The organism is Leptothoe kymatousa TAU-MAC 1615, assembly GCF_018739865.1.
In the GTDB taxonomy this organism is placed as follows: Bacteria; Cyanobacteriota; Cyanobacteriia; order Phormidesmidales; family Phormidesmidaceae; genus Leptothoe; species Leptothoe kymatousa.
Genome location: NZ_JADOER010000003.1, coordinates 115,343 through 173,013 on the forward strand (window position 1 = coordinate 115,343; position 57,671 = coordinate 173,013).

47 protein-coding genes (1 of these 47 cut by a window edge) are annotated in these 57,671 nt (G+C 51.2%); 18 read left to right on the plus strand and 29 right to left on the minus strand.

What is annotated here, in order from left to right; translation table 11 throughout:
* Positions 1-226 precede the first annotated feature (226 nt).
* The gene (locus IXB28_RS02110; protein WP_215616899.1) at positions 227-1,843 is read left to right on the plus strand and encodes a hypothetical protein; all 1,617 of its coding nucleotides are present in this window, start codon (positions 227-229) and stop codon (positions 1,841-1,843) included.
* Between the two features lie 327 nt (positions 1,844-2,170).
* Complete coding sequence (locus IXB28_RS02115) at positions 2,171-2,461, plus strand: hypothetical protein (protein WP_215616900.1); 291 nt, start codon at positions 2,171-2,173, stop codon at positions 2,459-2,461.
* A 162-nt stretch (positions 2,462-2,623) separates the two neighbouring features.
* Here the strand turns inward: IXB28_RS02115 and IXB28_RS02120 are convergent, their stop codons facing one another.
* The gene (locus IXB28_RS02120; RefSeq protein ID WP_215616901.1) at positions 2,624-3,532 is read right to left on the minus strand and encodes an SDR family oxidoreductase; all 909 of its coding nucleotides are present in this window, start codon (positions 3,530-3,532) and stop codon (positions 2,624-2,626) included.
* Positions 3,533-3,583: 51 nt separating this feature from the next.
* Between IXB28_RS02120 and IXB28_RS02125 the strand changes: the two genes are divergently transcribed.
* From IXB28_RS02125 to IXB28_RS02135, 3 genes are all read left to right on the plus strand, one after another.
* Positions 3,584-5,404 (plus strand): M3 family oligoendopeptidase, encoded by a 1,821-nt coding sequence (locus tag IXB28_RS02125; RefSeq protein ID WP_215616902.1) that lies wholly within the window; start codon positions 3,584-3,586, stop codon positions 5,402-5,404.
* Between the two features lie 75 nt (positions 5,405-5,479).
* On the plus strand, positions 5,480-6,199 hold the full coding sequence (locus IXB28_RS02130) for an HAD family hydrolase (RefSeq protein WP_215616903.1): 720 nt from the start codon (positions 5,480-5,482) through the stop codon (positions 6,197-6,199).
* 297 nt (positions 6,200-6,496) lie between these two features.
* Complete coding sequence (locus IXB28_RS02135) at positions 6,497-7,738, plus strand: SpoIID/LytB domain-containing protein (RefSeq protein WP_215616904.1); 1,242 nt, start codon at positions 6,497-6,499, stop codon at positions 7,736-7,738.
* An 87-nt stretch (positions 7,739-7,825) separates the two neighbouring features.
* Here IXB28_RS02135 and IXB28_RS02140 read toward each other — a convergent pair whose 3' ends face one another.
* Positions 7,826-8,626, minus strand: a complete 801-nt coding sequence (locus tag IXB28_RS02140; RefSeq protein ID WP_215616905.1) for a hypothetical protein — start codon at positions 8,624-8,626, stop codon at positions 7,826-7,828.
* 414 nt (positions 8,627-9,040) lie between these two features.
* On the opposite strand from IXB28_RS02140, the gene hisC reads away from it, so the two are divergent.
* Complete coding sequence (gene hisC, locus IXB28_RS02145; protein WP_215616906.1) at positions 9,041-10,093, plus strand: histidinol-phosphate transaminase; 1,053 nt, start codon at positions 9,041-9,043, stop codon at positions 10,091-10,093.
* A gap of 813 nt (positions 10,094-10,906) precedes the next feature.
* Here the strand turns inward: hisC and IXB28_RS02150 are convergent.
* Together IXB28_RS02150 and IXB28_RS02155 are read right to left on the minus strand one after the other, a co-directional pair.
* The gene (locus IXB28_RS02150) at positions 10,907-11,806 is read right to left on the minus strand and encodes a LysR family transcriptional regulator (RefSeq protein ID WP_215616907.1); all 900 of its coding nucleotides are present in this window, start codon (positions 11,804-11,806) and stop codon (positions 10,907-10,909) included.
* Between the two features lie 144 nt (positions 11,807-11,950).
* Complete coding sequence (locus IXB28_RS02155) at positions 11,951-12,637, minus strand: glutathione S-transferase N-terminal domain-containing protein (protein WP_215616908.1); 687 nt, start codon at positions 12,635-12,637, stop codon at positions 11,951-11,953.
* Between the two features lie 163 nt (positions 12,638-12,800).
* Between IXB28_RS02155 and IXB28_RS02160 the strand changes: the two genes are divergently transcribed.
* From IXB28_RS02160 to IXB28_RS02170, 3 genes are all read left to right on the plus strand, one after another.
* Positions 12,801-13,022, plus strand: coding sequence for a hypothetical protein (locus tag IXB28_RS02160; RefSeq protein WP_215616909.1), 222 nt, complete (start codon positions 12,801-12,803; stop codon positions 13,020-13,022).
* Positions 13,023-13,026: 4 nt separating this feature from the next.
* On the plus strand, positions 13,027-14,082 hold the full coding sequence (locus IXB28_RS02165) for a M42 family metallopeptidase (RefSeq protein ID WP_215616910.1): 1,056 nt from the start codon (positions 13,027-13,029) through the stop codon (positions 14,080-14,082).
* A gap of 75 nt (positions 14,083-14,157) precedes the next feature.
* On the plus strand, positions 14,158-14,769 hold the full coding sequence (locus IXB28_RS02170; RefSeq protein ID WP_215616911.1) for an HAD family hydrolase: 612 nt from the start codon (positions 14,158-14,160) through the stop codon (positions 14,767-14,769).
* 81 nt (positions 14,770-14,850) lie between these two features.
* Here IXB28_RS02170 and IXB28_RS02175 read toward each other — a convergent pair whose 3' ends face one another.
* From IXB28_RS02175 to IXB28_RS02185, 3 genes are all read right to left on the minus strand, one after another.
* Positions 14,851-15,066, minus strand: coding sequence for a hypothetical protein (locus tag IXB28_RS02175; protein WP_215616912.1), 216 nt, complete (start codon positions 15,064-15,066; stop codon positions 14,851-14,853).
* Positions 15,067-15,231: 165 nt separating this feature from the next.
* Positions 15,232-16,839: a hypothetical protein gene (locus tag IXB28_RS02180; RefSeq protein WP_215616913.1), complete on the minus strand. Its 1,608-nt coding sequence runs from the start codon at positions 16,837-16,839 to the stop codon at positions 15,232-15,234.
* Between the two features lie 375 nt (positions 16,840-17,214).
* Positions 17,215-17,964 (minus strand): SGNH/GDSL hydrolase family protein, encoded by a 750-nt coding sequence (locus tag IXB28_RS02185; protein WP_215616914.1) that lies wholly within the window; start codon positions 17,962-17,964, stop codon positions 17,215-17,217.
* Between the two features lie 667 nt (positions 17,965-18,631).
* On the opposite strand from IXB28_RS02185, the gene IXB28_RS02190 reads away from it, so the two are divergent.
* Positions 18,632-19,819: an acyltransferase family protein gene (locus tag IXB28_RS02190; RefSeq protein WP_215616915.1), complete on the plus strand. Its 1,188-nt coding sequence runs from the start codon at positions 18,632-18,634 to the stop codon at positions 19,817-19,819.
* A 232-nt stretch (positions 19,820-20,051) separates the two neighbouring features.
* Here the strand turns inward: IXB28_RS02190 and IXB28_RS02195 are convergent, their stop codons facing one another.
* Together IXB28_RS02195 and IXB28_RS02200 are read right to left on the minus strand one after the other, a co-directional pair.
* Complete coding sequence (locus IXB28_RS02195; RefSeq protein WP_215616916.1) at positions 20,052-21,020, minus strand: pyridoxamine 5'-phosphate oxidase family protein; 969 nt, start codon at positions 21,018-21,020, stop codon at positions 20,052-20,054.
* Between the two features lie 75 nt (positions 21,021-21,095).
* The gene (locus IXB28_RS02200) at positions 21,096-21,497 is read right to left on the minus strand and encodes a VOC family protein (protein ID WP_215616917.1); all 402 of its coding nucleotides are present in this window, start codon (positions 21,495-21,497) and stop codon (positions 21,096-21,098) included.
* Positions 21,498-21,795: 298 nt separating this feature from the next.
* On the opposite strand from IXB28_RS02200, the gene IXB28_RS02205 reads away from it, so the two are divergent.
* Positions 21,796-22,344: a TetR/AcrR family transcriptional regulator gene (locus tag IXB28_RS02205; RefSeq protein WP_215616918.1), complete on the plus strand. Its 549-nt coding sequence runs from the start codon at positions 21,796-21,798 to the stop codon at positions 22,342-22,344.
* Between the two features lie 177 nt (positions 22,345-22,521).
* Here IXB28_RS02205 and IXB28_RS02210 read toward each other — a convergent pair whose 3' ends face one another.
* The 9 genes from IXB28_RS02210 to IXB28_RS02250 form a co-directional block, all read right to left on the minus strand.
* The gene (locus tag IXB28_RS02210) at positions 22,522-23,634 is read right to left on the minus strand and encodes an SGNH/GDSL hydrolase family protein (RefSeq protein ID WP_215616919.1); all 1,113 of its coding nucleotides are present in this window, start codon (positions 23,632-23,634) and stop codon (positions 22,522-22,524) included.
* 315 nt (positions 23,635-23,949) lie between these two features.
* Positions 23,950-24,405 (minus strand): RDD family protein, encoded by a 456-nt coding sequence (locus IXB28_RS02215; RefSeq protein WP_215616920.1) that lies wholly within the window; start codon positions 24,403-24,405, stop codon positions 23,950-23,952.
* Between the two features lie 419 nt (positions 24,406-24,824).
* The gene (locus IXB28_RS02220; protein WP_246559579.1) at positions 24,825-25,142 is read right to left on the minus strand and encodes a GIY-YIG nuclease family protein; all 318 of its coding nucleotides are present in this window, start codon (positions 25,140-25,142) and stop codon (positions 24,825-24,827) included.
* Positions 25,143-25,882: 740 nt separating this feature from the next.
* Entirely contained in the window at positions 25,883-26,365 is a 483-nt protein-coding gene (locus IXB28_RS02225) for a GNAT family N-acetyltransferase (RefSeq protein WP_215616922.1), read from the minus strand.
* A 125-nt stretch (positions 26,366-26,490) separates the two neighbouring features.
* The gene (locus IXB28_RS02230; RefSeq protein ID WP_215616923.1) at positions 26,491-28,929 is read right to left on the minus strand and encodes an acyl-CoA dehydrogenase; all 2,439 of its coding nucleotides are present in this window, start codon (positions 28,927-28,929) and stop codon (positions 26,491-26,493) included.
* Positions 28,930-29,139: 210 nt separating this feature from the next.
* Positions 29,140-30,321, minus strand: coding sequence for a thiolase family protein (locus IXB28_RS02235; RefSeq protein WP_215616924.1), 1,182 nt, complete (start codon positions 30,319-30,321; stop codon positions 29,140-29,142).
* A 160-nt stretch (positions 30,322-30,481) separates the two neighbouring features.
* The gene (locus IXB28_RS02240) at positions 30,482-32,854 is read right to left on the minus strand and encodes a 3-hydroxyacyl-CoA dehydrogenase/enoyl-CoA hydratase family protein (RefSeq protein WP_215616925.1); all 2,373 of its coding nucleotides are present in this window, start codon (positions 32,852-32,854) and stop codon (positions 30,482-30,484) included.
* A gap of 76 nt (positions 32,855-32,930) precedes the next feature.
* The gene (locus IXB28_RS02245) at positions 32,931-34,856 is read right to left on the minus strand and encodes an AMP-dependent synthetase/ligase (protein ID WP_215616926.1); all 1,926 of its coding nucleotides are present in this window, start codon (positions 34,854-34,856) and stop codon (positions 32,931-32,933) included.
* 624 nt (positions 34,857-35,480) lie between these two features.
* A complete protein-coding gene (locus IXB28_RS02250) occupies positions 35,481-37,892 on the minus strand; it encodes an alpha/beta fold hydrolase (protein ID WP_215616927.1) in 2,412 nt (803 codons plus the stop codon).
* Positions 37,893-38,278: 386 nt separating this feature from the next.
* Here IXB28_RS02250 and IXB28_RS02255 point away from each other — a divergent pair, with 386 nt between their 5' ends.
* A complete protein-coding gene (locus IXB28_RS02255; RefSeq protein ID WP_215616928.1) occupies positions 38,279-38,668 on the plus strand; it encodes a helix-turn-helix domain-containing protein in 390 nt (129 codons plus the stop codon).
* Here the strand turns inward: IXB28_RS02255 and nblS are convergent.
* The 3 genes from nblS to IXB28_RS02270 form a co-directional block, all read right to left on the minus strand.
* Complete coding sequence (gene nblS / locus IXB28_RS02260) at positions 38,646-40,652, minus strand: two-component system sensor histidine kinase NblS (RefSeq protein ID WP_246559580.1); 2,007 nt, start codon at positions 40,650-40,652, stop codon at positions 38,646-38,648. The genes IXB28_RS02255 and nblS overlap by 23 nt on opposite strands.
* 90 nt (positions 40,653-40,742) lie before the next feature.
* The gene (gene purD / locus IXB28_RS02265; RefSeq protein ID WP_215616929.1) at positions 40,743-42,017 is read right to left on the minus strand and encodes a phosphoribosylamine--glycine ligase; all 1,275 of its coding nucleotides are present in this window, start codon (positions 42,015-42,017) and stop codon (positions 40,743-40,745) included.
* A 127-nt stretch (positions 42,018-42,144) separates the two neighbouring features.
* On the minus strand, positions 42,145-43,227 hold the full coding sequence (locus IXB28_RS02270) for an S-layer homology domain-containing protein (protein WP_215616930.1): 1,083 nt from the start codon (positions 43,225-43,227) through the stop codon (positions 42,145-42,147).
* Between the two features lie 108 nt (positions 43,228-43,335).
* Here IXB28_RS02270 and IXB28_RS02275 point away from each other — a divergent pair, with 108 nt between their 5' ends.
* Both IXB28_RS02275 and IXB28_RS02280 read left to right on the plus strand, forming a co-directional pair.
* Positions 43,336-44,265: a nucleoside hydrolase gene (locus tag IXB28_RS02275; RefSeq protein ID WP_215616931.1), complete on the plus strand. Its 930-nt coding sequence runs from the start codon at positions 43,336-43,338 to the stop codon at positions 44,263-44,265.
* A 150-nt stretch (positions 44,266-44,415) separates the two neighbouring features.
* Positions 44,416-45,003, plus strand: coding sequence for a hypothetical protein (locus tag IXB28_RS02280; protein ID WP_215616932.1), 588 nt, complete (start codon positions 44,416-44,418; stop codon positions 45,001-45,003).
* Between the two features lie 135 nt (positions 45,004-45,138).
* On the opposite strand, the gene IXB28_RS02285 is transcribed toward IXB28_RS02280, so the two are convergent.
* The 4 genes from IXB28_RS02285 to IXB28_RS02300 all read right to left on the minus strand — a co-directional run bounded on the left by IXB28_RS02285 (position 45,139) and on the right by IXB28_RS02300 (position 48,667).
* Positions 45,139-45,786, minus strand: coding sequence for a PEP-CTERM sorting domain-containing protein (locus IXB28_RS02285; RefSeq protein WP_215616933.1), 648 nt, complete (start codon positions 45,784-45,786; stop codon positions 45,139-45,141).
* Positions 45,787-46,276: 490 nt separating this feature from the next.
* Complete coding sequence (locus IXB28_RS02290; RefSeq protein ID WP_215616934.1) at positions 46,277-46,621, minus strand: ribulose bisphosphate carboxylase small subunit; 345 nt, start codon at positions 46,619-46,621, stop codon at positions 46,277-46,279.
* A gap of 44 nt (positions 46,622-46,665) precedes the next feature.
* Complete coding sequence (rcbX, locus tag IXB28_RS02295) at positions 46,666-47,061, minus strand: RuBisCO chaperone RbcX (RefSeq protein ID WP_215616935.1); 396 nt, start codon at positions 47,059-47,061, stop codon at positions 46,666-46,668.
* A gap of 175 nt (positions 47,062-47,236) precedes the next feature.
* Entirely contained in the window at positions 47,237-48,667 is a 1,431-nt protein-coding gene (locus IXB28_RS02300) for a form I ribulose bisphosphate carboxylase large subunit (RefSeq protein ID WP_215616936.1), read from the minus strand.
* Between the two features lie 542 nt (positions 48,668-49,209).
* Between IXB28_RS02300 and IXB28_RS02305 the strand changes: the two genes are divergently transcribed.
* From IXB28_RS02305 to IXB28_RS02315, 3 genes are all read left to right on the plus strand, one after another.
* Positions 49,210-50,262 carry a ligand-binding sensor domain-containing protein gene (locus IXB28_RS02305; RefSeq protein ID WP_215616937.1) on the plus strand — a complete coding sequence of 351 codons (1,053 nt, stop codon included), beginning with the start codon at positions 49,210-49,212 and terminating at the stop codon, positions 50,260-50,262.
* 13 nt (positions 50,263-50,275) lie between these two features.
* The gene (panB, locus tag IXB28_RS02310) at positions 50,276-51,055 is read left to right on the plus strand and encodes a 3-methyl-2-oxobutanoate hydroxymethyltransferase (protein WP_215616938.1); all 780 of its coding nucleotides are present in this window, start codon (positions 50,276-50,278) and stop codon (positions 51,053-51,055) included.
* 159 nt (positions 51,056-51,214) lie between these two features.
* Positions 51,215-51,877, plus strand: coding sequence for an exopolysaccharide biosynthesis protein (locus IXB28_RS02315; RefSeq protein ID WP_215616939.1), 663 nt, complete (start codon positions 51,215-51,217; stop codon positions 51,875-51,877).
* A 68-nt stretch (positions 51,878-51,945) separates the two neighbouring features.
* Here the strand turns inward: IXB28_RS02315 and IXB28_RS02320 are convergent, their stop codons facing one another.
* The 3 genes from IXB28_RS02320 to IXB28_RS02330 form a co-directional block, all read right to left on the minus strand.
* Positions 51,946-52,428, minus strand: coding sequence for a TM2 domain-containing protein (locus IXB28_RS02320; RefSeq protein WP_215616940.1), 483 nt, complete (start codon positions 52,426-52,428; stop codon positions 51,946-51,948).
* Positions 52,429-52,531: 103 nt separating this feature from the next.
* Complete coding sequence (locus tag IXB28_RS02325; protein ID WP_246559582.1) at positions 52,532-53,902, minus strand: hypothetical protein; 1,371 nt, start codon at positions 53,900-53,902, stop codon at positions 52,532-52,534.
* Positions 53,903-54,257: 355 nt separating this feature from the next.
* Positions 54,258-55,688 (minus strand): ion transporter, encoded by a 1,431-nt coding sequence (locus IXB28_RS02330; RefSeq protein ID WP_215616942.1) that lies wholly within the window; start codon positions 55,686-55,688, stop codon positions 54,258-54,260.
* A 268-nt stretch (positions 55,689-55,956) separates the two neighbouring features.
* Between IXB28_RS02330 and IXB28_RS02335 the strand changes: the two genes are divergently transcribed.
* Entirely contained in the window at positions 55,957-57,267 is a 1,311-nt protein-coding gene (locus IXB28_RS02335; RefSeq protein WP_215616943.1) for an ATP-dependent DNA helicase, read from the plus strand.
* Positions 57,268-57,281: 14 nt separating this feature from the next.
* Here the strand turns inward: IXB28_RS02335 and IXB28_RS02340 are convergent, their stop codons facing one another.
* Positions 57,282-57,671, minus strand: partial view of an SRPBCC family protein gene (locus tag IXB28_RS02340; protein WP_215616944.1) — the 3' portion only. 189 nt of this gene lie beyond the right edge of the window; 390 of the gene's 579 nt are visible here — the last part of the coding sequence; its start codon lies off the right edge, out of view — the gene reads right to left on this strand; it ends in the stop codon at positions 57,282-57,284.

The window sequence follows — 57,671 nt, forward strand, 5'->3', positions numbered from 1 at the left end:
GTGATGGCTAGGGTCCCTATGATCTTAAAAGTAATGTTCAAAATCTGCACAGGATTGTCGTGACCCGGCATACTTTGAGGGGTGAAAGAGGGACCAAAGCGCCGACGTCACCATGCCAGTTGCATAGGTGGGCCCCAGGCCCTTTGCTCTGGCTAGAACTCGCTACCCTAGGAATTAAAGGTGATGTTCTCGCTGACTAAAATATTGGGTAACGGAGGTGCTAGGGATGAAAATTCGGCGTTGGGGATGGATCGGGTGTGCGATCGCACTAAGTGCCTGTGGGCTCAACCAAACGGCCCAGGACACAGCCGCTAGGCCGGATACATCATCGACAGCAACCCCAGTCGCCGTCGAAAGTGAGCCCAGCCGTTGTGCCCCCATGGCCCAGCAGGTGCCGCTACGGCCCGCCACGGAGAATGAACTGCCCTTCGAACAATTTGACTTTCGGCCCACAACGGTCACCGAAACCGAAGACACCCTCACATTTGCCGGCAATCGCTACAGTTTTACCTTCTGCAAACGCGATCGCACCTGGGGCATAGACACGGTTGCCCCCCGGCGCCAGACCGAAGAAGATTACGACGCCTATTACGAAAACCTCAGCAATCCAGAGTATGCCCCCATCAACCAACCTGGAGGAGACACCTACGAAGCCCGTGTGCGCCTCGATGCGGCTTGGTTAGACAACCCCAACAACGCTGAAAACAATCTAGAGCAAGTCGTCTTTGAACTGATCAAACCTGGCACAACCCAGCCCAGCAGCACCGTACTCTACACCAATGGCGATATCATCGAGCGCGAGTTAGGCGCCTCCGCCGGAGTGCCCCATGTTAGCCGTGCCCTCGCCACCGCAGACTCCCTATGGTGGGCAATTGGCTTTGAACAGGGGGAAGGGGCCAGTGGCATTACGACCCTCGTCCAATATCAACCTGCAACCGATGAAATTAAGGTGTGGCAACCGACGGCCTTAAACAGCACTCAAATTAATGATTTAGCCATTACGGGCAATGGGCACAATGCCACCCTCTGGCTAGGCACCCAATATTCCGGCGAGGGCAATCCATACCTCCCCGCCCAGGGCTTAGTCGCCTACCAACCAGCCCAAAATGCCACCGCAACCCACACCGTTGAAAATAGCCCCTTGGTGGGGGCGATTCCCACTCGCCTATGGACGGTGGACCAACAGCTCTGGGTGGCCTCCGGCAGCGGCATTTGTGAAATCGACGGGGCCGCAGCCAACAACAATGAAGCCTGGACCTGCTGGCAATTTACCACCATGGCTGATACGCCCGCCGGGCAGGCACTGTATCCCAGCCTACTGGCGGATACCCCCACAGAACAGACCGACCAAGCGGCCCCAGCAGAAATATTATGGGTGGCGGATCAAGAGGTTACTACAATAGACAATATCCTACGGTATGAAGTGAAGTATGCCCCCGGCATTACCACCACCGTCGACCAGGGGGCCGACTATTATGCGGGGCCAGACGACAACCCTGAGGATGGCTATTTTTGGTGGCCCGGACGAGACTGGAGCTGGAATGGTCACCGGTTTACCCGCCATTGGGACCAGGTAGCCCTTAACTATGTCGGTGGCGGGCCAAACGGCATTAGTGCCGGTGATGACGCCAACTATGTGGCCGACTGGCTCACCATGCGAGGAGACTTTGAGCTCGTGAGCATCACCGAAGACAGCACTGAACTCACCTACTATTCTGCCTGGGTTGATGCCGAGGATCTTGCCCCCTGGGTCACCGTCACCCCCGTGGAGCCCCCCCAGCCCTCAGATGATCCTAACCCCACCGATGATATTCTGGCGGAGCTAAAACAAGCCACAAAATAGCGGCCCCGCGAGAGTTTCACCCGGCGCTAAAGCAGGGGCGAATATAGGCCATAATGCTTAATTATCATCTAAGAGATGCTGTATTTGCATAGGACGGGATCTGACAACCCATTCATATTTTATGATTGGTGACAACATCTCAACAGATGCAGTTTGCCATGTCGGAGCGCTCGTTCCGACATGGCCTAATTAACTCACCCACTTCACCCCAGCGGTTACCTGATCAGAGGCGTTAACCTCTGGTGATGGGCATAGCCCACGCACTTACCCTGGGAAGATTTTACTTTCAGCACTGCAAAACTGTTTCCCTACAGATTAATAGGAAGTATGTCGTCTCAGCCATCAGACGTCCCCTCTTCAGACTCTAATCCGTCCCCGACTCCCCATCGTCTCCTATCTAAACAGCTATCGTTATTGCTGTTTACCCACATGCTGTTACTGAGTCTGGCCCAGGCGGTCACTCAAATTATGGCTCCGGCGGCTAAACCACCGATGATGCCCACGACACGAAAAATCCATCGCAAAGACAGCGGTAAGCGAAAAAACCAGACCTTAGAAGATGAGGATATGTCGCAACAGACCCACGTCGCTCACCCTCAAATCGATGTGGAAGCCTGAACAATATGCCACGGTAGAGGATGACTCCATCGAGGCAATAAGCCGTAGGTCGCCATTTTTGCGTAGTGGCCATTTTTGCGTAGTGGCCAGCATGTAGTAGTGGCCAGCAGGCCATAGGTCAACGGCCCCAACATTTTTACAGGATTGTTGGCCCAGGCTTTTTTACTGGAGCGTGGCAAATAGCTGCGACCAATCAAGGGTTGCTGGACGTTTGCCCTGATTAATGATTTCAAATACCTTGCCGACGGTGGCACCGTCACCTAACGATTCTACGCAGGCAGCGGCTACATCCTTACGGCTCGTTTGGCCCAACAGACGATCGCCACTGCCCAACACCACAGCTTGTTTGCCATCTGTGGAAGCCTTGATCAAGGTATTGAGGTCATAGGATGTGTAGGGACCATCAATCAGGCGACCTGGCCGCACAATGGTATAGCTCAGCCCCGAGCTGCGTAAAGTAGTTTCGGCCACTGCTTTGGCGTCTAGCACCCCATAGGTATTTAGGACCGAAAAGGGAAACTGTTGTTTGCGTTCTACACCTAGGGAAGAGACAAAAACAAACCGTTGAGCATTGGATTGTTTTGCCGCATGAATCAGATTAGTGACGCCCTGACCATCCGCCACCATGGGAGAGTTTTTGGCATACATCTGGCGATAGTCAGCATCGAAGAGAACGCGACTCCAGGTGAAGGCCTGTTCCCAAGGCTGATCGGGTAAATCGACCTGCCATTTGTCGGAGGGAAAGGCGGTGGTGCCGCTGCAGCAGAGGACGGCGTCCATATCGGCGACCACGGCGGGCAAGGTGTCGGGCAGCCGCAGGTCAGCGGTGACTAATTCGACCCGCTGATCGAACAGGGGACGGGCTTTGGCTACATTGCGCGTCAATGCCCGGACGGTATATCCCTGCTTGAGAGCATAGGCCACCGCCAACTGCCCCACCCCACCCGTGGAACCGGTAATTAATATGCGTTGAATAGTAGACACTGCGATCGCAAAAAATATAGCGTTGCGCCCACAGTCTACAGCAATTGGGAAAAGCGAGCGGCCACCGGCTGCCCCCTGACTAGCCATGGCTAACCTGGCTGACTACAATAAAAACCCACCCCACCAAGGCCACCCACCATGGCACAGCTACAACAAACCTGGGATAACCAAAATTTCTTTCAAGGAACCAACGATCCCCACCTCACCACAACCCTGAACGAAATCCGCGAGACTATCCAACACATTGCCGCAGACTGCGCCCCGTTCGGGCAACATATCGACCAGGCAGAGACCTTAGGAACCGACGACTTTCCCCCGCTGCTAGCAAGGGTCCGAGGGATCCACCAAACCCGCACCGCCCTGCTCAAAAAACTGGGCAATGTGCGCACTTACATTTCCTCAGCCCTCAGTGTCGATGCCAAAGACACCAACGCCAGTAGCTTGATGCCCACCATTCAACAAGTGGGGGCAGAACTCAACCAGGCCCTCAAACCCATGGAGGTTTTTCTCAATCGAGCAACGCCTGAGTTTATTGACCATCTAATTGCCCACACAGACCTGGCAGAAATGGCATTTTTGCTCACCCACCAGCGCAAACTGCGCGACCAACTGTTGAGCGTGGCTGAAGAGAGTCTGGTCACCGGCCTCGCCACCAACGGTCTCCATAGCTGGGGCAACCTCTACACAACCCTAGCGGGCACGATCAAGTGCGAGGTCAATGGAGAAACCATGGGGTTGGCACGGGCGGCTAACCTACAAAGTGATCCCCAACGGGAAACTCGACGGGCGGCATGGCAAGGCACCCGCAATGCCTGGATTGGTCATCAGGCAACGGCCACCGCTATTATCAATGCCATCAATGGCTGGCGCTTAGAAGAAACCCAGAAACGGGCTGGCGTACGCGAACTGCACTATCTCGATAAGAGCTGCCACCAGAGTCGGATTGAACGGGCCACCCTGGATGCGTTGATGGACACCACCTATGACCAGCGCGCCATTGGCCAACGAGCCCTACAGGCCATGGCACAGGTGCTCCAAATTCCCAAAATGGCCCCCTGGGACCTCCAGGCCCCCGCCCCCACCAACGGTGAGCCCACCACATTTACCTTTGAAGCTGCCATTGATCTAATTGCCAACGCTTTTACCAAACTCACCCCAGCCATGGGCAAGTTTGCGGTGATGATGGCCGAAAAAGGCTGGATTGATGGCCAACCCACCCCCAATCGAGCCACTGGAGCCTATTGCACCCGCTTTTCAGACCCGCGCGAGCCAAGGATTTTTATGACCTTTTCAGGCACCATGGGCAATGTCATGACCCTGGCCCATGAACTGGGCCATGCCTGGCACAACTGGGTGATGCGCGATCTACCCCCCATGCGCACCTATTACCCCATGACCCTGGCAGAAACCGCCAGCATCTTTGCGGAAACCCTGGTGCGAGAAGCCCTATTGGACCAGGCCAACACACCGGCGGAAAAACTCAACATTCTCTGGCAAGATGCGGAAAGTGCAGCGGTCTTTTTATTAAATATTCCAGCCCGGTTTGAATTTGAAAAACGTCTGGTGGAAGCCCGTAAACACGGGGTGGCCATCGCCCCAAAACTGAAAACCATGATGGCGGAGAGCTGGGCCCATTGGTACGAAGATAGCCTCTCGGAATATGACGACATGTTCTGGGCGACCAAGCTGCATTTTTCCATATCCCAACTTGGGTTTTACAACTACCCCTATTTGTTTGGCTATCTCTTCAGCCTAGGCATTTATGCTCAACAAGCCAAGTATGGTGAGGGGTTTAACGCGCTTTATACCTCCATTTTGCGCGATACGGGCAGCATGACGGCGGAAGAACTCGTGGCACACCATTTGGGCCAAGACATTTCCACGCCAGAATTTTGGCAGGCTAGCCTGGGCATTGTAGAAAGAAGTGTTACGCAGTTCGAACAATTGGCAACAGCTTAGCGTCTTGGCAGGTACCCAATGACGTTAACCTAGTTAAGCCTACTCGCCCGGGCGGTATAGACTACAACATCGACTATGACGACGAGCACATCACTCGACTGGATCTTTTTTGACTGTTTCAACACCCTCATTGACGACTTTGACACCTCCGGTTACGAAATTGGTTTAGCCCCGATGTACCAGGTGCTCGTTGCGGCGGGACTGTATAAACATATTGAAGACGTGCGCGCTGACTACCATCGCTGGCGTCTGGAAAATATTGCTGGCAAGCCCGAAGAACAAACGCTGCAGCAGCGCTTTCGGAATCTGCTGGCAACCTATCGGCCAAACGTGCCCCCCGCAACGGTTGACCAGGTGGTGGCAGAAATGGAAGTGGAGTTTATGCAATGCTTCCCCAATACGCTGAGACTGCCACCGGGTGTGGAAAGTATGCTGCAACGCTGGCATGGCCATGTGTCGATGGGGGTGATCTCTAACTTTTTTCTGGCGGATTGGCCCGCAAAAATGCTGGAACGCTACGGCCTACGACACTACTTTCAGTTTGTGATCGATAGCGCCGACTGCGGCCATCGGAAGCCGGGGGACAAAATTTATCAGCTCGCCTTGGCCGCAGCCGACAATCCAAACCCGAGCCGGATTATGTTCATTGGCGACCATTTGACCAATGATGCGATCGCACCCCAGCGCCTGGGCATGCAATCCATCTACTTTGACCGATCCGCCGACCGCCCCTCATCATCCGCCGCCCTAGCCACCATCAAATCCATCAACCATTGGGATCAATTTCAGCCCTAAGCAAACTGGTCGAATGGGCAAATACGTATATTTCAGGACAATCGGCAGCATATTTCAGCCATTCTTCGCCCCGACGACAGCCCTAATAGGGGCTAGGGTAGAAAACAGCTAGTGTATTCAACCGGTTAATTCAAGGGAGCGGCGTATAATAAGGAACGGCTCACAACCGTAAATCACTATTTTTATTAGTCAGCTAGACGTAATCGTTAACCCCTATCCCCATCAGTTGAGGTGGCCTTGCACCCACAATTGATTTTTATTTATCCAATCCAATAAATATTATTTTATATAGCTTCTATGCGTCGCAGCCCTATTAATGTCGCCAGCGTCATCCTGTCAGGACTTATGGCGACTGGTGTTTGTACAGGACTTTACCAGCCATCCGCCCAAGCTAGTGACCCTAGCCCAGCTCAACCTGCCAAGGCCAAACCATCGCCATCCCCCAGCAAGCCCGGTACAACAGCGGCACAAAAAAATAGAAAAAGCGCCATAGAACCTATCGAGCCCTTTATCCAGGCGGATGTGGTTGCCCTAGGGCAGTGGTTGGTCACCAAAAAAGTCAAAAAACTCGTTGCGGCTCAGCCCTCTACAGAAAAAAAAGCCAGCACCGAAACCCCAAAAGCTGACCCAGCCAAGCGGCCCAGTGCCAAACCGGCTTCGGCAGCGGCGACCCCAGCAGCCACGCCGAGGGCAACCAAAAAAGCAACTGCACCTGCGCAACCTCCGGCTCAGAAACCCTCCAATACCCAAACCGCCACCTTACCCCCCGTTGCCGTCCAGGCACTGCCTCCCGAGCCCTCCGCAAATCCAACCATTGATGGGTATACAGAAATGCGGGTGGCGCTGACCAAACAAGCGGCCAACGTCAACATCGCGGCCTCGTCCGGGGGCAGCATTATTAGCACCAATGGCGACTTAATCGAAAACGTAGCCGCGAACGTTAGCTACCAGGTTAGCGCTGATGCCAATGGGCTATTTATCAACGGCAAACCCGTCCCCACTGCCGTTTGGCTAGATCCCCAAGACGGGTATGTGGCCGTGGGCAACCGCTGGTATCGGGGGCGTTTGCTCCTATTGTGGCAAAATGGCGGCGTCATGGCCGTGAATCACGTCCTCCTAAGCGACTATCTATATAGCGTTGTGGGAGCGGAAATGTCCGCCAGCTGGTCGATCGAAGCACTGAAGGCCCAGGCCGTTGCCGCCCGTTCCTATGCCATTGTGCACACCGTACGCCACCAACGTCGGGCCTACGATCTGGATGACACCCAGCGCTACCAGGCCTATAAAGGCATCGCCACTGAAGCCACCTCCACCCAGCGGGCTGTGCACGAAACCGCCGGAGAATTTATTAGCTATGGCGGAGGTGTGGTGGAATCCCTCTATGCGGCCAATCAAGAGATCGTCGATGATGCCCACAGTGGGTATGGCATGAGCCAAACCGGTGCCTTAGACCTGGCAGAACAGGGCTATCAGTATTATGAAATCCTATCCGCTTACTATCCCGATACGTCGGTCGGTCGCATTGATGTCGGCGATTGATATGATTTTGCCATGGGCCATCGCCATGGGCCATCGCCATGGGCCATCGCCATGGGCGGCCTGGGCAAACAAACCACTCTGGGTAAACTAAGATTTTTTGGCCGTCCTGCGCCCAATGCTACAGCTTAAGTTCTCACCTTCAATCAGGATCGGCCCCAAAGCCGTTTGAATCAGCAATTTATTTTTACCCGCCCTCACCACTCGACGCAGGTTGTCAGGCACCACCGGATTGGCCGATTCATCTACCGGCGCTGGTTTCTCACTAATATCTTCACCACTATGGTACGGATAGGGAGAAGGGCTCGTTTTACCGGGAGCATGATGCTTGGGTACCTGAATGCGTCTACGACGCTTCTGGGTATTGCGATCGAGCCATACAATCGTATCTGATACGGCAAAGACCCGTTCCCCTTGCCAGGTTTTCATATAGATAGTGCCTGTTTCGCAAACCATTTTGTTCACAGGAGCCCAGCGCTTATCACAGAGCAATAGCATATCCATCAACTCTAGCTGGCGGTGATTCACCCACCAGGTCTTCCACAATGCAGCCGCTTCTTGGCAGTGAATTTCATAGCCTGCGGGCACGCTGTGGTAATCGTATTGGACAAATGTTGCCCCCTCGAAACGGGCTTTATCCATACCAAATGGCAGATAATTGGCCTGTAGCGCAAGCTGGTGCACAACCTGCCAATAGTCGGACTGGAGACGCACAACAACATAGGGGTTTGATCCCTTCAATCGCGCCTTTGCCAACAAAATACCTTGATTAGTCAACAGCTGTGTTTCTTCTCGGGCTTTTTCTATATGTAATTCCCGATTCGCCAACAGAGAATCTTCGCCCTGTAGAAACTTTTGGATCAAGGTAGTGTTATCTAGCGTATCTTTCATGATGTGCGACAACAAGTCTATATAGGTAGATCCCAACAATCAAAGCCAGCATTGAGCCACCATCAACATCGTCCATAGGTGCTGGGATTTCATATGCTAGGCAATCAGTTTAGAACCAGTATTCCCACCTCATGGGGAAAATTGCGGCAACAATGCTGTGCCATTACACGCCTCAGCCCAGTAGTCTCACGGGTCCCTATGCAATCTAGAGTTGCCGTCAGTCGCCACCGCAATCACGGACCGACCTCAAAGAACAAGGGACACCTCAGTTAGCATCCGCGCACATACTGACAACCCAAAATCTTTTACCGATATCTTTACGCTGAAACACAGACCCTCGCCCCTAGCTAAAGAGAAAACGAAAAGATACGCACAGGTCTGAAAAAATAATTACAACAACAATCCGTAGAGTTGATGCAATACTTTTGCCCCATCGTCCAGACACTTGAGGGTCACAAACCTAGTCCCTATCTCCCCCCAGGGACATCCATCCTGAAACTCAATAGCAATGAGAATCCTTATCCGCCTTCGCCCAATGTGATGGCAGCTCTCCGCACATTGGAGGGGGACTGGCTACGGCGCTACCCGGATCCCTATGCCCACACGTTTTGTGACGTGGCGGCCAGCGTTTTAGGCGTCCCGGCCAATTGGCTTATGGTGGGCAATGGCTGTGACGATCTCCTAGGGCTGTTATTTAGGGCCTGCGTCAACCAAGAACGACCGATCGTTTACCCCATCCCCACCTATGGCCTATACCGCACCCTAGCCGAGCAATGTAGCGCTCCTGTGATTGAAATCAGCTACCCTGCGGACCATGCCTTGCCCCTAGACCAGCTGCAACAGGCACAAGGTGCACTGACGCTCATTGCCTCGCCCAATAGCCCCTCTGGCCATCAAGTCCCACTTTTTGAGCTACGTCACCTGGCAGAAAGCGTGCCTGGCATCTTGGCCATCGATGAAGCCTATGTGGATTTTGGCGAGGGCTCGGCCCTAGGGTTAGTCCATGACTATGAAAATGTCATCATATTGCGCACCTTGTCCAAGGGGTATAGTCTGGCGGGTCTCCGGTTTGGCTTTGCCATTGCCCAACCCCAGCTACTCAAGGGCCTTTTTAAGTTGAAAGATAGCTATGGCGTAGATGCGATCGCAATCCACCTCGCAGCGGCGGCCATGGCCGACCAAACCTACAAAAACACCTGCATCAGCCACATCAAAGCCGAACGCACACAGCTCACCATGGCCCTCAGGCAGCTCGGATTCCAAGTGAATCCATCCCATGGCAACTTTGTTTTAGCCCAGCACACCCACGCCAAAACCATCCACGACACCCTCAGACACCAAGATATTTGGGTACGCCATTACCACCAGCCCAAACTCCACACCAAGCTACGGATTACGGTGGGGACGCCCGAACAAAATCAGCAGCTTTTAAAGGCCATGGCTGAGGCCATACCCCCAAAGAATTAAGTATGACCACTTAACTTAGCGTTACGCCAAGGTCATTTCGCTGGCCCTATGCACTGTTTCAACAATGTGACCACCGGGAGCAACCCCTGAAATCAGCGACGAACAATACTCCACCTTTGGATAATGACAAACATCAAAACATTTAGATACATTGATACGTGAAACTAAACCTCGGAGCGAGGTGACGGGTTTTGAAGTCTTGCTGGAAAACTATTGGCCCATGTTGGCAGGTAGTCCAAGCTAACTAACAAGAATCGACTCTCCCACCTCCTCCAGAATATCCTGTCAAACAAAATCTCGCAGGTAGTTAGCCTACGGGGTTTTTTCTTTGAGAAGATGGGTATGGCTCCGTTTGGAAAACCATTATTCAAATACCTGACTGTGACAATTTCACGGGTTTTCACCGAAAAACAACAACTTTTCTGGCTTCAAAAATCAACATATTTAACTATAAATACGGAACAACCATGAGAACACAGTAAAAACACTGAACCGCAGCCAGGGCAAGAGCTTAAGGTTTTATTTATCAACGGCTTACGTTGCTTGTCGCCAGGGTAAAGTAGGATTTCAACAGACAACAAAAATGCAATTTGATGTTGACATCTAACAATTAAACAAGTTATGTTGATGCAAACACTAAATCGTGGAACGGCACTAAGGCTGTAAGGGAATCCTCCCAGTCACAACTATAGATTTTAAGGGCTCAGTTCCTTGCTATCAAGAGTTTGACGTTCAGTCCTTAGTGTCTCCTAAATATCCTGTTACATGTCTCCTGAGCGTTAAGCAAGGGAGATTTTTTTTAGGCTGGCTCCCTCAATCTTCTGCCATGGCCGCCTTCAACATCTCTAAAAAGGCAAAAACAGGTGGTGGCAAGAGGGCGTTGGCCAGGGTGGCCACACAAATAGTTCGAAAAAAAGGCGTTGGCAAACTGTAGACTTGCACTCCATCCGGGATGGGTTCGGCCGCTAGGCGGGGGCTAATCGCAGCGCCCAGGCCCTTTGCCACCATATTAACGATGGTGGCGTCGGAACGAATTTGATAGGTAGACCGTAACTCGACACCAAATTGCCTGCCGTGGTGAATCACCATGGCGTCGCAGCTATCTCCGTCGGGGGCCATAATCAAAGGGTAGGCCGCCAATGCCTCCCAGGTCAGGGGTGCGGACAACGCTGCATCCGGCGGAAACAGGACAACAAATTCATCACGGGTTAGCTCCGATGCTTCTAGATCTGGGGCATGGGGCAAATAGGTGATCCCCACATCGGCTTTGCCTTTGCGCAAGTCGGCTTCCACATCGGGCCGGTCATCATATTCTGCAATGGTGATTGCGATCGCAGGATACTGTAAACAATATTGCGCAATTACCTCCGGCAAAATATGGGTGGCCGCACTCCGAAATGCAGCGATGCGCAGCTGGCCACCATCAAACCCTTTCGCTAAATTTGCCTGGTTATAAATATCCTCAATGAGATGGAGCACATGGCGGGCCCGGTCCACAATTTGTTGCCCCACCGGTGTGGGCACGGCCCCATAGCGCCCACGGGAAAAAAGCACCACCCCCAGCTCTTCTTCCAGTGTGGCAATGGCATAGCTAACCGCCGACTGGGAAAGCTGTAGCTGCAAAGCGGCCTCACTAAAGCTACCACCATCGGCTACAGCGATGAGCACCCGCAGCTGCGAAGGTTTAAGTTGCCCCAGACGATCCTGTCCCATGGTGTCGGTGAAAATACAAGGCCCACCTTATTGTGACAATTTGTGGGCATTTTACCCATGGGATCAGCCGATGGCATGTATGACACAGGCTGATGGAGCCTCCCCCCATGGCCGATGGCCAACGGCTGAGATCGGCCGTAACCCTTATTTTTCTAAATTAAACAGTAATTTTTTCTCCTCCTCGGAGAACGGTTTGGGGGCAGGGTTCACCACCTTGGCCTGGTCGTAGGCTCGCTGCACAGCAGGGCGAGCGGCGATGGCATCAAACCAGCGCTGCAAATGGGGAAAATCATTCAGGTTCTGGCCTTGTTTCTCGTAGGGCACAATCCAGGGATACATGGACATGTCGGCAATGGAGTAGTCGCCACCCACGTATTCACGATCCGCCAGACGTTGATTGAGCACGCCATAGAGTCTGGAGGTTTCTTTCACATAGCGATTAATGGCATAGGGAATTTTCTCGGGCGCATAGCCAGAAAAGTGATGATTTTGTCCCAACATCGGCCCCAGACCACCCATTTGCCAATATAGCCACTGGAGCACTTCATTTTTACCCCGCAGATCCGTCGGCAGAAACTGCCCTGTTTTTTCTGCTAAATATTGCAGAATGGCCCCTGATTCAAACAGGCTAATGGGCTCTCCTCCATCGGCGGGTGCTCGATCCACAATGGCCGGGATCCGATTATTTGGCGCTATTTTCAAAAACTCAGGCTGAAACTGCTCCCCCTTGCTGATGTTGATGGGATAAATGGTGTAGGGGACATTGGCCTCTTCTAGAAAAATCGTGATCTTATGGCCATTGGGCGTCGTCCAGTAATAGAGATCGATCATGACTTGGGGATTGTACGATAATTTCGAACTATTCTAGCGTAGGCGGTTGAAATTGTGGCCCCACCATGGCGGCCCATGAGGGCAACTAAACTTATCCCGAGGATCGGCAACACCCCAATTACTATATGGGAGGATAAAGCAGTTGCATTGATGAGCGAAGTCCATGGCCCTGTCTAAGACAGAATCAAAACAATTACTAGAGCGGATAATATTTGAAGAAACGGCCCCCAAGGATTGGGCGCAAGATATATGGGGGCTTAGCGCCATGCACGGTGAGGAAGCCGCCAAACTGCTAGATATATTTGATGCGCTAATCGAATGTTGTTCAGAAGAAAAATTAGAAAACCTAGTGCAAGGCCTGATCCGTTCCCAAACGGAGGTTTAGTACCATGGGCCGCTGGGATCTAGACCATTTTTTTACCACCATTGAGGAGTTAGTCCTGTGCCATTCTCCCAGTGGGGTTGAAACAGAGGTCAACCATTACATTCAACAATGGTTAGACAATATTGGCGTAGACCACTGGCAGGATGAAGCCGACAATATTGTTATTAAGATTCCTGGTGAGACCAGTGAAGGGGCAATCGCGGTCACGGCCCATAAGGATGAAATTGGAGCATTAGTAAAAGGGATTGAAGCAGACGGGCGGCTACAGGTAAGCCGTCTGGGCGGATCGTATCCCTGGGTCTATGGGGAAGGGGTTGTCGATCTGTTGGGGGATCGGGAAACTATTCCAGGCATCCTGAGTTTTGGTTCTCGCCATGTCTCCCATGAATCTCCCCAAAAGCTTCAGCAAGAGGGCAAAGCTGTCAGTTGGGAAACGGCCTGGGTGGAGACCAAGCTTGCCACATCCACTCTGGTGCAGGCTGGCATTCGACCGGGGACCCGCATGGTGGTGGGCAAACACCGCAAGCGCCCCTTTCGCCTCGGCAGCCATATCGCCAGCTATACCTTGGATAACAAAGCGTCAGTGGCGATTTTGTTGGGTCTAGCAGAACAAATAAAGCACCCGCCCGTAGATGTGTACTTGGTGGCCTCAGCTAAAGAAGAGGTGGGGGCGGTGGGGGCTTTATTTTTTAGTCAGCGCCAGAAACTAAGCCGCTTAATTGCCCTAGAGATTTGCCCACTGTCTAAGGAATATCCCATTGCCGATGGGCCGAGACCGGTGCTGTTTTCCCAAGATAGTTACGGCCTCTATGATGAAGGGCTCAATCAAGAAATTCTTGCGGCAGGCTCTGCGGTTGGGGTGAGCCTACAGCAGGCAGTGGTTTCCCAGTTTGGCAGTGACGCATCCATTGCGATGAAGTTTGGCCATGTGCCCAGGGGTGCCTGTTTGAGTTTTCCAACCCAGAATACCCATGGGTATGAAATTGCAGATTTGGGTGCGATCGCAAACTGCCTCAAGGTACTCACCCAATATCTAAACCACGGTACGCAGCATCAATAGACACGGCAGCCCTATGCCAAACAGTCCGCCCAGGCTCCCACGCTACACTAACAAAGTAATTCACAGACATAGAATATGGAGCTCACCGGTAGTGAGAATCTAGCGAATCGCACCTGCTGGATCTTTGATATGGATGGCACCTTAACCCTAGGCATCCACGATTTTGAAGCCATCCGCCAAACCCTAGAACTGCCCATTGGCTCACCCATTTTAGAATCCTTGCGCCAGCTGCCCCCCGAGATTGCGGCAACCAAACAAAAACAACTCAGGGAAATAGAATTTGACATTGCCCGCCAGTCCACGGCCCAGCCTGGCGCAAAATCATTGCTAGAGAGGCTCTTGGCCCAAGAAAAACAAATTGCGATACTGACCCGCAATGGCAAGGATATTGCCCACGAGACCCTCCATGCCTGCGGTTTAATCGATTTTTTTGACCCCACATTAGTGCTCAGCCGTGACTGCCATGCCCCCAAACCAGAGCCAGACGGCATTTTAGCCCTGTTAGACACCTGGGGAACCCCTCCCACTGAAGCAGTGATGGTAGGAGATTATAAATTTGACCTGATGGCGGGACAGCGTGCGGGTACGGCAACCATCTATATTGACACCTCAGGAGAATTTATTTGGTCCGACTACGCAGACTATGGGGTGAAATCTCTTAGGACTGTGATTAATTGGCTAGGGTGAGTCAGAAAAATCTCTATGGTGAAGGGGCTAATAGAGCATTATTCTCTGACAAACTCTTGAACAAGAATAGACCAGAAAACCTTACATAGCCTGTTCATAGTAAAGCTCTTGAATCAGCTGTTGACGTTCCAACAAATATTGTTTGACTGTAGCATACTCATTTTGTGAGAGCTGCACTCGATCATCAATTTGGTGCAAGATCAGTTGAACTCTTTCACACTGCGAAACACCTGCTGTGCAACGGGTTAAGGTTTCATCTACAACACACCAAATTAATCTTAATAAAGAAATTTCCATAGAAATATTTTCATGAGGAGAATTTATTAATTTTATAATTCCCTATTTTTGTCATTTCTACGATTGCCTATCTATAAAACACAATAATCAGTAACACTTGTCTATCCGACGAGCAACAAAATACGTATTACAGAACACTTAAACATAAACTATCTCACGGAAAAATTAATGGGTCTTATTATTGTGCAAAGTACTGGCATTCAGCGGTTGAATAGTGTTTTCTGTCCTTGCCACTACGCCTAAGACAAGACTTTCACTAAACCCCGCTAGGAACGCGATCGCAATATAGAGGTGGGTGTTCTGCACAGAATCTGCACCTTTCAGCTGAATAAAATTCCCCAACACGCCAGATTCAACAATGGCAAATACAAAAATTGCAAAGGCCATGCCCACAAAGGGTCGAGTAAAACCAACAATGCGCAGGTCTTTGTGTTCGGCTTCAGCCCGCTGAATAATTTCTTGGGAGCGCACAATAATACTGACCACACTGCCCAACGCCCCAAACGCCACCACTAAGCCAATTTGCGGCAGATTAATATTCAGAGACCGAGCTAAAAGCTGGGTTTGGGCCGAAACCACAGACGTGGGCACTTCCGTCGGTTCTAACAATGCTGTCTCTGTCGAGCCATCCGTTTCCGCTACCTGGGATGAGGGCAACGCCCCCGTGAGCTGAGCTGTCACGGTTGAAATCCTAGACTGAATTTGATCTAACCGATTAATTTGTGCCCCCGAATCCAAAGGCAGCTCACCATTAGCCTCAGGATTAATAATGGCTTGATATTGCCCCTGTTGCTGACGCAGATCTTGATATAAAACACTTTGAGCAACTAAACGATCAATTTCTTCAGTAATATTTGTAAGCTGCTGGCTAAAGGCGATGGGCGTTGCATCTGCCGCAATAGGCGTTGCGACCAGCTGATTTAGATAGGCCAATGGATTGGCGGCTGGCGACTCAACCGCCAGCGCCGCTCTAATCAACTGTAGTTGTTGTGCCACAGTCTGCCGCTGGGCGGTGGTAATCGCCGTTTCTGGACTAATGGCTTGGGCAACAGTAGTTATAACCGCGCCAGATTTTTGGAGAGTTTGTGTCTGCGTATCACTTAAATTAGCTCCACCACTTTGCTTTAAGAGGTTATCAATGCTTTGGTTCACTGACGCAGAGTATGCCGTCAGCTGTGCCCTCTGGACTTCTTCTTGGGTAATGTAGCCACGCACTGGCTCCAACTGCTCACTGACGTCCGTAAGCAATGCATTTTGTTCTTGGGCAATGCGACTAAACGCACCGGAGCCAGCAAACAGATTGCGCACAAGAAAGGGCATACCAATGCCCAAAACGGGAACCAGGACAAACCAGAACAAAAATTGTTTTAAGCCAGCCACCAGTCGGTGATAATGGCTGCCAGCGCCTTTAGTAAATTCAATCTGTTCTCGAGTCTTCTGGGCAAAGACTAGGTTGCCAACGGTATTATCTTCCGTATTGTGAGGGGAAGCGGCACTGTTGACTAAGGCTAGCGCCGTCACCTGTAACGTTTTATGGCAGTCTTGATATTGTTGATCTTGCAACATCACTAAATGCAAGGCCAACTCTTCTTGCACCTGCTTGGGAAGCGACTGCTGCTGCAATCCAGTTTGAATATACTGAATGCACTGATGTATGGCCTCGCTTTCAGATAGCTCTGTAGCCTTACCAAGCTGATGTAATTCGGCCTCAGTAAGGGGCACAAGCCGCGTTTCAGAAGCCGGTAAATCAGGATTCGAAGCATGCTCAGTCATGGCCATTCATCCTATTGCTTAGTAGCTACGGAAGCATACTGCACAGTATGGCCTACCCACTTGTTAAGCGAATTGGTTAGCACATGAAACTTACGGTTATCTTAAATCTTGCACCTGGTGATGAAGCACGGCCCACCTTGGACTAAAAGTGCTAAGGCTAATCGAATGAAAACCCACTAAAAGGGGTTAGAGGATCCCTGAAAGCTCCATATTTGGAGCTTTTAATCCAATCTTGCCCCTTTAGTGGACAGCCCTCAATTAGCGTTGGATTTTGAATCCAATGTGGGTTTAAGGCTCAAACCCGACTTGGTGCAAGATCTGAGTTATCCTAAGCTAGCCCCGTGGCACTTGCTGATGGAGGGGCCGCAACGCCGACTAATTAACGGTTGGCAAACTAAAAATCGCATCCCGCAGTTTTTTGGCCCACACACGATTGCCAGCCGCATTTAGATGCACACCACCCCCATCATGGAGAGGCGGATCTAAGCGCTGATCACCATTGGTATCTAACTCGGCACTGCTATCGACGAACGTGACAAATTCACGTTCATTGGCCAAGCGCTGCAAACCGACATTAAACGTATTTCTCCACTCGACCCGTTTACCCAGCTTTTTTTCATTGGCAGCCGCATCCACTGGGAGAACGGCCGATACAATTACCTGACGATCCTGGGGAAGCGTATCTAAAATCGTCTCGTAATTAATTAAAGCCTCTTCCGCACTACGGTTATAGGTATCGTTGATGCCAACGGCAAGCACAATACATTTGGCTCGTGCAAGGGCAGGCTGATACATGGGCAGACGCTCTAGCACCCCGACGGTAGTGTCGCCGCCAATGCCATAGTTCACAGAAAGTGGATAGATGGCGGATACCGCCAATCCTTGGGTAATACTATCGCCGATAAAGATGACGGCATCGTCGGGCACCATGGCCACCGAGTGCTGGTGATATTTGAGAGTCTGGTGGTAATAGTCTGTCAGCTCTGTTTGCAACGATGGCCTCACCAAACCCAGCCGATATTGCATACTGGCGAAAAAGTTAGATTTCCACAAAACACCCCCAAGCACAACATGTAGCAAGGCCACATAGGCAACTGTGAGCCGTTTTTTAGAGGCAACTTGCATCGGGAGAAATCTAGAACCAGTGATCATGGTGGAGTAGGGTCGGAATGGAAAGAGCAACTAGTAGCCGGACAGTTAATGTGTCTGACGTGATAGCTAGTCAGACGTAGGGTGTTTTTGCAAGTTTCCCTAACGCGCCATCACCGGCTACACTCCACCACCGGGGGAGAGCACCAGCCGCAACCAGGCAAACCTCACACTAACTATTCCCAAGCAGGAATCACGTTTATTCCCAAAACAGAATCCCACCAACTTATTCCTAAAAAGGAATCACATTTATTCCCAACGCAGAATCACAACCATTCAAAAAAGACATAACAGTTATTGCCAAAACAAGGTATTTTGCAAAACATTTTTTGACAACAGCCAGATATCACTCTTTACCCCAAAAAGCAACAACTCTTTACCTTAAAAGGCAACAACCTAAATATCCTATCAGGCAAAGTTTTCACAGGTTTTAAGTCGTCAAAAAACAAAGTCTAAAGTTTTCCTTACGATTATCGCGATCGCAGATTTACACCACTGTTGTAACCACTTGTAACGTTAACAACCTAACCGTGGAACAAAACAGTTTATGCCAACATCTACGTAGTTACACACACGCTACAGTTGCTGTTTTGGCCATCGCTCCTCACACATGCAATTTGCCAGCACATGAGAATACGCCACAATGTTGTCCCCCGAATCGACCAAGCTTTTAGGCAAGCCCTCCGGAGAATTAGATCAATCTAACCGCAACAATCGCATACTTTGGCTAGATTTAGCGAAAGTCTATGGCATGTTTTTGGTTTACTATGGCCATTTTGTCGAAAAAATAGCAGGGTTTGAAGGATTTGTTGCCAGCACCGTTGCCTACAAGCAATACAAATGCATCTATGCATTTCACATGCCCTTGTTTTTCATACTTTCAGGCTTTGTGTATAGGTACAAAAAGCAACCCCTTGGGTCATTCCTATACCAAAAGTTCTTAACGCGCATTGTTCCGGCCCTGTTTTTTAATGTTTTCGCCATTGGTATCTATTTGGTTGATCATGTGGTACGTAGCAACAGTGGATTCCTCGAACGCTATAATATCGCCTCCATTTTTATTGATGTATTAAATGGATACCCGTTTGGTAATTTTCTGACCTGGTTTTTGTTTTGTTTATTTACGGTTGAATTACTAAACCACCTGATTCATCCTTTACTGCAGGGTAATCTCTGGAAACATTGTGGTTTAGCTGTGGTGGCTTTATCCCTGGGATACTATTTCGGCATTAACCCAGACATTAACGAAACCTTACCTGGACGAGGCTTAAAGACTTGGTATTTTAATCAGGCCCTGATTGGTCTGAGTTTCTATCAGTTGGGCTTTATTATCAGGCAGGCAGGCATTATCTCTTGGTTTGAGCAATCGTTCTATAGATATGTTGGACTAGCCATAACATTCATCGCGACGGTAGCTTCGTTTAATATCAACCAAGGGCCCTTTAGCGATCCTAGGGGCATGGTTGCGATCGCACTAACCAGCCACGGCAACTTCTTCTGGTTCACCTTAACCGCAATCACAGGCTCTCTTTGGGTCATATTTTTAGCCCTGAGCCTACCCAATTTCAAAGGGGCTAAATTCTTTGGGCAAAATACTTTAGTTTTGCTAGGGATGAATTTCTTCTTTATGGATTTCTTTAAACCCATTATTGGCAGAATGAACCTAGCTATCTTTGATAACTGGATTACCGTCACCCTATTTTGCACAGGCCTCACCGTTATCAGTTTTATGGTGAATATTCCCGTGATCCAGATACTGCACAAATGTGTACCCCAACTAATGGGACGCCCTAAAGTAAAAGGCCCCCTATTGCCCGCATTGCTGACCTAACGCCCAGCATAAATCAGCAAAAAGTAACCCTACCGTATCCCCCGCTAGCTGAGCGAAGTCGAAGCTAAAATCCAGCCGATAAATGCTTTCGACTCCGCCCAAGGAAGCCTGACACAAAACACTCGCGTAGCTACATCAGCAAAATAAGTACCCCTACCGTATCCACCCGCTAGCTGAGCGAAGCCGAAGCTAAAACCAAGCCGATAGATGCCTGGCTTTGAGCAACGCCATATCAGCTAACCCAAGGCCCCGTTTGCCTCAGAAAAGGAGATTGTTCTGCAGCAGACCAACCCAATGGCAAGCTACCTTCAACATATATCCCTCGATGAAGATAGAACTTCAACAGGCGTTCGGCGCCGGGGTAGCGAGCAATGTCTGGATCGCCATCCCAAAGAACTTCGGCCCGTCCGGTCAGATACAACAGGTTGCCCTTTTCAAAATCGATGAACAACAACCCGGCGAAGGGATTGACTTCAATATTGCCAAAAGTGTTGAAGATACAATTGCCTGCAAAATCCGGGATGGTCAGGGTATTACCATCAACGTGAACAAAACCAGGGGAGCCACCTCGATGGGAAACATCCACACCGTTGGTAACATCCGTGGCGTTATCCAGGTAGGCCGTGGCAATAAAAAACGTATCTGCGGCAACTATTACATCACGTTTGACACTATCTAGCATGGTGAAGGCATAGACAGGCTTAGCAGCGGTGGCATCAAAGTTTTGGAGGTTGAACTGCCGTGCCTGAATATATTTCGGGCAGTTGCCAAAGCTTTGCTCCACCGCCACTGAAAAACCATCCGGCGTGATTTCACTCACCACACCATTCACCCGATTGCGGCGGCGGGTGTGGAGTTCGATGCCGAGGAAGCCCACCTTGCTACCAACGGCGAGATTTTTGATGAGGGGGTCATTAAACAAGGGCTGGGCGGCGATGTGCAGCGTCCGATCGTCCGGTGCGGAGATAAATCCTGGGTCGCCCACCAAAATCGAAGCCCAAGGGTGACCCTCTGCATCCACTGTGCCAATCAGAAAGTGGGGCAGCTGGGCATAAAATTGGCGATGCTGCTCGGGCAGGAACTCGCGAATCATTTTTCGACCCACCGCTTCCATGCGATCGCGTGCCCCTAGCCTCGCTTGCACAGCTTTTTCCCCTGGGTGGAAGGGAGACTCTTCTTTTTGCCAACCGGGAATGGCCATAATTATTACACTCCTAAGAGATCAAAGAAGAAAGCTCACAAACGCCTGAACCAAAGGCTTGTGAGCCCACTGAGGCTAGCCACCAGGAGCCATCAGTTCCAAACGAATACCCCCAGGGATAGAAGCCATCAAATGTTGAGCAGGGCCACCACTGGAAAGCTCAGGGGGAAATTCAATACTAACGCCCTCGGTTTTGACCATGGTTTGATAAATGCTGTTGAGGGTATCTATGTCCGTTACCTTCAGGGCAAGGTGATGCAGCCCAATGTTGTTCTTCCGGTCAAACGGTGTTGCACTATTGGGATCGGTCGCCTGCCAAAGGGTAATAAATACAGTGCCATCAGAGACAAAATAAGCAGGATATTCAGGCCTTCCACCCACGTGCTTAAATTCCAGCACATTCACAAAAAAGTCGCGGGTGGCGTCGATACTAGGAACGGTGAGACCAATGTGGTGAGCGCCTTGGGTAATGGCCATGGAACAACTCCTTTCGGAAATAAACAAATTAAACTAGTAGACTGTCAACTCGAAAGATTTAGGTTAGGACCGTGAGTTGTGAATCGTGAATGGGGTTTCAAGTCTGAAAGCTATCTTGCTGAGACACTCCTCTACGCGAAAATTATAAATTGACACCATACTAGGCCCAGATAAAAAGGGTGGGCACTCAGAGATTACTTTAGCCAACAATCGCATTGTACCAAACGATCGGTTCATAGTGATGTAACCATATTGACGGCTTGGTAGAATGTCAACAGCCAAATCAAAAAATGCTGAAATGCCCAAAGAGGATTACGTTCCGACTTTATTTTCACTGTTTCGCCAGTACGGTTATGACGGAGCTACACTCTCTAAAATTTCAGCGGCCACCGGACTGGGTAAGGCCAGCCTTTACCATCACTTTCCCGGTGGCAAAGAGGATATGGTGGCATCAGTGCTGGATCATTCTGACTGCTGGCTGCAAGAAAACGTGCTGCAGCTTTTAGCTGGGAAAGGAAGTCCGCACACTCGACTACAGAAGATGTGCGACCACATCCATGATCTCTACGCAGGGGGGACTCAACCTTGTTTGACAGCCATCTTGGAAACGGGCACGGGACGCGATCTTTTTCATCAACGAATTAAGACCCTAGTCACCCACTGGATTGGCGCCATTGCCAAGATTTTGGTTGAATCTGGCTTAGATGAAGCTATTGCTCGACAACGGGGGCAAGACGCACTCATTTCTATTCAAGGAGCTTTGATCGTGTCCCAAGCTCTAGATGACGCATCTCTTTTTTTACGAACAATAAAACAACTACCTGAGACATTATTACACTGGGAGTAATCGGTTGAATTCCTACCTAAAAGAGAAACTGTGCTATTCAGCTTTAGCCTGTAAATTCAGCAACTGCCGCGAGTGTTATTGCGCACCCATTAAAGTTGCCACAACAGATGCCTTATAAGACTGTGGCGACAGGCTGAGTAACAAACTCTCGCTTCGAGGTTGTCACCCCATCAGCCATTAGATGCGTTTCTTGTTTAAGAATAGTGATCCAGAACCCATCACACCCATAGCGAAAAGGGCCATGAACGAGCCTGGTTCAGGTACGCTGGCAGGCTGCCCAGCGGGAGGCGCTAACGTGGCCAAGGCAACGTCGCTAATCACCCGAGATGCAGCGGCCGTGGGGTGAACGTCATCCCAAAACAAAAACTCATCCGGGTTGTCGCAGACACCATCAAATTGAAACCCAGGCTCATAGTTAATCAAACAAGAATCGGTGACATTCGTTAGGCCAAATGCCGATGGCGTTGTCAGGAGGTCATCAAACAACGTGTTGATATCCAAGGTGGTGACATTCACCCCCGGTTGGGTCTGGCTAAACGCATCCAGCTTTGTTGCCAAGAGGCTATTGTGGCCAGCAATCAGTTGATTTAGGGTGGCGGGAATATTTACGGGGGTTTGAGCATCTAAAAAGTCAGCAACTGGCGCTTCACCGATGTCGGGCAAATTGAGCACTAAAAACTCTTTTGCGCCTAGGCTAGCCAACTGATTGAGCCCACCCAGAATGTTATCAGTAACAAAATCAGGTAGCTGATCAAGCGTTGGCACCTGCAAGGAAGCAGGATTAAAGAACGCTTCGTTATAGTCGTTGCCACCGACCCAGACAACATACAAGGCGTTGGGATCTGCCGGGACGATGGAAGAGAGACCGGAAAAGGCAGCAATTTGGTCCTGAAACCCTGGCAGAAACGACGCTAGCGGGGGAACATCGTCGTCCAAAATATGAATATCTGAAGAGAGAGCACCGGTAAAGGCAAAGTTGATGCCCTGGGTAGGCACTGGAGCCGTAGGGTTGAGGGCTAGATCTGTGGCCAGGATGGGAGAAAGCCCTAATGCTTGGCCGACATTATCAATCCAGATAGGGCCATTAGAACTTTTTTGGGCATAGGGCGGGCTGGGGGGCAAGGCGGGCAGCCCTAGGGGAGATAGGGCACTGGTCAGGTTAAATAAATTTCCAGAATCCACCAGGCTATCGCCAAAGATATTGAGCGCAGTAAAGGAGGCTGCCCTAGCTTCTAGGGAGACCAGGCAGGATGAAATCGCAAGACTGATGGCAAAAAGCGTTTTTTTCATGCCTATTGGCTGTGCTCAACACAGTCGGATAGATACTACAAAGCAAGAAGACCTTGGCGAGATATCAAAACGTTTGGATATACCTCTCCCTTATTTATATGTGGGCAATGTTTTTTTCTCAAGACCGACTAGCGGCTTCTTTATAAAGTTCCGATGAAGCCTGCACCAGAAGTTTGAAGGTGGCATAAGGGAAGCTGCGAATGCTACTAAAACTGTAACCATTTGCTCTATCCGTTGGCCTACACTGTGTCATTCAATGATCAAGAAGGGTTCAACGCATAAAAGCTGGGTATATTGCGATCGCTCACTTCGAAATCACTTCACCACCAGCGTTTTGGCAAGCATGTCATGCCAGGTTCTATTGTGCTTAGACCAGATCGCCCAGAGAAAACCTAGCCCCAGGGGTATGTAGGAAATCAGCTTGGCCACATTGCGCCCAAACGATCGTCCTCTGGTTAGCGGGCGTCCATTCTTGTCTGTCACCCGCAGACCTAGTAGCCGCTTGCCGATTGTGCCCTGCATGGCAGAGCCTTCGAGAAAGCCACAGTAGACAATGTAAACCAGAAATGAAAAATCTCGGATTTGGTTGCGTTGTCTTAGAAAGGCAATGCGGGTATTGATGTCATCACGGGCATTGAGGTATTGCTGAATGGTTTCATCAAAGCCTAGGAAAAGGTAAAAGACTGCAGATGTTACTAAGATAATCGGCAGGATATCAATCAGATAGGCAAGCAAGCGAGCGCCAAGCCCGGCTGTCTGTTGGTTAGACATGGGATAACACGTGGATAATTGCGGAGCATAGGAGCAAGTCCAGTCATATGGTAACTGGCTGGGACGGCAGCTTAGAAATGTTGTTGGTGTAGGTGGAGTCCGGGCTTCGGCTGCGCTTAGCCCTCATCGATCGGGTGTGGTTGGGGGCCGGGCTCAGCCCTCGTTGATCGGTGGGTGGCGGGAGTGCGGGCTTCGACTACGCTCAGCCCTCGTTGATCGGTTGATAGCGAAGAGCCAAATCGCGCATCCTCATCTCCCTTGCCACGCAACCAAATGGCTAAGCAGAACTAACCTGGTAGCTGAGGAACCTCAATCCGGTAACTGAAAAGACCCAAGCCGGTGGCTGAGCGGAGCCGAAGCCACATTCTCACACCCCCAAACCGGTGGCTGAGCACAGTCGAAGCCACATTCTCAAGCCACTATACCGGTGGCTGAGCGCAGTCGAAGCCACATCTTTTCCAATGCGAAGAGTTCTGACACTCCGCTAAAATATGCAACCGATCCCAAGCTTCTTGCATCAAGGCTATCTTCTTTGCACGGCTCCAGCCCTGCACTTGTTTTTCACGATAAAAGGCATCTGCTATACGTGTAAACTCTTCGGCATAGAATAATTTCACGGGTAGTCGCTTTGCGGTGTGGTTAGCCCCCATGCCGTTTTGATGTTGCCATAGGCGACGGGGTAAGTCTTTGGTTCTGCCTGTGTAGAAGGAACCGTCGCAGCATTGGAGGATGTACATGTGTGGCATGGGTATTTTAGCTAGTGGCAAGGGTTCGGGCTTCGACTGCGCTCAGCCCTCGTTGATCGCGCAGTGCTGGGGTCCGGGCTTCGACTGCGCTCAGCCCTCGTTGATCGGTGGGTGGCAGGGGTTCGGACTTCGACTGCGCTCAGCCCTCGTTGATCGGTTAATAGCGAAGATTCTAACCTCGCACTCAGCCTTCCCTTCCCCCTAACCCGGTGGCTGAGCGGAGTCGAAGTCACATTCTCACACCACTATCCCGTCCAGTAGCTGAACGAACCTCGCCCGGTGGCTGAACGGAGTCGAAGCCACATCTTTTCAAACTTAAAATTCCCCCACATCACTCCAATCCAGCCAAGTAGGGGGTGTAATAAGGCACCATCCATCACATCTGACACTTGGCCCATAGCAGTGTTCCGGAGGTAAGCTCCCTAATTTCTCTAACCAATAGTTGGAGATTTGGCTTATCTATTCATGTACAGTAAAACTGAAACATAAGCCATCGAGTCTCAACCGACAATATGCAATGAGAAGCGGACGCATCAGTCACGCACCTTATTTCGCCCCTATAATTTCTGCAACCGTTGGCTGCAGATTTAGTCGTTTGGCACGAAAACAATCAAAACCTCTCATATTCTAAAGGTTTTGAGCTAACAACCTATTCTAAGAAGCGGTGCGTGACTCACGCACCCTACGTGACTATATGAAATTTTGCGCTTCGTCCTTCAAAATTCCACACACTAAAGTTCCAGAGCCATCTCGAATTCCAGGATATGTTCTCTGGGAGGTGGCATGGGTTTGGTTATGCCTGTGGGTTTGAAGCCCATGCGTTGGTAGAGTGCGATCACGCCTGCATTGTGCTCACCCACATCTAGAACCAAACGCTGACAGCCTTCGGAACGCATCCAGTCAATCACCGCATTAATCAGCCCTTGACCCACTCCTTGCCCGCGAGCATGGGGCGCTACCCAAAGCGATAGTAAATAGGCTTCATTTATTTTCTCCGAATGCAATGCACCACGTACCATGCCACTATCAGCGCCATCTACAACCGCAACAAACGTAGGTAGTTTTTGTAGCTGCCTCACCCAGCTATCTCTTGGCCAAACAAAAGCATCCTGAAATGTAGTACTAAAGGCATCCGGCGCATCTTTAAGGGCCAACAGCCGTATTTGTCGTAGCCTTTCTACGTCACCAGCATTAAGTCTTTGGAACGTTATCATCAGTTGATACTAATCGCAGCATTAACACACTACATATCAACATTATCAATTCCGGTTTTGAAAGGACATCAACCAAGCAAGGTATAGCAATTAGGACGAGCAAATCATGCTCGCTTTAACGCTTCTTACTCAGCCCCAGTAATCTCCTCCTCAATAAATTCCTTCCCAATCCGCTGATACTCCGCCAACGTAAACGAATCCACCTGAATCGCATCCAACTGCGCCGTCTCCGCCGTTGTCGCCAGGTCAGATTCTGCCCCCGTAATCACCCCGGCCCGCAACGCCGCTTCCACCCGACCCACGGGCGGCACAATATTTAACTCCCCATTGCGAAACGCCGCCTTAATCTTCGTAAATACCGGCATTGCCACAATCGATAGCTGATAGGCCCGCTCCAAACGTCCCAGGGCTTGCTCCGCATCACTGGGCACATGCAACCCTCTAGTCAGATGATTCCGCCCATCAGGGGACTGCAACAGTTTCGCCACAGCATGGCCTTGCGCATCCGAAGGCATCACCCCAATAGGATTCAACCGGAACCAGGGCAAGGTAGTAGCCCGAATCAGACCACCTAAAACAGGAATATTCAGATTCGCCAACAGCCCTTCTAAGGCCTGTTGAATCTGGCCAAGACTATGATTCATGGCCCAATGAACCAGTGGCAAGTCTTCGTCCCGACGTCCCTCTGCCTCAAACCGTCGCAGCGTAGCCGTTGCTAGATACATCCAGGACAACATATCGGCAAAGCGTCCGGTGATTTTCTCATGGCGCTTTAGCCGACCACCGTAGGAGATCATCGCTAGATCTGACAGGGCGGCAAAGGTGGCGGAGGCCCAAGCCAGCTTCTGGTAGTAGCGGGCCGTTTCTCCCCGCACCGGCGCTTTCGCTAGACGACCATGGGTCAATCCTAAGACTTTTGCCCGTGCCCAGTTGCGGCCAAACAGACCCACATGCCGCCAAAATGCATAGTCAAAGGCGGCCACATTGTTGTCTTCTAGGGCCGCAATCTCATCGACAATGTAGCCATGGCAGCGGATCGCCCCTTGGCCATAGATAATGAGACTGCGGGTGAGAATATTTGCCCCTTCCACCGTAATGGGAATGGGCGTCGCCGTGTAAATATTCGCCAACAGGTTGCGCGGACCGCGACAGATGCCAGCACCGCCGAGAATATCCATGCCGTCGTTGATCAATTGACGCGACAGCTCGGTAAATTGATACTTGGCAATGGCCGACACGACCGCAGGCTGTTCCCCTTGATCTACGGCACCACAGGTATATAGCCGTGCCGCATCCATGAGATAGGTGAGGGCCCCAATGCGGGCTAGGGGTTCTTCTACCCCTTCGAATTTACCGATGGAGAGACCAAATTGTTCTCGCACCACGCTGTAGGCACCGGTTACGCGAGAGACTAGCTTGGCTACCCCCGTGGCTGTGGCCGGGAAGCTGACGCCACGACCAGCGGCCAGGCTTTGCATCAGCATGGTCCAACCCTGCCCCGCCTGTTCGACACCGCCAATAATTTGGCTAGCGGGCAACACCACATTGCGACCGGCAATGGGCGAATTGTAAAAGGGCACACCCATGGGGTCATGGCGACGACCCAGTTGCACACCGGGGGTATCGGCAGGCACTAGGACACAGGTAATGCCCACGTCTTTGCCCTTACCCAATAGGTTATCTGGATCATGGAGGCGAACGGCCAGGCCAATTAGGGTGGCAATGGCGCCCAGGGTGATGTATCGCTTCTGCCAGTTCAACCGCAGATACAGTTCACCGTTTTTCTGAAAGACTGTCCCGCTGGACTGGAGACTCGCCGCGTCGGAACCGGCGGTGGGCTCTGTCAGGGCAAAGCAGGGCATTTCTTCCCCGGTGGCTAGCTTGGGTAAGTAGCGCTGCTTTTGATCGGGGGTGCCGTAGCGTAGCAGCAGCTTGGCTGGGCCGAGGGAATTGGTCACACCGACGGTGGCGGTGTGGGTAAAGGAGCGGGAGGCTAGCTTAGTCATCACCGCACTGTAGGCGGTATTGGTAAATCCTCGACCGCCATATTCGGTCGGAATCATCATGCCAAAGAAGCGCTCTTGCTTTAGGTACGCCCACACCGCTGGGGGCAAATCCTTGCGCTGGTGTATCTCCCAGTCGGTGGCCATGTGGCATACCTGCTCAACCGGGCCATCGACAAAGGCCTGTTCAGCGGCAGTCAGTGTGGGGTAGGGCTCGGCCAAAATTCGTTCAAAGTTTGGCTTGCCAGAAAACAACTCTCCATCCACCCAGACGGTACCGGCCTCGATGGCCGCCCGCTCTGTTGCTGAAATGGATGGCAACAGATTGAATCGTTTAATTGCCTTAACAATGGGGGCCGTAATCACCACCTGGCGGATAAAGGGCACGATGGAAACCAGGGTCATGACGCTAAAGATGCCCCATAGCCACAGGGGGGCACGGCACACGCCGAGGATCAATGCGTCGTAGGCACACCAAGCCACCAAGGGAGCCTTGACGTAGGCCAGGGCCAGCAATAGCCCTAGGAATCCAACAATTAAACCAATGGTTAAGAGAGTCATAATCTTTACCCTTTTTGTCACGACGGAACTAGGGCAGGTAAGGTGATGTTATTTAGAATCTTCTAAGGTTTACGATTAATTTGTGAAACCGTTTCCTGCGGCACTGTTACAAACTATGCAGAAGAATCTTTAATTTTGTTGAAATGCAGTTAGCGACAAATATCACCTTATGCTTTCTAAGCCTAGTCTTGTTTTGTCACGCTCTATAAACTAGAGCAACAAATTTTCAAACACTCCAGCGGCCCCCATGCCGCCGCCAATGCACATGGTGACCATGCCATAACGGATCTGGCGACGCTTCATCTCGTGTAACAATGTTGCGGTAAGTTTCGCACCACTGCAGCCGAGGGGATGGCCCAGGGCGATCGCACCTCCGTTTACGTTTACAATCCCCGGGTTCAGCCCCAGCTTACGAATCACCGCCAAACTTTGGGCCGCAAAGGCTTCATTTAGTTCGATCAGGCCCAAATCCTCCAGGCTCAGCCCCACCTGTTTCAGCACCTTGGGCACCGCCTCCACCGGGCCAATGCCCATAATTTGCGGCGGCACTCCGGCGACGGCAAACCCCAGCAGACGCGCCATGGGTGTAACACCCAGCGCTTTTACCTTGGCTGCGCTCATCAGCAACGTCGCCGCCGCCCCGTCGGACATTTGGGACGAGTTACCAGCGGTGACGCTGCCCCCCCGGCGGAAAACGGCCGGTAACCCCGCTATGGCCTTCAGGCTGGTGTCGGGTCTGGGGCCTTCATCCACCTCAAACAGCGTGCGATGGGTGTGGGTCTCTCCATTTTGGTACACCGTATCGGTGACGGGGAGGGGGATAATTTCGTCGGTGAACCGACCGGCCTTGATGGCATTTAGGGCTTTTTCGTGCGATCGCAACGCAAACCGATCCTGCTCGGCCCGCGACACCCCAAACTGCTGGGCCACATTCTCCGCCGTTAACCCCATGGACATATACACCTGGGGCATATCCGTCATCATCACCGGGTTGGGGCTCCAGCGGTCCCCCCCCATGGGAATCAAACTCATGGATTCCACCCCACCCGCCACCATCACATCCGCCTGCCCCAGGGTAATGGCCTGGTGCGCCATGGCAATGGTCTGCAACCCCGACGAACACAGCCGATTCACCGTCATCCCCGGCACCGAAGGCGGCAATCCGGCCCGGTGGGCAATCACCCGCCCCAGGTTATAGCCCTGCTCCGCCTCCGGCATGGCACAGCCCATGATCACGTCTTCGATGTGGTCGGGAGTTAGGGCAGGGAAAGTTGCGATCGCGCCTTTCACCACCGCCGCCCCCATATCATCGGGCCGCATGTGTCGCAGCATCCCCCGAGGCGCCTTACCAACCGCCGTCCGCACACTGGCAACAATATAGGTACTTCGCATAATGTTCTCCTTCCAAGAAGATTGTCTACTTATTCCCCCACTGGGCGGGGTGCCCCTTGGGCGGGGTGGGCCTCGATCACCAGTGCCAGAATAGAACCCACCCATTTCCCCTCCCAGGAGGGGATGCAGTTATCGGTAGGTCACCTGGGCATTTGTCTCCTTAATTCCGCAACGGCTTCTTCGTCTTCAACAAATGCATAATCCGCGCCTGGGTCTTCTCCTGTTGCAACAACGGCAAGAACACCTCCCGCTCCAGCCCTAACAAATACTCCTCCGACACCCGTGCCGGGGCCGACAGCGTGCCCCCCGTCATCACATAGGCCAACTGCCCCGCCAGCCAACGATCGTACCCACTGGCAAAGCCCCCCTGCTCCAGGGTATAGGCCATATGGTCCAGCACCGCCCGACCCTGTTCCCCCAACACCCAAAAAGTCTCCTGGGCCGGAGGCCGATACCCAGCCCGGTCCAAACACAACACCTCTTCCTTCGCCACATACAGCCGCTGGTCATTGTTCATCACCACATGGGTATGGGCAGGCAAAAAGCCCAACTCCATCGCCTCATAGGCACTGCCCGCCACCGTCGCCGTCGCCACCGTCTTAAACACCTGGTTCAAAAACGGTTGAATATGTTGCACACTGCCACTCGCCGCCCGCTGCGCCGCCCATTTCGCCATGCGCGTTGTCCCCGTCGCCCCAGGAATTAGCCCCACACTCAGCTCCACCAGGCCAATATAGCTCTCCGCCGCTGCCACCACATGGGGGCAGGCCATCACCAACTCACAACCGCCCCCCAAAGCGCGTCCCTGCACCGCCGCCACAATCGGTTTATGGAAATAACGAATGCGCTGCAACAACGTTTGAAACGTCACCAACAAGTCGGTAATCAGTTGCCAATTTCCAGTTTGGGCAGCCGTCCCCATTTCCAACAGATTGGCTCCACCACAGAAATGATCGCTATTGTTACCGATCACCAACCCGCGATACTGATCCGTCTGGGTTAATTGATCGAGAACGGCCTGTAACCCATCCACCACAGTGGTGCTCAACGTATTCCCCTTCGAACGAAACTCATAGAGAACAACACCATCGCCCATGTCAAAAAGAGCCGCTTCAGGGTTCTCCCACAGATTGCTGCCCCTGGTTTTAATCAATGGCAAATAAATCTCATTCGACGGCTGCTCCACAGGCTGCTGCCCCAGGGGACCCAACACCCCATTGGCCATCAACAAGTTACTGGGCACACCATGGTGACTGCGATAGAAATGACCCTCCCCCGTGGCCGCCATCTCTTGAATCCACTCAGGCACTGCCAAATTTGCCGCCTGCATGTCGTAGAGCACTTTATGAAAGCCAAGGGCATCCCACATCTCAAATGGCCCCAACTGCCAGCCAAATCCCCACCGCATAGAGCGATCCACATCCACCGGGCTATCAGCAATCTCTGGCAACCGACAAGCACTATAGCTCAGCAATGCCAAGGTAGTCCGCCGGAAAAAATCTCCCGCTCTCCCCGATAGCTGATACAGCACCCTCAGGCGGTCTATCAAACTTGGCAACAGGGCAATCCCATCCAAGCCAGGCAAGTTCAGGGTATTTGCAGGTTCATAGGCAAAGGTTTTAGGATTCACAGAGAGAATCTCTTTGCCAACTTTTTTATAAAAGCCCTGGCCAGCCTTAGCACCACGGGAACCTGTCTCCACCAAAGCCTTCAACAACTCAGGCAGCTGAAACATTTGCCGCTGTTCATCCTGGGGAATGGCCGGATAAATATTCTCAGCAACGTGGAGTAACGTATCGAGACCCACTAAATCTGCGGTTCTAAAGGTGGCGGACTTGGGTCGCCCCACCAATGTCCCCGTCAGCCGATCAATCTCTTCAATGGAATAGCCATTGTCCGTCAGGGCATGCACCCCCAAAAACGTAGCAAATAGACCAATGCGGTTGGCAATAAAATTCGGCGTATCCTTGGCCATAACAACACCTTTACCCAGGTAGCTACGACTAAACCACGCCATCCGTTCAACAATGGCTGGGTCGGTCTCTGCCATGGGAATCAGTTCCAACAGCTTCAGATAGCGGGGAGGATTAAAAAAGTGCGTACCTAAAAACCGTTGACGAAATTGCAACGAACGCCCCTCAGCAATCTGCGCAATGGGCAAGCCACTGGTATTCGTAGAAATTATCGCATCAGGCCGCACAGTCTGCTCTAAGCGAGCCATCAGCTGTTGTTTAATATCCAAGCGCTCTACCACCGCCTCAATCACCCAGTCCACCTGAGCCAGACGAGAAAAATGGTCATGGTAGTTACCCAACTCAATCCGATGGGCCATATCTGAGGTAAACAACATGGGGGGCGACATTTTTTGTGCCTTCTTAAATGCCCCTTCCACCACGGCATTTTTATGCCCGTCAGCCCCAGGCAAATCCATTAGCAGCACCCGTAATCCGGCATTGGCTAGATGCGCCGCAATTTGGGTACCCATAATGCCAGCCCCCAACACCGCAGCCGTTTTGAAAGGACGAAAAGTCATAATGGTTCTCCCTCAAACAACAATAACCGTAGGTTGGGTGAGGCCACCCAACAGCCAAAACATTGAGCCAACAACATCACGCAATATGCGTCTGCCGTTGATGGCGCTCAAATATCCGCCACCGCCGCCCTTGGGCCACGCTATTGGGCGGTGCCAACGGCGGTGCCAGCTGTCGCTCTCGATATAGCCCTTCAATCTCCTGTCCATAAATCTGATAAAGCTGCTGTCGTCCGAGGCGAGCATCTGCCCTAGCCTCCATCAGCTCAAATCGCTTTATTTTCGACCAGTGGGGCAACTGCCCATTAATCTGATCAAGCAGGTGCTGATAGTGTTTCTGGGCAACGGTCTGCCACTCCCCGGCCCCTCCATCTGCGACGGCGATAACTGTCTCCAAAGCAGCTAGGTCAGGCACAAATAACACCCCACAAAACTTTTGGCCGGGTCCCACCACCAATGCCTGTCGCACCAGGGGTGACTGTTCCAATTGTTCCTCCACAGGTGTCGGAGCAACATACTTACCCGTCGAGAGCTTAAATAGGTCCTTCTTACAGCCCCGCAGCAGCAGCGAGCCATCCGCCAAGAACTCTCCTAAATCTCCGGTGTGGAACCAGCCCTCTGGATCAATGACGGCAGCCGTCGCCCCAGGTTTTCGAAAGTACCCCACCATGGTGTAGAGACTTTTCACCAGCACTTCACCATCCATGGCCAAACGCACTTCCACACCAGGTATGGGCGCCCCCACCGAGCCGGGGCGCAACCAGCGATCGCGGGTATAGCTCACCACAGAACTGGTCTCCGTCAAACCATACCCCTGCTTCACCGGAATCCCCACCCCGTTAAAAAAGGTGGTTATCTGCGGTTGCAGCGCGGCCCCTCCGCACAGCAAATAGCGCACCTGGCCGCCAAAAGCTCTATGTAACCCCCTAAATACGGTGTGGCTCCACAACCAACGCTGCCCTCGGCCCCAAATAGAAGGCTGCGGCCGCGGGGGGCAACCATGGGCCAATCGCCAAGCCCAACCGAGCACTAGGCGTTTCCCCCACCATGCTTGTTGTCGCAGACCGTTGATTTTCTCATACACCTTCTCCAGCAACCGGGGCACCGTGATAAAGATGGTCGGTTTTACCGCTGCCAGATGGCGCAATACCCGCCTGGGAGAGGAAAAATAGATATCATGGCCAAACCCAAAATGGCCATACAAAAAAGCTCTCGCAAAAATATGATTGAGGGGCAAAAAAGACAGGGCCACTTCCGGCGTCCCCGGCTGCAGACCTGGCATACTGCTAAACGCGGCCATGATGTTGCCAGTCAAACTCTTATGACTCAGCATCGCCCCCGTAAAGCCACCCCCAGCATCAGCGGTATAAACAATCGTAGCCAAATCATCAGGATGCAGATTATCCCTCAGTGCCTGCACCACAGAAGCCGCATAGCATCGCCGCCCCACATTGCGCAGCGCCCCTAGCGTCATCACCTGCGGTTGATTGCCTAGCCAGGTAGGTGGCGCGCCCTCCTCCACAACCACAACCAACGTCAGGGCGTTGACCAGGTCGTACACAGTTTGGAGCATCCCCCAGGTAGAGACCACCAACACTTGCAAGTCAGCATCCGCCAACATCCAGCGCGTGGCTTCCATGGGCTGCCCCCCAGCCATGGGCACCGTCACCAACCCCGCCAACAAACCGCCCATGTCGGCCATGGCCCAATACACATCGCTATCTAGCAACAAACCAATGCGCCCTCGTTCTCCTGGCGGGCCAGTTACCCCACGGGCCCGTAACCCCAAGGCCACCTCTTCTGCCGCCGTGCGAAATGCAGGATAGGTATACGTCTTCCAGCCATGGGCAGACCACTGATGCAAAGCGGGCGTATGGCCATAGGTACAGCCCATATCCAACAAGCTAGGGATTGTGTAGCGAAGGTTCACCTCCCCCTGCAATGGGGGAGCCACATGCAGCGAACAGCAGAAAATACATTGTTCATCCATGATTTTAGAAATCACAAAACACCCTCCACTACAGGTTGGGAAGGTAAAACCGATAAACGAGCAACCGTCTAAGGCACTACTGTTGAAAAATCTATGGAAAGCTACGTCGTCAAGAGGAGAGAAACGAAAAACAGAATTTAGCTTTCTATACAACGGTCTCCATGCATGGATATTAACATCCACCCATCAAGCATATTGTTCTAGCCATTGTCCTTAGCAAGAGATCTAAAAAGATCGCTACCAGAAACTGATATCAGCTTCATCGAACCCATAAAATGGGCATAGGGCTACAACTATTCAATCGCCTATGAAGGCAATTTCTATCAACAAAGAAGCAACTTAACAGTCACCAACCCAGCTAAAAAACTAAGCAATAAAATAGGAAAAGACTTAGAGTCTGTAGAGAAGCTTAGCTGGGATAGCTGGTTTTATTACTCTTTAATTATAGTGGGATCACCCATGGGATCGGGGGATCTCTTAATAAGCCTGTAATATTATTGCCCCGTCAGAGATTAGCAAACCCACTATTAATCAACGGGCACAGGCAATTGATACAGACTTTTAATATGGACCAAAGGCACTATTTAAATCGTCTTAAATCAGATTTAAATCCTGTTTTGGCTGAATAAAAATATCATTCTATTCACAGTTAATGTATTGGCTTAGCCATGCACTAATATCTTGCATAACGTCTGAAACATTAATTTCATTGAATAGTTCATGATAGGCTCCTGGATAACGAATAAAGGTTTTTTGTTGGGGGGGTAAGCCTGCAAAAAATTCTTCAGAAACTCGATAGTCAGCCACCTGATCAGCGGTGCCATGGAGCATTAATATCGGTTGAGTGAGATTTTGTTTATACTCGCCCAGCTGTTTCATGGTTTTAGCAAACTCTGCGGCAAGACGTGCCGTTCCTCGCTGGTGGCGTAGCGGATCGTGGGCATAGGCTAAAACCACGGCGCGATCGCGAGAAGGCAAGACAGACTTTAACCCCAAAGCCATGGAAAATCGAGGCAATCCCCAGGCAAGCACCTGACCAAGTTTCAGCCGCAGATCCGTTGCCCCATGGGGACCAAACGGCACCGATGCTGCGATCGCACCCGCCACCGATGGTTCACCACAGTGCGGGGAAACTGCCAAAGACTCTGACCGATGGCGCATATAGTCCAGGACGATTGTGCCCCCCAGACTATGACCCAGCAAAAAGCAAGGGACCGCTGCATGCTGTTGCTGCACCATGGCAAGCAAATCGGCCAGATCATCGCGATATTCGGCCCAACCATTAATATATCCTCGCTGCCCGGGCGAGCGACCATGGCCACGCAAATCATAGCCATAAATCGCATAGCCTTCTGGAATCAGTGCCCTAACAACATTTTGAAACAGACCACTATGGCTGCCTAAACCATGCACCAAAACAATAGTGGCCTTGACGGTCGATGGGGGCAACCAGCTTTGATAGTAAAGGCTCAAACCATCCCGCACCGTAAACATGCCATCCTGGTGCTGCATCGTCAACGTTTGCCATTTCAACTGCGACAATCGTTGTTGAAATCGCTGAAGCACCGGCTGCAATGCGTGGCTCGACTGCCCACTAACCAGACTCACTCCATAGGGTGCTTGACTGATCAAGTGAGCGTAGGCAGGCAGATGAAACGTTGCCCCATGCACCTGCCTGACATATCGATTAAAAAAATAAAGACTCAAACCGTGTAAATAGGTATCAATGATCGGAGGTGCTAAGGTCAACCCCGGAAAATCACCATCACGGGAAAGCTTCAGTAGCCCTAACAAATCGCGGACATCATGCACATGAGACTTCCCTCGAATCACCGCAAAAAATCTTTCCTGGCTGCCCAAGCGAGGAAACATCTGTAGAGGCTCCAAGGCCATGGGCGCGGTTTTATCATGGCTCCCCGTCACCATCACCGTTGGCACCGTCACAGCCGCCAAACCTTCAGTGCCAAACAGGCCACTACCAATGGGGTTCACCGTAAAAATAGCCGTTACCCGCCGATCGCTCAGCGGCCCTGGCTTAGGGGGCAACGAAAGCGCCCGACACTGAAGTAACAAAGAAATATTCAAACTCTCCGATAGACGCTCACATCGATGAGCCAAAGCCTCAAAATCAATGGTGGCACCCGCCAATGCCAGGGCTGTATAGGCACCAAAAGATTCCCCTAAAACACCCACATTCTCCAGGTCCAACTGTCCACCATAGTCCCGCCCATTGAGCCTTTCCAACTCATCCAACAAAGCCCTAATGTCACGGGGGCGATCAAAAAATTCCTGCAATGAAAAAACTTCATCCACACTGCCAGCCAAAAGATTACGAATTTGGTGAGTGTCACTACCGGCATGTTGAGGCACGGCAACCAAATACCCATGGGACGCGAAATGCTTCGCATAATGCAATACCGTTTGGGGATTAGCCGCCAACCCATGGGAAATAACAACTACTGGAATAGATGCAGCCATCTCTCCCAGGGGCTCATACAAAAACACCTGCAAGGACGACAATCCTTTTCGTCGTACCCATAGTCTTTTTTGACAAATGCCATAGGCTCCGGCAAGTCTCGCCTCTTGACCCAATACCTCTTGGCCCAGCGATTCCTGCTGCATCAGCGTTTGCAACAACTCGAGCAGTTCCTCCGTAGTGCTCAAAAGGAGATCCACCTGTTTCGAGGTCTCCAACAAGCGATCGGCCCGCACATTGCCAGCAATCTGATAGAGCAGGCTCATAATCGATAACTGATCTGCTTTAGCAATACGTTTAATTAAAGCTTGACGCTCCGCCACGTCAGCCGGTAGGTCTAGCAACTCGCCCAGTCTTTTCAGCAGCAAAACACCAATGTCAGTACCCAACAATCGCTGCAGACTATTGGCATCCAGGCGCACCTGTGTTTGTAAAATCTCTTGGCAATGAATTTGTGCCTGCGGCCTTTTCGCACCCAGGTAAAGCTCACAGGTACGCTGCGCAAACCGCCGCTGCCATAGCCGCGCTAACCGCTGTTGCAGCCTATGGGAAACCAAAGCAGGAGAAAAGGCCATAACGAAACCTCACAGACAACCATGGGTCCGTTCCTCTCCTGATTCCATCATGGCTCAGCGATTCAAACACCGACCTAAATCGATAGGGAGTTTAATATCAATCTCAAACGGGATAACTAAAAATGTCATGTTTTGGGAACACCGTGTACGTATTCACGGTTTATCTATGTATAAATTTTAAATAATCTTTAAATTAGCCATATAGTCCAAAGAGTCCTGATTGCAGGCCTTTTGTCAATTCTCCATAGGTTGAAAACACCTATTTACGGGAAAATCCATTAGATCTGGCATCCTAACTCGGGACTAAACCGATGAGTCAACCACTTGCTTACTTAAAGTGGACTTCATAAACTACTCACAGGTGTGTTGTATCTAAATGTAACGAAATGACGGCTAAAACAGTGCAGCCTTGCTCTGCCGCAGAGGACTATCGTCAACAGCTAGCAGCGATAGGTGGCTATCTGAAAACTATACGGACTCATCAAGGGCTTTCCCTACAGCAGGTTTCCCAGCGTACCCGCGTTCAGCCCAATCAATTACGCGCTATTGAAACAGGCGATGCCCGCAAGCTGCCCGAAGCAATTTACGTCAGGGGATTTCTCAAGCAATATGCCCAAGCCCTGGGCCTGAATGGAGAAGATATTGCCGCTCAGGTTTGTGTAGAACCCGCCAATATCAAACTTCGATGGCTAAATCAGGCCGACTTTTCGAGCCGCAGCCACCAGCATAACCGCAGTTTAGGTCACTGGTGGGCTAAGTTAACTCCGTTGGTGTAACTGGCGTAGCGACAGGTTCATTCGTATCCACATCGCTATCTGAAGTTTGTCCACTACCTTGGTTTTCTTGAACTGGCTTAGCCACCGGCTGCTCATAGATGGTCAGGTCAAACCAAAATGTGGTGCCAATACCCACTTCACTCACTAGCAGCATTTGGCTATTGTGCTTATCAATGATGTTTTTCACAATTGATAGGCCCAACCCTGTCCCTTCTAGGGTGTGAACACGATTTTCTACTCGATAGAAGCGATCAAAAATGGCATCTTGATCTTCAGCAGCGATACCAATGCCAGTATCGGAAATTTCAATGCGCACATTCCCTAATAAGTCTGGATGCTCCACCGACATAGGGGAACGATAGGCGCGAATCGCAACGCACCCACCCACGGTAGAAAACTTTAAGCCATTGCCCACCAGGTTGCCAAACACCTGTAATAGCAAATCATAATTCCCTAGAACGGGGGGCAGTCCGTCCTCGATTTCTTGAATCAATTCAATGCCCTTATCTTTGGCATTCAACTGATACGTGCGCAACGTTTGTTCAATGGGCTGGTGAATGTCCAATGACGTGAATTGATAGCGACGGTTGGACTCCAAACGAGAGAGATCCAACACATCATTCACTAACCGGGTCAGCCGGTCGGTTTCATTATTGGCCGTTTCTAGAAATTCTTGACGTTCCCGCTCGGATAAGTCGTCGCCATACTCATATAGGGTTTCAATAAACGATTTGATATTGAATAATGGCGTTCGCAACTCGTGGGAAATATTGCTAATAAACTGACTCTTCGCAGCATTGAGGGCCACTTCCCGCGTAATATCTTGCACCGTTAGGGCAATCCCTTTCACGGTTTCCCCAGACTGATCCAAAACAGAATTTAATAGGACCCGAATTGTCCGGTTGGTCGGTTCCGTCAGGCCAATGCGAAACTCTTGGCTTTCTGAGGAATCGCCTTTCGCTGCTTGATAAAGCGGCCGGGTCATTTGCACCCGCACCTGCCCCGGCAGGTGTTGCAACACATTGCCTTCGGGCGGCAGTTTCGAATCCCAACCAAAGATACGACTGGCGGCCGTATTGGCTAAAACGACCTCTAGGCTGGCGTCAATCAAAATTGCACCGTCTGCAATGGTAGACACCAGACGCTCAAGCTTTGCTTTCTCTGCCGTTAGTTCTTCAATGTTTTGTTCTTCATAACGCTCTAGGCGTTCCGCCATGTAGTTAAAGCTCTGGATTAATTCGCCTAGTTCGTCCCCACCTCGGGATAAATCAATCCGCTGCTTAAAGTTACCAGCAGCGATATTTTTTACCCCCGTCAGCAATTCTTTAATGGGTTGGGTGATGGTGAGGGCATTAAACACAGCCCCCAAGATCACCATCACCCAAATGCAGACAAATACGGCAATCGTCACATCACGGGTCAGATGGGATGAAGCCACCACTGTGGGGTTGGGATTGATGCCAAGGGCTAGCACCCCAAGGTAGTTGTCTTTAGACTTGAGCGGCACAAAAACATCAGTCACTTCTCCCGCAGGAGTTAAATGCTGACGCACCATAGGTAGGTCAACACTTTTGACATAGTTTTCCGGCAGCTGCATGCGGCGGCTGAGGGTGAGAGAGTTTTGTACAGCGGTATCAGCATAGGGAATGCCAAAAAAGATATAGCCGTCAGGATTGGCATAGAGCATGTAGCGAATGCTCGAGGTGCTATCCATAAAGCGTCTCGAAAAGATCGCCAAGTCTTCAAGCTGATCTGCCTCCACTAGGGGAGCTGTATTAGACGCTAGCAATAACCCTAAGTCACGACCAAAACGAGTATCGTTCAGGCGTGCATCCAACTGAATGGTATTGACAGCCCAAAAGGTCAGGCTGCTCATAATTAACGACACCACGAGGGTAGCTGCCGCCATCAATCGGGTCTGGAGGGTAAAATCTTTCCACCAATCGGCAATTAGCGTACGAATTTTTTGAAACAGTTCAACCATCCAACCTATATAGACCGGCCAACGTTATTGTGACATGAATTATCAAAGGGAGAATAACCTGGCAACTTGGTAGAAATCACCCGGCCAAAATTAATTCCTAATGCGATGGCCAATATCTTTACGGTAATAGGAATTTTCAAATTGGATAACGTTGACACCCCTATAGGCATTTGCGATCGCATCCTCAAAACTATCCCCCACAGCGGTCACCCCCAAAATGCGGCCACCATTGGATTTCAGCACACCCTTCACCAATTCGGTCCCCGCATGGAAAACCATAGCCCCAGTGCCGATGGCCGCGTCCAAACTACCAATGGCCATGCCCTTGGGATACTTACCGGGGTAGCCCTCGGCCGCCATCACCACACAGGCCGCATAGCCAGACTTCCACTCAAACGGCGGGAAATCGGCCAAACGCTGCTCACAGCAGGCCAGCATAATCTGCTCCAAGGGAGTGTCTAATAACGGCAATACCACCTGGGTTTCAGGATCGCCAAAGCGACAATTAAATTCGATCACCTTGGGAGCCCCGTCCGGCGTAATCATCAAACCGGCATACACCACACCGCGGTAATCGATGCTGCGCTCCCGCAATGTCTTAACGGTGGGATCCAAAACCTCCGTTTGAATCCGTGCTAATAATTCAGCCGATACTACAGGCGTTGGCGCATAGGCCCCCATGCCGCCAGTATTCGGCCCCGTATCCCCCTCCCCCACCTGCTTATGATCCTGGGCGGGTATCAATGGCCGAATCGTAATGCCATCAGTAACGGCCAACACAGAGGCTTCTTGCCCGGTGAGAAATTCTTCAATAACAACCTGGCGACCCGCCGCACCAAACTGACCGCCAAAAATAGCTGCGATCGCAGCGTGGGCCTCATCCAAGGTCATGGCAACAGTCACCCCTTTACCCGCCGCTAACCCATCGGCCTTAATCACGATGGGTGCCCCCTGCTCTTTCACATAGGCCATCGCCGCGTCGCCACTATCAAACACAGCGCTGGCCGCCGTTGGGATACCGGCTTCCTCCATTAGGGCCTTGGCCCAGGCCTTGCTGGCTTCAAGCTGCGCTCCGTCCTGATTGGGCCCAAACACCGTAATGCCCTGGGCTCGCAAACCATCGGCCACACCGTCGGCCAGGGGCTGCTCTGGCCCAACCGCCACCAAGCCAATATTTTGCACTAAAGCAAACCGCGCAATACCTTCTACATCGTCGACAGACATAGCCAAATTGGTACAACCGGGCATCGTTGCCGTACCACCATTTCCAGGAATACAAACGACATTTGTCACCTTAGGAGACTGTAGTAATGTCCATGCCATGGCGTGCTCTCGCCCGCCACTACCAATCACAATGGCTTTCACAGCGTTTTTAGTCCTGAACAAAGAAGGGGCTTCATTCTCCCACGTCATGGGCGAAATCGAAACAAGTTGTCATGTTCTAAACGATCAGGCCAATTTTGAGGGTCACTACTACATAAAAATCAAAAAACTAGTCGGCATTCTTTTTCTTTTGGGCATCGTCCTTAGCAGCCGTGTCTCCAGACGCCGTGTCCCCAGACGCCTTGTCTTCTTTCTTCTGGTCACCACCAGCATCGTCTGCCAGCAACTCAGCCGCCGTAATTCCTTCAGCACTATTCCCAAACCGCCACAGCACCGCCGCCGCCTCAGCCCGAGTGACCGCCTTATCTGGCTGAAACAAGGTGGTATACCCCAGCGCCCGCCGGATATTAGCAAATTCGCCATTGCTGTGATCCGCTAAAACAGACGGCAGTGCAATGGGCTCAATTTTGCTCGCATCCTGAAAACCCCACGCTTCCGAAACAGCCGCAGCCGTTGCCGCTGGCAGGGCAGACCGTTTATCCAACGGCACCTTCCACAAAATCAGGTCTTGGCGAGTCAAGGGGGCATCGGGGCGAAATTTTACAGCCGTGGCTGTGCCATTGAGGGCACTTGGGATCATGCCTGCTTCCGCCAGCCCCTGAATAGCTGGGAAATCAATATTGGCCACCCCCACATCCTGAAACGTAGGTTGGCTGCTTTCCACGGCTGGGCGAATTTTTTTAGCCGACTGATCGGCATAAAACTGATTGTTGGCCGCTAATAGCCAACGGGCATATTCACGTCGGGTAATGACTTGATTGGGCAAAAACTCATTGGGATTGCGTTCGATATTGTCATCGGCTTTAACGTCAATCAGCAGCAGCAAATCTAGTTGGACCAAGTCTTCAAGATATTGCTGGAGTTCTTCCGGTGCTTCGTCAATATCGACATAGCTGGCCTCGGTAAACTCAGGAATAACCGGCACTTCAGTCGTCGTTGACCCTGCGGTATTACTCGGTTTAGCGCCCTCTACACCGGAGGCTTCCTCAGTAGGGTCCGATGCATCCGCCACCTCTGGCGTCGCGACGGTATCCGGAGTACTCGCTGCAGTATCCGTGGTTTCCAGCAATCGAGGATCGGGCTCCAGAGTTTTCTCAATGGATTGCCCAAAGGGGCTACCTTCACACCCCGCCACGGCTAGCAAGAAAAGCATCACCCCGAAGGATTTAACTAGATACTGAAGTTGCTGCATGCAATGATATCCCACGAAAACAGCGCTACCAGGCTAGCGTATCTGATCACCGTTGTAACAGGCTAGGCTTTACACTTCTTGGCGTTGTCGATCCATTGACCGAAACCCATGGCCCGTCCAATTATTATCGACTGCGATCCAGGTGTGGATGATGCGATCGCACTGCTCCTTGCCCTGGCCCATCCCACCGCCCTCAATCTTCTCGGCATTACCACCGTGGCCGGCAATGTGCCGTTGCACTACACCAGCCAAAACGCCCTGCAAATTTGTGCCCTAGCAAAATCCCATACTCCAGTGTATGCCGGCTGCCCCCGCCCCATGCTGCGCGCCCTAGCAACCGCCGCCGATATCCACGGAGCCACAGGTTTACAAGGAACAGAACTACCTGCCCCAACACAATCCCTAATGGTGCAACACGCTGTTGCATTTTTAATCGACACCCTGCAACAGGCCCCCGAGCCCATCACCCTCGCCACCCTGGGCCCCCTTACCAACATTGCCGTTGCCCTGATCCAAGCCCCCCACATTGCCCAAAATATCGACCACATTATCGCCATGGGCGGAGCCATCACCCACGGCAACATGACCCCTAGCGCCGAATTCAACATCTACGTCGATCCCCATGCCGCTCAAGTCGTCTTTGCCTCCGGCATTCCCATCAAACTCATCACCCTCGACACCACCCACCAGGTCCTCACCACCGCCGAACACCTACAGACCTTACGGCAGCTCAATACTCCCGTGGGCAAAGCTGCCGCTGACCTACTGGCCCACTACGGCACTCCAGATAGGGAACGCTACGGCATGGCCGGCGCACCGTTGCACGATCCCTGCACCATCGCCTACCTACTCCAACCAGACCTCTTCACCTTCAAATCCACCTACACCACCGTGGACACCACCAGCCCCGACAACCTGGGCCGCACCGTCATTGACTGGTGGCAACGCACAGGCAAATCCCCCAATGTAGAGGTGGCCGCCTCCGTGAATGCAGCCGGGTTCTACGATCTGCTGCTCCCATCGTTGGCCCGCCTGTAGCCCACCAGCATGGCGCTGCATCCCCCATAAAACAAAAAACCAGCTGCCACCAGCCGCTAACCATTCCCTGCAATTCATGAACAAGTCCGTTACTTTACCGCACCAAACAAAAACGATTGCTAAAATGCCATCAAGCCGTTCGGTAGAGTAATGACCTACACCACCCAGGAACTTATCGACATCCTCGATCAAGAACTTAAGGCCGCCTGGCGCGGAGAACGTGTATTACTATCCACTGACGATCGTCTAGCTAATCCAGTCGTCTCCAAAGCAATCGGTGCGGATAAACTTAGCAAGGTTTTTGCCTACAAGGACTTTCGCGATCAAATCCATCAATATCAACGCGATCACAACGTTTCAGGGCTAGTATGGCACCCTTGCACCTTCAAAGGTCAAACCATTCAGTTACCCGAAATTCACCCAGACCTGACGGCGATTCCAGCCGATAAAGCGACGTTGGCCGCCGCCACCAAAAACATTATCCAATTCTGGCGTAGCTCCATCGATGGCTTACGCCTATGGAAAGCCGGTCACGATCCTATTGAAACCGACATCTCCACGGTTGAGGCCTACATTCGAGAGGCCGAATGGGCTGACATCAGCGCCACCCGCAGCGAGATCTACCTCGGTCTATGTTGGGGCAATCCAAAGGAATGCTACTGCGGTTGGGCTTATCCCGAGTCCGGGTGTCATCGAATTATTGCTGCGATCGCCGAACCCAGCGCCATCAAAATTTAGCCACATCAACAAGAATAATTCCAACATAAAAAAAGGTTGACAGCTTTAAAGGCCGTCAACCCAATCAAACACTTATTAAATCACTAACTACTAAGTAGTCCCTCTAACCTGTTGCACCCAATATCTCAATGCCCATTAGCGACGCTTAAAGACGGAGCTGGTGATAAAACCACCGACCGCTAGCAAGCCAAGCATCGATGCAGGCTCAGGCACATCTTGAGAAGAAATCGCACCGATGGCATCGATATCAGCACCTGCCCAGCCTTGGTTATAACGGTTCTTGCCGTTGTCTGTAACTCTCACAAAAGAGAATGTGTCGTCAGATGTAAAACCAAATGCATCGATGTCAATACCGGCGTGCTGAGTGCCACCAATCTCGCCTAGGGAGGCCCAGTTATCACCATCCTGGCTAATTTCCACCAACATACCTTCCACAAGGCCACCGGCTTCAAAAATCCATAGATCGTCCTTATCGTCGTTGCTACCAACCAAGAAATTGTCAGTAAACTTGACCGTAATTGAACCACCATTACCTAAAGAATAGTCATCGCGATCGGCGATGGCCATTTTGTTGCCTTTCCAGGAAGAATTGGCCGCACCTAGCACAGCATTAGGATCGTCAAAGGCCTGTGCTGATGCCTTCCAGGTCTTAGCGTAGGCTTCCTCTTGGGATAAACCGCCGGAATAGAACTTGGTGTAATCAACCACTTCATCGGCAAAAGAAGTTTCACCCTGGGCAAACTCAATACCCCGAAAAGTAACTGCAGAAGCGGACTGTGTCATAGCTGCAACCAGACCCAATGAGCTAAAGGCAGCAATGAGATATCCCCTGGATAAATTAAACATGTGAAACTCCTGTAATAAGAAAGCCAGCAAGAACGTACGTGACTAACCTATTTATGCCGACAGAGAATACATTTAGTATCTGAGGAATCACATAAATATGCGTGGCGACCAACAAAGTTTGTATAAGTAAATCAAGAAAAATAGGCACTTTTGAGCAGTTTTCTCGACTCAAAAAGAACATTAAAAAAACAATTCAGGCCAATAAATCTGTAGAAATAACGTTGCCGACAGCGGGACTGCTACATTAGCTCTACCCCATACCTAGGAGCCCCCTAGGGAAAACCCAAAAGAGGTCAAACAACCAGCCCCAAGGCATCCCAATGGCTTGGGCATATGTTGCCAAAACAAAAAGTGAGGCAGCTATTTAAGCTGCCTCACTTTCAATTTTCAGTATTCAAACTGAAATTCTATCTAGCTGCGCTCAGCCTTAGTAGCGATAGCTGCTGCCAGAACCAGGCTTGTGAACGATGAAGCTAAGAATCTGACACTGCTTCACGTTGTCGAAACCAACAACACGGATGTAGCAGTCGGGATACTCAGAACGGCAAGCCTGAACTTCGTCTAGAACTTCGCGGGTGCTCTTTGCATTAAACAAAGGCAGCTTCCACATGGTCCAGTAGTAAGTTGTAGGATCAGAGTCCTCATTGAACTCAACAGCGGGGAAGTAGCCCTGCTCGAGTACATACTGGATTTGACGCTCGATCTGAGCATCAGTTAGAGGGGGTAGGTAGGATAGCGTTTCGTAACGACGCTCTTTGGGCAGAGTTTTCATAATCTACTCGTCAGTATCGGTTTACAACGGTCTAGTAAAACTAGTCAGTCAGACTGAGAATCTCTATCACCCGCATCAGCTTTCCCTTGCAACTCTTCAGAACTCATTTGAGTCATGCGCTCTAAATGCTGCTTGCGATGTTCGATGTTTGCTTGCTGAATTCCTGTTGTTACCATTTCGGGCAGAAACTCAGTAACCTCTTCGGCCAAATGCTGGCGGACTGTCATCACCCTAAGGGCTAAATCAGCCTGCTCTTGCATCAGGGACGCGATAAACGCCTCTCCATCTTGCAAGTTGACCCTTGTAGCAAAATCGTTGAACCAGTAGGAGCGCGGCAAATCCGTCTCCTTTAACTGACCCATGACCACTCGAACCGCTTGATAGGTTAAATAGCTTGTCAGCGTCTTAGCCGTATCTTTTGCAATTCGCTTTAGATCCATAGGTCAGCTTAATGCATCAAATGCATTAAAGCAGGTTCAAATAGCTAATGCGGTAACCAGGGCAGCAAAATTTTCTAAAGAAAAAATAACCGCCCTAGCTCTAGCAATTAGAGGATGTCTCTAATTAGAGAGTGTCTCTAGTTAAAGAGTGTCTCTAGTTAGAGGGTGTCTCTAATTAGAGAGTGTCAACAGTGTCGAACTCGAACTTGATTTCCTTCCAAAGTTCGCAAGCTGCAGCCAGCTCAGGAGACCACTTACAAGCTTCACGGATGATGTCGCCACCTTCGCGAGCCAAGTTGCGGCCTTCGTTACGAGCTTGTACACAAGCTTCAAGAGCAACCCGGTTTGCAGTTGCACCAGGAGCGTTACCCCAAGGGTGACCCAGAGTACCACCACCGAACTGAAGTACGGAGTCGTCGCCGAAGATTTCAACCAGTGCAGGCATGTGCCATACGTGAATACCACCGGAAGCTACGGCCATTACGCCGCCCATAGCTGCCCAGTCCTGGGTGAAGTAAACACCACGGGACTTGTCTTGCTCTACATAGTTTTCACGTAGTAGGTCAACGAAGCCCATAGTACCGGCGCGGTCACCTTCAAGCTTACCGACAACGGTACCGGTGTGAATGTGGTCACCACCGGACATACGTAGACACTTGGCTAGAACGCGGAAGTGGATACCGTGGTTCTTCTGACGGTCGATTACTGCGTGCATTGCACGGTGAATGTGCAGTAGAACGCCGTTATCACGACACCAGTGGGACAGAGTGGTGTTTGCAGTGAAACCACCGGTTAGGAAGTCGTGCATGATGATGGGCTGGTCGAGCTCTTTAGCGTACTCGGCCCGCTTGATCATCTCTTCGCAGGTGGCAGCGGTCACGTTTAGGTAGTGACCCTTGATTTCGCCAGTCTCTGCTTGTGCCTTAGTAATGGCATCGGCACAGAACAAGAAGCGATCGCGCCAGCGCTGGAAAGGCTGAGAGTTGATGTTCTCGTCATCCTTAGTGAAGTCCAGACCACCACGTAGGCACTCATAAACCGCACGGCCGTAGTTCTTAGCAGATAGACCGAGCTTGGGCTTAATGGTGCAACCCAACATGGGACGACCATACTTGTTCAGCTTGTCACGCTCAACCTGAATACCGTGGGGAGGTCCCTGGAAAGTCTTGAGGTAAGCAACGGGAATCCGTAGGTCTTCCAGACGTAGTGCACGCAGGGCTTTAAAGCCAAATACGTTACCTACTAGAGACGTTAGTAGGTTAGTTACGGAACCTTCCTCGAATAGATCGAGAGGATAAGCAACGTAGCAGATGTACTGGTTATCTTCGCCGGGTACGGGCTCAATGTCGTAGCAACGACCCTTATACCGATCCATGTCGGTCAGTAGGTCAGTCCATACGGTGGTCCAAGTACCGGTAGAAGATTCTGCGGCAACTGCTGCTGCGCACTCTTCAGGAGGAACCCCAGGTTGGGGGGTCATCCGGAATGCGGCCAGAATATCAGTATCTTTAGGCGTGTAGTCTGGCGTGTAATAGGTCAGCTTGTAATCCTTTACACCGGCACTGTAGCCAGCCTTCGACTGCGTCGACGTCTGAGAGTAAGACATATCTCCCTTCCTGTGAATCAAACTAGATGGCTTACGAACTCAACCACCCGAGGCGGACACCATAGCGATTGCCCACTGCCTGGCTGAGGTGACTGAGTTCAGATAATGGTGTCGAGCAGCAGACACTGCTAGACAGCCAAATTGACTGTTCTCCTTATCTTTAGGCAGATTGCACTACCTAATTCTTTAAAGAATACTATCAGCGATCTGATAAGTAGCATTTTGGAAGTTCTGTATAGATTCATAACTTTTATTTATGAATCTACGTGCAGGACTATTAAGTTTTTCCAAATGCGACTGTTGATACAGCGTGTAGCGATTTACTGAGTAACAACAGTTTGCGACAGCACAAATTTGTCAAAAATACTATGCCATAAGGCTTGAGAAAGTCTTTTCTCTTCTAAGAAAGTTTTTAGATTTACTAATGAGTGACTTTAGGAGAATGAGATTGACACCGCGCCCCGGGCAAGTTATCAAAGCATCAAGTTGCCTGCATATGCCGCAGGAGCAAACAATAAAGTGGACTATATGGAGACGTCACTGTGGTTTCTGCTAAGCAATTGATTCAGTTGGCCGTAGGCACAACTCTTTGTTGGAATATCGTTGCCCCCGTTATTGCCCAGGAGTCGAATAACACGCCTATTTACACAGACCCACCGCCACGGGTAACACCCTTGCCGTCCGATCGGCCGTTCCGCAGGAACCCTTTATCCGCAGACTTTCAAGTGGGGGCATTGCAGGCAGACTTTACCGGTAGCCTGTGGGTGGGCTCCCACCAGGGCTTAGCGCGCATCAACCCGGCCACCGGTGTGATTCAAGCGCGGGTAAATGTCCCCAATCGGTTTATTGATGCCATGGTCCAGGACCGGGTGGGTCGCATCTGGCTAGGTACTTACAATGGCCTGGTCCGGGTGGACCCCCGCATTGATCAGATTACGGCTCAAAACTTTCGCCTTCCCTCCAATCGCGTGTTGGATATGGTGATTGATGATCGAGGATTTCTATGGACGGGAACTGATCAGGGCTTGGCGTTGATTAGCCCCGATCGCGGTCTATTGATGACCACGCTGCAAGAGTTACCCGGCGTCAGTGCCAATGCCCTCAGCCTTGATCAAGCAGGCCAACTGTGGGTGGGCACCCTCAGTGGTTTGGTCCAGGTGGATACGGCAACAGCCTTTATTATCAATCGAGTGTCCAATATTCCAGGGGCCTCAGTCCAAGCTATGGCCACCGGTCCCCAGGGCCAACTCTGGGTGGGCACAGCCCAAGGATTGTTTGTGTTTGATGCGGATACGGGGGCCCTCCTACGATCGGTCACCTTAATGCGTGGCAAAAGCGTCACTGCGATCGCATTTGATAAAACCCAGAGCCTTTGGGTCGGTACCGAAAACGGCTTATTTAAGCTCAATCCATACAATGGGGCGATCGTTAGCCAAGTGCCCAATTTGCCATCCAGCCACATTCTCTCTATTGAACCCAATGTCAGTAGTAAGCTGTGGGTAGGCACGACAGAAGGACTCGCTTGGGTCAGTTCAACCACGGGTAGAGCCAATACCCATGAGGCGTTTTTTAGCGAGAGTGCCCAGGCTCAATAACATGTGTTAATCCATGACTATAACGGTTTCTCATATCGCTCGTTGGAAGCAGGAGGGCCGCTCCATTGCTGTTCTGACCGCTTGGGATTATCTCTCGGCACAAATTATAGATGCAGCGGGGATTGATGTTGTCTTAGTGGGTGACTCTCTGGCCATGACCGTGTTGGGATACGACACTACGGTGCCGCTCACACTAGACGAGATTATTCACCATGCTAAAGCCGTCCGCCGTGGCCTATCCCAAGCCATGATGGTGGTAGATTTACCGTTTATGAGCTATCAGGTCAGCATCGAACAGGCCCTCACCAATGCGGGCAGGCTGGTTAAGGAGACCGGTGCCCAAGCGGTGAAATTAGAGGGCGGCTATCCAGAGATGGTGGCAACCGTGGCCCGGCTCACCCAACTTGGCATCCCGGTGATGGGGCATGTGGGCCTAACACCCCAGTCGGTTAACCAATTTGGAGGGTTTCGGAAACAGGGCAAAACAGCGGAATCGGCGGATCGGATTGTGGCGGAAGCCCAGGCCCTCGAACAAGCTGGGGCGTTTTCCATTGTGCTAGAACATATCCCCACCGAAGTTGCGGAGCGGATTACTAAATTGTTGACCATTCCCACCATCGGCATCGGTGCAGGCAATAGCTGTGACGGTCAGGTTTTAGTGACCTCCGATGTATTAGGGCTATCCGATTGGCAGCCCCCCTTTGCCCAGCCCTTGGTGGATTTGCGATCGCAGGCGATCCATGCCGTTCAACAATTTTGCCAACAGGTGCGCCAAACTCCCCCAGAAGAATAAACCAGCAGGATGGAAGACGATGGCAACAAATACGGCTAAGCTGGCTATTGGAACTTGATGCCCGTTGATGAAGTCTTCAAAACCCATCACTGGTGTCTCCTCCAGACTTTCGCGATTGGCCGCGAATTCTTATATAAGTAACTTCTAAATTGATTCACTATGGCTAAACTATCCGCTGAACTTCAGCGCTATTTTTTGGATGCGCCGTCTTTGACGCCTACCGCCCACGAAGCTGACGCAGCCCAGGTAGCTAATGCCGGTGATGATGTCACCCTAAACGAACTTCTAACCTTGGGTGGGGAAAGAACCTTCGGCTTCTTATTCGTCATCCTATCCCTGCCCTCTGCCTTGCCCGTGCCAGCACCGGGGTATTCCATTCCCTTTGGGATTGTGATGCTACTACTGGCCGTACAGTTGGTGATTGGCCGGAAAAAACCTTGGCTCCCCCAAAACTGGATGGATAAGGGATTCGCACGGACTAAGGTCGCTGGATTTATCACCAAAGGATTGCCCTGGCTACAAAAAATTGAAGCCGTATCCAGACCCAGACTCTCGATTATTTGCACCAGCCCCGTGGGTCGTCTGGCCTTGGGAATTGCGATCGCATTAATGTCCGTGGCCATGATGATTCCCATCCCTGGCACCAACACCCTGCCCGCCATCGGCATTTTCATCATCGGCTTTGGCCTCCTCGACGATGATGGCGCCATTAGCCTAGCGGGCCTCACCGTTTGTACCCTGGCCATTGGCCTAGTGGGTTCAATTGTTTTCTTCGGCGCCGAAGTCGTAGACAGCATCAAAGACCAGGTCCTCGGCCGCTAACCTGACTGAACAGGCAAACCCTAGCTTAATTTCACGGTTCCCCGGCAAGGGGAACCACCAGGGCCAAGTTACATCAACTCCGGAAACTCATAAACCACCACTCCCGAATCTGGACGATTCGTCACATCGGCATAGCCTGAGCGCACCATCGTTGTCAATTCAGACTCAATCTTTTCAAACGATTCCCCAGTTTCCATCACCGCTTGAGTCACCGTCAGCTGACCGCCATGCAATTTTGCCAACCGCAGCAACTTCACCATCAGGGTGTCTTGGCTCACTTCAGCCGAAACAGCAGGCTGAGGGTCAAATTTAGACGGCTTATCACCAAACAATTTGCGATGGCGCTGTTCTGCCATATCTGGAATTAGCAATAAGTCCACAAACTGGCCAATGCCAAAAAAGCCCCAGGTAAATAACCACAGCAGACCCGACGCAATTTTGCCATTGTAAAGTCGGTGCAGCCCACCAATGCCAAACAAAAAGCCCATCCACAAAAGATAGCTAGCTGTCTTACGGTCTTGGACTTGCTTAGAAGGAACGATAGCAGACATGGCGCTGGGTGAAGGGTGCTTCTTACCCCCAGCTTACAAAAGGAAAACTGGGAGCGTCCATAAAGATATGGTCGGGTTGACCGAACATTAAGAACCTTTTCTATTACTTTCCACGCAGTCTTTGTAAAAGCGTTCTCGCTTCATCTTCAGTCATATCTAAACGCCCACGGGAATGCTCCCAAAATCGCCCCCACCAATCCTCGGGCTGGGTATGCTCACCGTCATAGTCCGTTGGGCGACCTTGGCGACCGTCTACCACCAGGCTGCCGACATAGTCTGCATCGTCATAAACCTGCTGGATCTGCTTATGAATTTCCCGCATATCGTCCGCAGAAACCACACCGTTGCTCGTGGCCTTATAAAACTGAACCGTGACCCGAATCGGAAAATCAGGATCCCGCTCAATTTCTAGATCGTCAATTTCCGTAAAGGGACCTTCCACCGCACCATGGCCAATAACAGCAGCCTCCACATCGCTCCTCGCTGCTTCATCAGATGCGTATACGGCTTCAGCCTCTGCCATCGACTGCATCATCATCGGCTCAGCTGGCAAAAAAGGCTGCTTTTGCTTCAGCGGCACCTGAATGAGCATCACCATATTCAACCCAGCTTTGTCAGCCTCGTCACCGGCAGGACGATCAGTCGCGGGCTCTGTTGATTCCCCATCCGTTTGAAAATCGCTCAGCCGCTGTCCTGTCAGGCTTGCCCGCTCACCATTTTGATTAAAAAATAATCGCTGGCCCCAGGTTGCCCCCGCATCAAAGCCATCACGCTGATTATCAATCACGGTTGCACTGGTGCCTTCGGGCGTAACCAGCAATGTCAGCACCGCCGGATCCCCCGGATAGGACTGGTAGTTGAACAAAACCGGATTAAATATCGCACCTTCCCCCTGAGGAATCGGCAAAAACGCCGCCTGAGCACTCACCAGGGCATGACTATCGCGCTCGGCCAACAAGGATTTCCCAGGCCCTTGCCAGGAATCGGGTTCGCTTAAGTAGCTACGCAAATCCCCCAAAACGTCTTCCAAGGAAACACGCCTTAGCTCATCGCCCTTTTCATTCCCTGTCAGCACATAAAACTGATCTAAGGGCACATCCCCTGTGATGTCGGCAAAGTTGGGATAGCGAATCACCGGCATAAGATGCAGCGAATAGTCGCCCGTGTCCGGATCTTGCTGCTGCACCTGAATGGTCATATCGCTGATATTGGGACCAACGGCAGAATTATCGTAGCGCCCGGTATCTTCCCAAGTAACATCCACAATATCCAGCCCCCAGCGATCGGCCAAGGTTTGGCTGCTTTGGTCATAGATCATCGAGCGCGTACGCTCGATCACCTGGCGATAGTCCTGAAAGCGTTGACGACTTAAAATTCTTGGCATTTCCTCTGGTTCAGCCGGCGCTGAGATATTCGCTAGGGCTAATGGTGCCGCCGACAAATTTGCCCCAGCCTGCTGGGATATCCCTACCATTGCCATTGCTCCTAGTGCCAATAACCAGAGTCGTCTAGCCATTACTCGATGTGTCCTTATAAACGCTACGCTCAGCATAGTTAGAGATACAGCCACCAGAGGACGGGTTACGAAAATCGCAACATGCAAAAATTAACGGCTAGGGCAGTGTCAAAGCTAAAAGTTGGGGTTGGTTAAAGCTCAAGAGTCAAGGGTAAAGCATGACTCTTGAGCTCGTTCTACGCTGCACCCTTTACTGGCCCCATCTTCAGTCCTAGGCGCGACAGGCCACTGGCTCATGTTCTCCCGTTGTTATTCGCTGTTTTTGATCCTGCGTCGCCAACACAATTTTGTCTCGCTAGGCAACAACTAGGCGCTACAACGTCGGTGATTGTCGAGCAATGATAATCAGGCGATCTGACACCTCTAACACTAAATCGGCGGGCGGATTAACCTGGGTGATGCGCTCATTATTTTTGGTCGATTCCAGGGCTAACAACAGGGCATCAGACTGTTGTTTTAGATGTTGTGACAAACTCCAACAAGCCTGGCCCACCCAGTGCGACGGCACAGATATTTCATAAATTTGGTTACCGCTTTGGACAGTCAACAACTCAGCCAGGGCTTCTACCGAACCTTGATTGCGGGCAGATGTGGCAATCAAATGGCTAGACACCTCTTCTGTCACAATCACATCATCCACGCCTGCTAATTTGAGTTGCACATCGTTGCGACGATCGAGCAGTTGGGCGCAGGTATAAATCGATGGATTCAGTTTTTCAATCGTCAGCGCTGCCAAGACCGTGCGTGCATCACGATCTTGATCGGTGCGGGGGTGGGTGGCATCTGCCAATAAAATTGCCCGTGAAGCGTAGGTAATGCCCACCGTTTCGAGGATATCGATCTTGGTGTAATCCTCAGGATAAAAATAGAGTTGGGACTGATTAAGGCGTTTCAGCTCTTGAAAAGGTTCTTCTGTATTTTCAACCACAATCACAACGGCACACCGATTCAGATCGCCATCGGCCAATAGTTCTTCCACAATCAGATGGCCGCCCCGGTTCCAACCACAAATCACGATATGCTCGCGCAGTTCATCTATTTCCAAGGCTTTGAAGTCCATAAATGTTTCTAGTTTGCGCATCATCACGGCGGAGACCACACCGGTAAATACGGCGAACGTGGTGAGTCCGCCCATCATCACCATTAGGGCGATGACTTTGCCAATGTCGGTTTGGGGATCGCCGCCAATGGGTTCTCCGGCCACCAGCGATAAAAAGCTCCACCACATAGCGTCTGGCAAAGAGTCGAGGCGCGGGTTGTAGGGGGCTTCAAATAGATACGTGGCTAGGCCACCGGTCAATACGATCAAGCCAATGATCATAAAGACGCCGATTTGTAAGCCTAGGCTAGTTGCGATCGCGCTAGACAACCGCCCCAAACTACGATTCAACAAAATACCCGCCCGCAGCAGCCGCAATATCCGCAGCAACCGCAGCAACCGAAACGCCGATATCATCGGCATCACAGCTAAAATATCGAGCCAATAGTTGCGCCAAAACCGCCGTTTTTTACGCGCCACCCAATAGCGCAGACTCAGCTCACAAATAAAAATGCTGGTCAGCCCCGCCTGCCCATGGGTCACCCAGCGCGTGGCCAGACCTCGCGTTTCTAGCACCACCTCCAACACCACCAGCGCCACCGACAATAAAATCATCGCCACCAGAGCGATTTCGGTCTGGGGTGCATGGATAAAGCGATCCAGAAAATCCTTAAAGCGTGAAGTATGGGAGACGCCCACTGGCATAGGGTTAGGTTACATATAATTTGGTCAGATCAGCCCCAGCTATTACAAAGATGACCTAGCTATAGACAAGCAAAACTGGAGCATTAACAATGGGTGGAAGATCGAACACCTAATAAAACATACTGTAGGGAAGCCGTTTACATGCAACAACGCTTCGCCACCTCAACGCAGTCCATGATCTAAATCAATACAAACTTTTTAGTTCACTTGTATTAACTAAGCGACCTTAGATATCATAGATACTGTCCCCCACTGATGCCTAATTTCAATGGATAGCGCGGTCACAATTCCAGAAATATTGCCAGGAATTGAGCTGAGTCCAGAGCAGTGGGAGGCGCTGCAGGCCATCGTTGAATTTTTACAGACTCCATCTAAGCTATATCTGCTCACAGGCTATGCGGGCACAGGCAAAACCACCCTGCTCCAGGCTCTGGTGACCTATTTGCGCGATCAAGACTGCGACTGGCCGATTGTGCTCACCGCCTTTAGCAACAAGGCCACCAAGGTGCTCAAAACCATGTCCGCCCAGTGGGATATTAAGGACGTGGAGTCGGTTACCTGCTGTAGATTACTCGGCCTTAAACCCGTGATTGATACTGGCAGCGGCGAACAAATTTTTAAGTCCGTCAGTGACCAACACAATCAGGTGCCCGACTATCGGTTGGTGATCGTCGATGAATGCTCCATGATTAACCAGGAAATGTGGAAACTCCTGGTGGAAGCCATCTCTCGCTTAGATATTCCCACCCAAATGTTGTTTGTAGGAGATCCAGCCCAGCTACCGCCCGTGAATGAGACTAAATCCTGCTGCTTTAGCCAAATTATGCACCAGTCTTCTCTCACTCAAATTATTCGCTATGGCGGGGCAATTGGGGTAATTGCGGACGATATTCGCCGTAACATTGAGCGACAACGACTGCCCCGGTATGAAAATGACATTAATGAAGGCCGTACCGAAGGCTTTTTTGTACTACCAAAAGAGACCTGGCGACAGGTTCTCATTCGCGCATTTACCTGCGAAAAGTATAAAGCCGATCCTAATTATGTCAGGGTTCTCGCGTATACCAATCACCGAGTAAAAACGCTCAATCGCTTGATTCGCCAGGCGATTTATGGCGAAGATTTAGAACAGTTTGTCCCCGGGGAGAGACTCATCGCCAACAACCCCTGCTTAGAAGAGGGTGGCGTCATACTACAGACTTCGGAAGAATGCGAAGTTTTGGAAGTCAAACCGGGAAAAGTAGAGGGTTTGCCCGTGTGGCAGCTGGTCGTTTATACCGAAGAGGGTAAATTCCAAGACTTAAGTGTCTTGCAAGATATCAGCATGAGTGATTATGAACGCCGCTCACGAGATTATGCGACGAACAAACAATGGGAAATCTTTTGGGAATTCAGACAACAGTTTCACGATGTAAACTACGCCTATAGCCTCACAGTCCACAAAAGCCAAGGCTCCACGTTTCAAGATGTCTTTATTGACCTACCGGATTTGATGCGCAATCCTAAGGACGTAGAACGCAACCAGCTATGTTATGTAGCATTCACACGGGCAGCGAAACGGGTATTTATCTATCAGTAGTTAGCTGCAACCACTTATTGATAAGCGAACTGTTCGGTGGTGCGATCGCAAATTGCCAAAAGGTTCTGAGTCAGGTTGTGACATATATGCCGTTCAATCAACTGCACCGGCATAGCCAACGGAGGTTGCACCAACAGCTGATACGACAAAATCGTCACCGGCTGATCATCTAACACCGCAGGCTGTAGGGACCATTTGCCCATAAACTGCTTAAAATCACCCTCAACCATCGCAAACCCAAGCTCCCTTGGGAATGTTTCAGTCATATCTAAAATGACACGGGCACAGAATTTGACATTCAAAAAGCACTGAGCCCCAATCTGCTCTAATCGAATACCACCATCGGGCCGCTCAAGCCGACGACTTAGGGTCAAATTAGGGACAAAATCCGCTAGACGCTCATA

Excerpts from the sequence above, each read along its gene's own strand:
- IXB28_RS02110 (WP_215616899.1), top strand. The coding sequence starts at position 227 with ATGAAAATTCGGCGTTGGGGATGGATCGGGTGTGCGATCGCACTAAGT.
- IXB28_RS02115 (WP_215616900.1), top strand. The coding sequence starts at position 2,171 with ATGTCGTCTCAGCCATCAGACGTCCCCTCTTCAGACTCTAATCCGTCC.
- IXB28_RS02120 (WP_215616901.1), bottom strand. The coding sequence starts at position 3,532 with ATGGCTAGTCAGGGGGCAGCCGGTGGCCGCTCGCTTTTCCCAATTGCT.
- IXB28_RS02125 (WP_215616902.1), top strand. The coding sequence starts at position 3,584 with ATGGCACAGCTACAACAAACCTGGGATAACCAAAATTTCTTTCAAGGA.
- IXB28_RS02130 (WP_215616903.1), top strand. The coding sequence starts at position 5,480 with ATGACGACGAGCACATCACTCGACTGGATCTTTTTTGACTGTTTCAAC.
- IXB28_RS02135 (WP_215616904.1), top strand. The coding sequence starts at position 6,497 with ATGCGTCGCAGCCCTATTAATGTCGCCAGCGTCATCCTGTCAGGACTT.
- IXB28_RS02140 (WP_215616905.1), bottom strand. The coding sequence starts at position 8,626 with ATGAAAGATACGCTAGATAACACTACCTTGATCCAAAAGTTTCTACAG.
- hisC (WP_215616906.1), top strand. The coding sequence starts at position 9,041 with ATGCAATACTTTTGCCCCATCGTCCAGACACTTGAGGGTCACAAACCT.
- IXB28_RS02150 (WP_215616907.1), bottom strand. The coding sequence starts at position 11,806 with ATGGGACAGGATCGTCTGGGGCAACTTAAACCTTCGCAGCTGCGGGTG.
- IXB28_RS02155 (WP_215616908.1), bottom strand. The coding sequence starts at position 12,637 with ATGATCGATCTCTATTACTGGACGACGCCCAATGGCCATAAGATCACG.
- IXB28_RS02160 (WP_215616909.1), top strand. The coding sequence starts at position 12,801 with ATGGCCCTGTCTAAGACAGAATCAAAACAATTACTAGAGCGGATAATA.
- IXB28_RS02165 (WP_215616910.1), top strand. The coding sequence starts at position 13,027 with ATGGGCCGCTGGGATCTAGACCATTTTTTTACCACCATTGAGGAGTTA.
- IXB28_RS02170 (WP_215616911.1), top strand. The coding sequence starts at position 14,158 with ATGGAGCTCACCGGTAGTGAGAATCTAGCGAATCGCACCTGCTGGATC.
- IXB28_RS02175 (WP_215616912.1), bottom strand. The coding sequence starts at position 15,066 with ATGGAAATTTCTTTATTAAGATTAATTTGGTGTGTTGTAGATGAAACC.
- IXB28_RS02180 (WP_215616913.1), bottom strand. The coding sequence starts at position 16,839 with ATGACTGAGCATGCTTCGAATCCTGATTTACCGGCTTCTGAAACGCGG.
- IXB28_RS02185 (WP_215616914.1), bottom strand. The coding sequence starts at position 17,964 with ATGCAAGTTGCCTCTAAAAAACGGCTCACAGTTGCCTATGTGGCCTTG.
- IXB28_RS02190 (WP_215616915.1), top strand. The coding sequence starts at position 18,632 with ATGTTGTCCCCCGAATCGACCAAGCTTTTAGGCAAGCCCTCCGGAGAA.
- IXB28_RS02195 (WP_215616916.1), bottom strand. The coding sequence starts at position 21,020 with ATGGCCATTCCCGGTTGGCAAAAAGAAGAGTCTCCCTTCCACCCAGGG.
- IXB28_RS02200 (WP_215616917.1), bottom strand. The coding sequence starts at position 21,497 with ATGGCCATTACCCAAGGCGCTCACCACATTGGTCTCACCGTTCCTAGT.
- IXB28_RS02205 (WP_215616918.1), top strand. The coding sequence starts at position 21,796 with ATGCCCAAAGAGGATTACGTTCCGACTTTATTTTCACTGTTTCGCCAG.
- IXB28_RS02210 (WP_215616919.1), bottom strand. The coding sequence starts at position 23,634 with ATGAAAAAAACGCTTTTTGCCATCAGTCTTGCGATTTCATCCTGCCTG.
- IXB28_RS02215 (WP_215616920.1), bottom strand. The coding sequence starts at position 24,405 with ATGTCTAACCAACAGACAGCCGGGCTTGGCGCTCGCTTGCTTGCCTAT.
- IXB28_RS02220 (WP_246559579.1), bottom strand. The coding sequence starts at position 25,142 with ATGTACATCCTCCAATGCTGCGACGGTTCCTTCTACACAGGCAGAACC.
- IXB28_RS02225 (WP_215616922.1), bottom strand. The coding sequence starts at position 26,365 with ATGATAACGTTCCAAAGACTTAATGCTGGTGACGTAGAAAGGCTACGA.
- IXB28_RS02230 (WP_215616923.1), bottom strand. The coding sequence starts at position 28,929 with ATGACTCTCTTAACCATTGGTTTAATTGTTGGATTCCTAGGGCTATTG.
- IXB28_RS02235 (WP_215616924.1), bottom strand. The coding sequence starts at position 30,321 with ATGCGAAGTACCTATATTGTTGCCAGTGTGCGGACGGCGGTTGGTAAG.
- IXB28_RS02240 (WP_215616925.1), bottom strand. The coding sequence starts at position 32,854 with ATGACTTTTCGTCCTTTCAAAACGGCTGCGGTGTTGGGGGCTGGCATT.
- IXB28_RS02250 (WP_215616927.1), bottom strand. The coding sequence starts at position 37,892 with ATGGCCTTTTCTCCTGCTTTGGTTTCCCATAGGCTGCAACAGCGGTTA.
- IXB28_RS02255 (WP_215616928.1), top strand. The coding sequence starts at position 38,279 with ATGACGGCTAAAACAGTGCAGCCTTGCTCTGCCGCAGAGGACTATCGT.
- nblS (WP_246559580.1), bottom strand. The coding sequence starts at position 40,652 with ATGGTTGAACTGTTTCAAAAAATTCGTACGCTAATTGCCGATTGGTGG.
- IXB28_RS02270 (WP_215616930.1), bottom strand. The coding sequence starts at position 43,227 with ATGCAGCAACTTCAGTATCTAGTTAAATCCTTCGGGGTGATGCTTTTC.
- IXB28_RS02275 (WP_215616931.1), top strand. The coding sequence starts at position 43,336 with ATGGCCCGTCCAATTATTATCGACTGCGATCCAGGTGTGGATGATGCG.
- IXB28_RS02280 (WP_215616932.1), top strand. The coding sequence starts at position 44,416 with ATGACCTACACCACCCAGGAACTTATCGACATCCTCGATCAAGAACTT.
- IXB28_RS02285 (WP_215616933.1), bottom strand. The coding sequence starts at position 45,786 with ATGACACAGTCCGCTTCTGCAGTTACTTTTCGGGGTATTGAGTTTGCC.
- IXB28_RS02290 (WP_215616934.1), bottom strand. The coding sequence starts at position 46,621 with ATGAAAACTCTGCCCAAAGAGCGTCGTTACGAAACGCTATCCTACCTA.
- rcbX (WP_215616935.1), bottom strand. The coding sequence starts at position 47,061 with ATGGATCTAAAGCGAATTGCAAAAGATACGGCTAAGACGCTGACAAGC.
- IXB28_RS02300 (WP_215616936.1), bottom strand. The coding sequence starts at position 48,667 with ATGTCTTACTCTCAGACGTCGACGCAGTCGAAGGCTGGCTACAGTGCC.
- panB (WP_215616938.1), top strand. The coding sequence starts at position 50,276 with ATGACTATAACGGTTTCTCATATCGCTCGTTGGAAGCAGGAGGGCCGC.
- IXB28_RS02315 (WP_215616939.1), top strand. The coding sequence starts at position 51,215 with ATGGCTAAACTATCCGCTGAACTTCAGCGCTATTTTTTGGATGCGCCG.
- IXB28_RS02320 (WP_215616940.1), bottom strand. The coding sequence starts at position 52,428 with ATGTCTGCTATCGTTCCTTCTAAGCAAGTCCAAGACCGTAAGACAGCT.
- IXB28_RS02325 (WP_246559582.1), bottom strand. The coding sequence starts at position 53,902 with ATGGTAGGGATATCCCAGCAGGCTGGGGCAAATTTGTCGGCGGCACCA.
- IXB28_RS02330 (WP_215616942.1), bottom strand. The coding sequence starts at position 55,688 with ATGCCAGTGGGCGTCTCCCATACTTCACGCTTTAAGGATTTTCTGGAT.
- IXB28_RS02335 (WP_215616943.1), top strand. The coding sequence starts at position 55,957 with ATGGATAGCGCGGTCACAATTCCAGAAATATTGCCAGGAATTGAGCTG.